The 40,727-nt window shown below is 72.3% G+C and carries 29 protein-coding genes; 17 read left to right on the forward strand and 12 right to left on the reverse strand.

From position 1 onward, the window contains the following. Positions 1-1,359 precede the first annotated feature (1,359 nt). The 3 genes from J5X75_RS31805 to J5X75_RS31815 all read right to left on the reverse strand — a co-directional run bounded on the left by J5X75_RS31805 (position 1,360) and on the right by J5X75_RS31815 (position 6,696). Positions 1,360-3,879 (reverse strand): DNA gyrase/topoisomerase IV subunit A, encoded by a 2,520-nt coding sequence (locus tag J5X75_RS31805; protein WP_208471289.1) that lies wholly within the window; start codon positions 3,877-3,879, stop codon positions 1,360-1,362. A 14-nt stretch (positions 3,880-3,893) separates the two neighbouring features. After that, positions 3,894-5,975 (reverse strand): DNA gyrase/topoisomerase IV subunit B, encoded by a 2,082-nt coding sequence (locus J5X75_RS31810; RefSeq protein WP_208471291.1) that lies wholly within the window; start codon positions 5,973-5,975, stop codon positions 3,894-3,896. Positions 5,976-6,087: 112 nt separating this feature from the next. Further along, on the reverse strand, positions 6,088-6,696 hold the full coding sequence (locus tag J5X75_RS31815; RefSeq protein ID WP_208471293.1) for an adenylate/guanylate cyclase domain-containing protein: 609 nt from the start codon (positions 6,694-6,696) through the stop codon (positions 6,088-6,090). Positions 6,697-6,870: 174 nt separating this feature from the next. On the opposite strand from J5X75_RS31815, the gene J5X75_RS31820 reads away from it, so the two are divergent. Together J5X75_RS31820 and J5X75_RS31825 are read left to right on the forward strand one after the other, a co-directional pair. Next, positions 6,871-9,681, forward strand: a complete 2,811-nt coding sequence (locus tag J5X75_RS31820) for an ATP-binding protein (RefSeq protein ID WP_208471294.1) — start codon at positions 6,871-6,873, stop codon at positions 9,679-9,681. Positions 9,682-9,856: 175 nt separating this feature from the next. After that, the gene (locus tag J5X75_RS31825) at positions 9,857-10,627 is read left to right on the forward strand and encodes a DUF5995 family protein (protein WP_208471296.1); all 771 of its coding nucleotides are present in this window, start codon (positions 9,857-9,859) and stop codon (positions 10,625-10,627) included. Positions 10,628-11,238: 611 nt separating this feature from the next. Here J5X75_RS31825 and J5X75_RS31830 read toward each other — a convergent pair. Both J5X75_RS31830 and J5X75_RS31835 read right to left on the reverse strand, forming a co-directional pair. Further along, complete coding sequence (locus tag J5X75_RS31830) at positions 11,239-12,624, reverse strand: HAMP domain-containing sensor histidine kinase (RefSeq protein ID WP_208471298.1); 1,386 nt, start codon at positions 12,622-12,624, stop codon at positions 11,239-11,241. Positions 12,625-12,651: 27 nt separating this feature from the next. Next, positions 12,652-13,350 (reverse strand): response regulator transcription factor, encoded by a 699-nt coding sequence (locus J5X75_RS31835; RefSeq protein ID WP_238490283.1) that lies wholly within the window; start codon positions 13,348-13,350, stop codon positions 12,652-12,654. Between the two features lie 534 nt (positions 13,351-13,884). Here J5X75_RS31835 and J5X75_RS31840 point away from each other — a divergent pair. Then, on the forward strand, positions 13,885-14,865 hold the full coding sequence (locus J5X75_RS31840) for a glutathione S-transferase family protein (RefSeq protein WP_208471300.1): 981 nt from the start codon (positions 13,885-13,887) through the stop codon (positions 14,863-14,865). Here the strand turns inward: J5X75_RS31840 and J5X75_RS31845 are convergent. Beyond that, entirely contained in the window at positions 14,839-15,330 is a 492-nt protein-coding gene (locus J5X75_RS31845) for a MarR family winged helix-turn-helix transcriptional regulator (RefSeq protein WP_208471302.1), read from the reverse strand. The genes J5X75_RS31840 and J5X75_RS31845 overlap by 27 nt on opposite strands. Before the next feature lie 73 nt (positions 15,331-15,403). Between J5X75_RS31845 and J5X75_RS31850 the strand changes: the two genes are divergently transcribed. The 5 genes from J5X75_RS31850 (at position 15,404) to J5X75_RS31870 (ending at position 23,944) form a co-directional block, all read left to right on the forward strand. Next, positions 15,404-16,318: an EamA family transporter gene (locus J5X75_RS31850; RefSeq protein WP_238490249.1), complete on the forward strand. Its 915-nt coding sequence runs from the start codon at positions 15,404-15,406 to the stop codon at positions 16,316-16,318. A gap of 9 nt (positions 16,319-16,327) precedes the next feature. Next, positions 16,328-19,270, forward strand: a complete 2,943-nt coding sequence (locus tag J5X75_RS31855) for an SWIM zinc finger family protein (RefSeq protein WP_208471304.1) — start codon at positions 16,328-16,330, stop codon at positions 19,268-19,270. Continuing rightward, positions 19,267-20,328, forward strand: coding sequence for an ATP-binding protein (locus J5X75_RS31860; protein WP_208471305.1), 1,062 nt, complete (start codon positions 19,267-19,269; stop codon positions 20,326-20,328). The genes J5X75_RS31855 and J5X75_RS31860 overlap by 4 nt, the downstream gene beginning before the upstream one ends. After that, positions 20,321-22,660 (forward strand): DUF5682 family protein, encoded by a 2,340-nt coding sequence (locus J5X75_RS31865; protein ID WP_208471306.1) that lies wholly within the window; start codon positions 20,321-20,323, stop codon positions 22,658-22,660. The genes J5X75_RS31860 and J5X75_RS31865 overlap by 8 nt, the downstream gene beginning before the upstream one ends. 102 nt (positions 22,661-22,762) lie before the next feature. Then, positions 22,763-23,944 (forward strand): VWA domain-containing protein, encoded by a 1,182-nt coding sequence (locus tag J5X75_RS31870; protein ID WP_307798380.1) that lies wholly within the window; start codon positions 22,763-22,765, stop codon positions 23,942-23,944. Here the strand turns inward: J5X75_RS31870 and J5X75_RS31875 are convergent, their stop codons facing one another. Further along, on the reverse strand, positions 23,945-24,175 hold the full coding sequence (locus tag J5X75_RS31875) for a hypothetical protein (RefSeq protein ID WP_208471307.1): 231 nt from the start codon (positions 24,173-24,175) through the stop codon (positions 23,945-23,947). Between the two features lie 300 nt (positions 24,176-24,475). On the opposite strand from J5X75_RS31875, the gene J5X75_RS31880 reads away from it, so the two are divergent. Beyond that, positions 24,476-25,165: a hypothetical protein gene (locus tag J5X75_RS31880; protein ID WP_208471308.1), complete on the forward strand. Its 690-nt coding sequence runs from the start codon at positions 24,476-24,478 to the stop codon at positions 25,163-25,165. Between the two features lie 53 nt (positions 25,166-25,218). Here J5X75_RS31880 and J5X75_RS31885 read toward each other — a convergent pair whose 3' ends face one another. Then, complete coding sequence (locus J5X75_RS31885; RefSeq protein ID WP_238490250.1) at positions 25,219-27,171, reverse strand: S8 family serine peptidase; 1,953 nt, start codon at positions 27,169-27,171, stop codon at positions 25,219-25,221. Positions 27,172-27,376: 205 nt separating this feature from the next. Here J5X75_RS31885 and J5X75_RS31890 point away from each other — a divergent pair, with 205 nt between their 5' ends. Continuing rightward, positions 27,377-28,138, forward strand: a complete 762-nt coding sequence (locus J5X75_RS31890; protein ID WP_208471309.1) for a hypothetical protein — start codon at positions 27,377-27,379, stop codon at positions 28,136-28,138. A gap of 109 nt (positions 28,139-28,247) precedes the next feature. Here J5X75_RS31890 and J5X75_RS31895 read toward each other — a convergent pair whose 3' ends face one another. Then, complete coding sequence (locus J5X75_RS31895; protein ID WP_208471310.1) at positions 28,248-29,492, reverse strand: IPT/TIG domain-containing protein; 1,245 nt, start codon at positions 29,490-29,492, stop codon at positions 28,248-28,250. Positions 29,493-29,764: 272 nt separating this feature from the next. On the opposite strand from J5X75_RS31895, the gene J5X75_RS31900 reads away from it, so the two are divergent. The 4 genes from J5X75_RS31900 to J5X75_RS31915 are packed head-to-tail and all read left to right on the forward strand — an operon-like array spanning position 29,765 to position 33,701. Beyond that, complete coding sequence (locus tag J5X75_RS31900; RefSeq protein WP_208471311.1) at positions 29,765-30,514, forward strand: NUDIX hydrolase; 750 nt, start codon at positions 29,765-29,767, stop codon at positions 30,512-30,514. Further along, positions 30,511-31,554 carry a molecular chaperone DnaJ gene (locus J5X75_RS31905; protein ID WP_238490251.1) on the forward strand — a complete coding sequence of 348 codons (1,044 nt, stop codon included), beginning with the start codon at positions 30,511-30,513 and terminating at the stop codon, positions 31,552-31,554. Before J5X75_RS31900 ends, J5X75_RS31905 begins: the two co-directional genes overlap by 4 nt. A gap of 12 nt (positions 31,555-31,566) precedes the next feature. Further along, positions 31,567-32,526 (forward strand): hypothetical protein, encoded by a 960-nt coding sequence (locus J5X75_RS31910; protein ID WP_208471313.1) that lies wholly within the window; start codon positions 31,567-31,569, stop codon positions 32,524-32,526. Further along, the gene (locus tag J5X75_RS31915; protein ID WP_208471314.1) at positions 32,523-33,701 is read left to right on the forward strand and encodes an adenylosuccinate synthetase; all 1,179 of its coding nucleotides are present in this window, start codon (positions 32,523-32,525) and stop codon (positions 33,699-33,701) included. Before J5X75_RS31910 ends, J5X75_RS31915 begins: the two co-directional genes overlap by 4 nt. On the opposite strand, the gene J5X75_RS31920 is transcribed toward J5X75_RS31915, so the two are convergent. Further along, entirely contained in the window at positions 33,698-34,132 is a 435-nt protein-coding gene (locus J5X75_RS31920) for a nitroreductase family deazaflavin-dependent oxidoreductase (RefSeq protein ID WP_208471315.1), read from the reverse strand. The two genes, J5X75_RS31915 and J5X75_RS31920, sit on opposite strands and share 4 nt — an antisense overlap. A 189-nt stretch (positions 34,133-34,321) precedes the next feature. Here J5X75_RS31920 and J5X75_RS31925 point away from each other — a divergent pair, with 189 nt between their 5' ends. The 3 genes from J5X75_RS31925 to J5X75_RS31935 all read left to right on the forward strand — a co-directional run bounded on the left by J5X75_RS31925 (position 34,322) and on the right by J5X75_RS31935 (position 36,448). Continuing rightward, positions 34,322-34,921 (forward strand): sulfite oxidase-like oxidoreductase, encoded by a 600-nt coding sequence (locus J5X75_RS31925; protein WP_183215660.1) that lies wholly within the window; start codon positions 34,322-34,324, stop codon positions 34,919-34,921. Next, positions 34,891-35,640 (forward strand): ferredoxin reductase, encoded by a 750-nt coding sequence (locus J5X75_RS31930; RefSeq protein ID WP_208471316.1) that lies wholly within the window; start codon positions 34,891-34,893, stop codon positions 35,638-35,640. The genes J5X75_RS31925 and J5X75_RS31930 overlap by 31 nt, the downstream gene beginning before the upstream one ends. A 61-nt stretch (positions 35,641-35,701) precedes the next feature. Further along, a complete protein-coding gene (locus J5X75_RS31935) occupies positions 35,702-36,448 on the forward strand; it encodes an energy-coupling factor ABC transporter permease (RefSeq protein ID WP_208471317.1) in 747 nt (248 codons plus the stop codon). Between the two features lie 7 nt (positions 36,449-36,455). Here the strand turns inward: J5X75_RS31935 and J5X75_RS31940 are convergent, their stop codons facing one another. After that, on the reverse strand, positions 36,456-38,576 hold the full coding sequence (locus J5X75_RS31940) for a sensor histidine kinase (protein WP_208471318.1): 2,121 nt from the start codon (positions 38,574-38,576) through the stop codon (positions 36,456-36,458). A 99-nt stretch (positions 38,577-38,675) separates the two neighbouring features. Next, positions 38,676-40,646: an alpha-galactosidase gene (locus J5X75_RS31945; RefSeq protein ID WP_208471416.1), complete on the reverse strand. Its 1,971-nt coding sequence runs from the start codon at positions 40,644-40,646 to the stop codon at positions 38,676-38,678. Between the last annotated feature and the right edge of the window lie 81 nt (positions 40,647-40,727).

Genomic DNA, 40,727 nt, shown 5'->3' on the forward strand with positions numbered 1-40,727 from the left:
CCCCCGCTTCACCGCTTTCCCGTGCTCCCGCACTCTCCCGCTTTCCCGTGCTCCCGCACCCCCGCACCCCCGCTTTACCGCTCTCCCGCACCCCCGCTTCACCGCTCTCCCGCGCCCCCCGCTTTCCGCGCTTCCCCCGCGCTATCCCGTTGTCTCCTCACCCTCCAAACGCGATCTTGAACGTCCCGCCACCCCCACAGGCGGCAAATCCCCCAAGATCGCACCCAGCAAATATCGACTCCCCCAAAGCCACCCTCCCTCCCTTCCCTTGCCCGCACTCACCTCCCACCCCGCCCTCAAGCGGACCTTGAACGTCCCACCCCCTCCACCGGTGGCAAATTCCCCAAGATCGCACCGCGCGAGATGACGACGTCGCGAGGCCACCCCACCACCCCACCCTCGCCTTCCCACACCCCCCCACCCGCCCACAAGCGCGATCTTGAACGTCCAGCCACCCCCACAGGTGGCAGATCCCCCAAGATCGCGCCACGCGAAATGGCGACTCCGCGGGGCCAGCTCACCACCCCGCGACCTTGTACGTCTCGCCACCGCGGGAGGTAGTCAATCGCTCAAGATCGCGGAGGGTTGTCCAGATAGCGGGTGATCTTGTCCGGCTGACCCGCCGGGCAAGATCGACCACAGTGCAGAAACACCCGAAGACGGACGAACCAAATCCCAGCTGACGAATCCAGGAACCGACAGGCGAAGCTCCGAACCCCACCGACGAAGCCATGAATTCGGCCGACGAAGCCGCGAACCGGCCGGTAACGCACGGACGCTGAGGGGTATGCAAACACGACGCGGACCGACTGGCGGTGGCGGAACACGACGCGGACCGGCTGAGGGCGAGGGAACACGACGCGGACCGACTGGCGGTGGCGAAACACGACGCGGACCGGCTGAGGGCGAGGGAACACGACGCGGATCGGCTGAGGGTGAGGGGACACGATGCGGGTCGGATCGGCTCGGCGGGGTGGGGCGCGGCTCGGCGGAGCGGCGTCGCCCTACGGAACGCTCCCGTCCGTACCGGTGAAGGGTTTGCGGAAAAGCTCAGCCAGGCAAGGTTCGGGGGCGGGGGTGGCCAACGAAGGTATCAAGCCTGACGGCCTTCGTTGGCCACCCCCGCCCCCGAACCGTCCCAGCCGGAAGCAGACGTCGGCGCCCGCCAAAGGCTGACCCCCGAACCGCCCCGGTCGGAAGTAAAGGTCGGCGCCCGCCAAAGGCTGACCCCGAACCGTCCCAGCCGGAAGCAGAGGTCGGCCGCCCGCCGAAGGCTGACGCCGAACCGCCCCGGCCGGAGAGGGAGACGGCGTCCTTCGAAGGCTGACGCCGAACCGCCCCGGCCGGAGAGGGAGACGATCAGTCGCGCTCGATCTGGTGGCCGATGATCTGGGGGCCCATCAGGACGGCGACCCCGGAACCGTCGCGGCGTGCGTCTGGCTCGGGGAGTTCCACCGGGTCGCCGGTGTTGCTGGCGCCGACCGGTCGTGGCCCCACCCAGGCGACCGCGAGTCGCGACTCGCCCTTGAGGAAGCGCTGCACCCGGACGCCGCCGGTGGCCCGGCCCTTGGCCGGGTAGGAGGCGAACGGCGACACCTTCACCTGGGTGCCCGTGGACGTGACGACCATCGGCGCGCCGTGGGTGTCGTCCGACGTGGACACCGCGTTGAAGGAGATCACTTCGGCGTCGGCGCTGAGGTTGACGCCTGCCATGCCGCCGCCCTTGAGGCCCTGTGGCCGGACCAGTTTGGCCGGGAAGCGCAGCAGGTTCGCGTCGGAGGTGATGAAGACGAGCGACTCGCCGCCGTCGGTGAGCCAGGTGGCCTGCAGGACCTCGTCGCCCTCCTTGAGGGTGATCACCTCGAACTCGTCGGACCGCACCGGCCACTCCGGGCTGCACACCTTGACGATGCCCATTTTCGTGCCCATGGCGATGCCCGGTGAGCCCTCGGCCGCGAGCGGCGCGAGACCGACCACGCGTTCGCCCTGGTGCAGGGGGACGAGCTCGGAGGCGGACATGCCGCCGCGCAGCGAGACCGTGCCGGATTGTTCGGGCAGGACCGGCAGTGGCAGCACGTCGGTCTTGAAGGCCCGCCCCCGGTTGGTGATCAGCAGGACACGTCCGCGGGCCGTCGAATGGATGACGGCGCGGACCGCGTCGTGTTTGACCCGGCCGCTGCGGCTGTGGGCCTCGGTGGACTCCTCGCTCTCCGCCGCGGTCCGGGCGATGAGCCCGGAGGCGGAGAGGATGACCTGGCAGGGGTCGTCGGCGACCTCGAGCGGGCCGGCCGGCACCGAGGCGGCGAGGACCTCCTTGAGGTCGCCGTCGATGAGGGTGGTGCGCCGGGCCGCGCCGAACTCCTTGGCGACGGCGGCCAGTTCGTCGGAGACGACCTTCTTCAGGACGGCCTCGTCGTCGAGGATGCGGCTGAGCTCGGCGATCTCGTTGCGCAGGCGGTCCTGTTCGGCTTCCAGCTCGATCCGGTCGAACCGGGTGAGCCGCCGCAGCGGGGTGTCGAGGATGTAGGTGGCCTGGATGTCGGAGAGCCCGAACTCGCTCATCAGCCCGGCCTTGGCGGCGGCCGCGTCGTCGCTGGCCCGGATGAGGGCGACGACCCGGTCGATGTCGATGAGCGCGATGAGCAGACCGTCGACGAGGTGCAGGCGGTCCTCGCGCTTGGTGCGCCGGAACAGGGTCCGGCGGGTCACCACGTCGTAGCGGTGCTGGACGAAGACCTCGAGAAGAGCCTTCAACCCGAGCGTACGAGGTTGCCCGTCGACGAGGACCAGGTTGTTGATGCCGAACGAGCTCTCCAGCGGGGTGAGCCGGTAGAGGTCGGCGAGCAGTGCCTGCGGGTTGACGCCGACCTTGCACTCGATGACCAGCCGGGTGCCGTGCTCGCGGTCGGTGAGGTCCTTGACGTCGGCGATGCCGGTGAGCCGGGCGGCCTGACGCTGGCCGCGCCGCGGGCCGGAGGTGATGACCTTGCCCTTCACCTCGTCGGTGATCGCCTCGATGATCTTCTCGGCGCCGACGCCGTAGGGCAGTTCGGTGACGGTGATGGCCTGCCGGCCCCGGCCGCCCTCGAGCGGGCCGGTCTCGGCGCGGGCCCGGAGCCGGACGACGCCGCGGCCGGTCTCGTACGCCCGGCGCACCTCGTCGAGGCCGAGCAGCTGGCCACCGGTCGGCAGGTCGGGGCCGGGGACGTAGCGCATCAGCTCGTCGAGGCCGGCCCCGGGTTTGCGGATCAGGAGCCGGGCGGCGGCCACCACCTCGCCGAGGTTGTGCGGGATCATGTTGGTCGCCATCCCGACGGCGATCCCGGACGTGCCGTTGACCAGCAGGTTCGGGAAGGCGGCGGGCAGCACCTTGGGTTCGGATTCGGAGCCGTCGTAGGTGGGCTTGAAGTCGACGGTGCCCTCGCCGAGTTCGCCGACGAGCAGCATGGCCTCGCGGGACATGCGTGCTTCGGTGTACCGCGCGGCGGCGGGGCCGTCGTCGGGTGAGCCGAAGTTGCCGTGGCCGTCGATGAGCGGCGTGTTGAGCGAGAAGTCCTGGGCGAGCCGGACCAGGGCGTCGTAGATCGCGACGTCACCGTGCGGGTGGTACTTGCCCATGACGTCGCCGACGACGCGGGCCGACTTCACGTACGGCCGGTCGGGGCGCTGGCCCTGCTCGGACATGGACCAGAGGATCCGCCGGTGGACGGGCTTGAGACCGTCCCGTGCGTCGGGCAGCGCCCGGGAGTGGATGACCGAGTACGCGTACTCCAGGTAGGAGTCCTCCACCTCGGTGACCAGCGGGTTGTCGATGATCCGGGCGCCGGCCTGGTCGAACGCTGACAGGTCGACGCGCTTGTCGGTTTTGCGGCGTGCCATTGGTAGCGGACCTCTCAGGCGTCGATCGTCTCTTGGTCGATCCGGCCGGCGGCCTCGATCAACCAGTTCTTCCGGGGTTCGACCCGTTCACCCATGAGCAGCTCGAGGGTGGCTTCGGCTCGTTCGGCGTCCTCGATGGTGATCCGCCGGACGGTCCGCTCGGCCGGGTTCATCGTGGTGTCCCACAGCTCGTCGGCGTCCATCTCGCCGAGGCCCTTGAACCGGGGCACCGGCTTCTGCACCTGCCGGCCGGAGCGCTCCAGCCGACCGACGGTGCCCTCCATCTCCTGCTGGGTGTAGGTGTAGATGGTCTCGCTGTTGCGGCCCTTGGTGACGACCTTGTGCAGCGGCGGCATGGCGGCGAAGAGCCGGCCGTGCTCGATGACGGGCCGCATGTACTTGGCGAACAGGGTGATCAGCAGGGTCCGGATGTGCGAGCCGTCGACATCCGCGTCGGCCATGATCATGACCCGGCCGTAGCGCATCGAGCCGATGTCGAAGGTGCGGCCGGATCCGGCGCCGAGCACCTGCACGATGGCCGAGCACTCGGCGTTGTCGAGGACCTGCTGGAGGCTGGCCTTCTGGACATTCAGGATCTTGCCCCGGATGGGGAGCAGGGCCTGGTACTCCGAGCTGCGGGCCATCCGGGCGGTGCCGAGAGCCGAGTCACCCTCCACGATGAACAGCTCGGAGCGGTCGATGCCGATGGCCCGGCAGTCGACCAGCTTGGCCGGCATCGACGCGCCCTCCAGGGCGGTCTTGCGGCGGGCCGCGTCCTTCTGCTGCTTCTGGGTGAGGCGGACGCGTGCCGCGTCCACCACCTTCTGCAGGACGGTCCGGGCCTCGGTCTTGGTGCGCCGGCCGTCGATCCACTCTTTGAGGTACGCCTCGACGAGCCCCTGCATGACCCGGGTGACCCCGGCCGTGGACAGCTCGTCCTTGGTTTGCGAGGTGAACTGCGGCTCCGGCACCCGCACGTGGATGACCGCGGTCATGCCCTCCAGGAAGTCGTCCAGGACGGGCGGCTCCTCCTTGGGCTTGAGCAGCGCGCGGGCGTTGCGGACGGCCTCGGTGAGGGCCCGCACCAGGGCCCGCTCGAAGCCCTTGCGGTGGGTGCCGCCGTGCATGTTGCGGATGGTGTTGGTGAAGCATTCGACGGTGCGGTCGTAGCCGGTGCCCCAGCGGAAGGCGACCTCGATCTGGGCGGTCCGGACGACATTGGACTGCATCACGCCGTTGGCGTCGGCGGCGTTCTCCTTGTACGTCCCCTCGCCGGTGACCATGAGGACACCGGAGACCGGCTTGTCCGCGGCCGGGGTGAGGAACTCCACCATGTCGGCCAGGCCGTTCGGGTAGTGGAACGTCTCGGTGGCCGGCTCCTCGGCGGTCGCGTCGAAGAGCGTGTACTGGACGCCGGGGACCAGGAACGCGGTGTTGCGCAGCTTGGTCCGCACGGCGTCGACGTCGAGGCGGGCGCCGGTCTCGAAGTAGCGGGCGTCGTACCAGTACCGGATCGAGGTGCCGCCGGGCTCGCCCCGCTTCATCCGGCGGACCACGCGCAGGCCGGGCTCGCGGGTGAACGACGCGTTCGGGCCCGGGCCGTCGAAGACGCCGGGAACGCCGCGCTGGAACGAGATCTCGTGGACCTTGCCGTCCCGCTTCACGGTGACGTCGAAGCGCAGCGACAGGGCGTTGACCGCCGAGGCGCCGACGCCGTGCAGGCCGCCGGAGGTCTTGTAGCCGGAGCCGCCGAACTTGCCGCCGGCGTGCAGCCGGGTGAGCACCAGCTCGACACCGCTCAGGCCGGACTTGGCGTGCACGTCGGTCGGGATGCCACGGCCGTCGTCGTCGACCTGCACCGAGCCGTCGGCGTGCAGGATCACCGCGATCGTGGTCGCGTGCCCGGCGACGCCCTCGTCGGTGCAGTTGTCGATGATCTCGTTGGCCAGGTGGTTGATGCCCCGGCTGTCGGTGGAGCCGATGTACATGCCTGGGCGTTTCCGGACAGCGTCCAGCCCTTCCAGGTGCGTGAGGTCGTCAGCCCCATACAAGGTCTCTGGCTGTGCGGTCACGAGGCGGCACTCCCGATCGGCCATGGGTGGTCAAGACGGCGCGAGCCTACCCGGCGCCTCCGACACTTCTGCCCCAGGCGAGCCAGGTCTAGACCATGCCGTGGCCAAAATCGGGGTAAACAGCCACAAAAGTGGCCTACGACACGACGGCCAGCGGCGCGGCCTGCGGCTGCAACGCTCGCCAGAGGTCCAGCGGGTAGGACTTGCCCGGAACCGACACCGGCGGCAGCTCCTGGTAGGCGATGAGCTCGTCGGTCACCTCCCGGGTGGCCGAGCAGACCACCACGGTGCCGTGCGGCGCGTACGCCTGCAGCCGGGCCGCCGTGCTCACCACGCTGCCGCTGATCATCCCGTAGCCGCCGTCGAAGGCCGCCATCGGGTCGACGATCACTTCTCCGGTGGCCAGCCCCACCCGGGTACGGACCGGGAACCTGCCGGCCAGGAGTCGCCCCCTCAACGTCTCCTGGACCGACAGGCCCGCTCGTACCGCGGAGGCCGCCGCCTCGGGCCCGAAGCCGTCCTCCGCGGCGCCGAACACCGCCATCACCGCGTCTCCCACGTACTTCTCGACGATGCCGCCACACTCGTGGACCACCTCGGACACGACCGAGAAGTAGTCCCGTTGCAGCGCCCGCACCTCCGCGCAGTCCAGCCGGTCCACCAGAGCGGTGAAGCCGACGATGTCGATGAACAGCACGGTCACGTTCTGGCGCCGCTCCTGTACGGCGGTAGTGATGGTGGTCATGTCTCACGCTCCCCCAGATCACTGCGTTGACCGGGAGTACGGTGCCAGCCCAGGACAAGACGCGGATCCGCAGAACTACCTATCTCTGCAGCATCGATTTCCGTCGTTTTTGTGACGCAGAACAGTCCGAACCGACGACAACGTGATAGGCCGATACGGATTAGGCTGCCGGGCATGGCCAGACAGGGGGACGACGGGCCGCTTGTCGGGCGCACCGGCACGCTGGCCGACATCCAGTCCTACCTGCGCGACGTCGGTCCCGGCGGGACAGCCGCGGTGTTCGTGACCGGGGAGAGCGGCATCGGCAAGAGCCGCCTGCTGCGGGAGACCGCCGACGCCTTGCGCGGGACGGGCTTCGCGGTGCTTTTCGGCACCTGTCTCGACATCGGGGACGCGTCGCCGCTGCACCCGGTGCTCCAGGCGTTGCGCCGGCACGACGGCAGCGGCCCGAACGCGGCCGCCGACGACGCCGGCGCGCTTCTCGACCGGGTCTCGCGCGACCTGCGCCGGATCGCCGGCGACCAGCAGCTGCTGCTCGTGCTCGACGATCTCCAGTGGGCCGACCGCAGCACCCGGCAGTTGCTGCTCTACCTGCTCGCCGGCCTCGGTGACGTCCGCGTCTCGGTGCTCGCCGCGATCCGGGCCGAGGCGCTGCACGGCACCCACCCGCTGCGCCGGGTGCTGGCCGAGCTGCGCCGTCTGCGGTCGGTGCGGGTGGTCGACCTGGCCCCGCTCAACCAGGCCCAGACCCACGAGCTGGTGGCCGCGATCGTCGGCGGCACTGTCGCCGTGGAGGACGCGGAGCGGGTCTTCAAGCGCAGCGGCGGCAACCCGTTCGTCGTCGAGGAGCTGGCCCGGGACCTGCGTGACGGCCGGGTCGAGCTGTCCGACACGCTGCGCGAGATCTTCCTGTCCAGGGTGGACGAGCTGCCGGCGCACGCGCACACCGTGGTGCACGCCATCGCGGCCGGTGTGGAGCCGGTGGAGCACGCCGTGCTGGCCGGGGTCGTGCCGCTGCCCGAGGACCAGTTGATCGAGGCGATCCGGGCGGCCGTGACGCACCGGTTCGTGGCCCGGGACGGCGACGGCTACAAGCTGCGGCACCGGCTGGTCGCCGAGGTGCTGGAGCAGGAGGTGCTGCCGGCCGAGGCGGCGTCGCTGCACCGGCGGTACGCGGAGGCCCTCGAGTCGATCGACGGCGAACCGGACAACGCCCGCCTGGCGTACCACTGGCAGCGGGCCGGCGAACCGGGCCGGGCGCTGCCCGCCGTGGTGGCCGCCGCCCGCACCGCCGAGAGCATGTACGGCTTCGCCGAGGCGCACCGCTACTGGACGATCGCGCTCCAGCTCACCGACGAGGCCGACCGCCGCCGCACCGAGCTGCTGGCGAACGCCGCCGAGTCGGCCCACCAGTGCGGCGAGCATCTGCTGGCACTGGCCCGCCTGGAGGAGCTGGCCGGCCGGCCGGACGCCCCCGGTCAGGCCGGGGTGCATCTGCGGCGGGCCCGCTACCTGGCGGCCGCCGGGCGCTCGGCGACCGCCGAGACGGAGTACCACCGCGCTCTCGAGGCGCCCGACTGCACCCCGCGCCAGCGGGCCTCAGCGGCGGCCTACCTGGCCGAGCTGCTGCTGCACCTGGGCCGGTACGCGGACGCCAACCAGCATGCCCGCGAGGCCCTGGAGCTGGCCGCGGTGAACGGGGCGACCGCCGACCTGGTCCGGGCGAGCGCCGCGCTCGGCTTCAGCGCGGCCTTCCGCGAGGATCCGGACGCCGGCCTGGCCGTGATCCGCCACGGCGTGGAGATCGCCGAGCGGTCCGGCCACCCGGACGACCTGGGCGTGGCCTACCTGCACCTCGCCGAGCTGCTGGCCGGCCCGCTGAACAGCGTCGAGGAGGGGGTCCTGGTGGCCCGCCGCGGCGCGGAGAAGCTCTCCTCGCTCGGTGTCGGCCGGACCTACCAGACCAGGCTACTGGCGATCGCCGCGAATGGACTGTTCAGAATCGGACAGTGGGCCGAGGCGGACGCCGTACTGGACTCCGCGATGCGCAACCGTCCGTCCGGCGCCGACGCGGTCGAGCTGCTGCTGGCCCGATGCCGGCTCTGGGTCGGTTTCGGGGAGCTGGACAACGCCCGCCGCAACCTGGACGCGGCGGCGACCCTGCTGGCCGGCGGCGGCGCCCGGCACGTGCTGCCGATGCTGACCCTGCGGGCCGGCATGGCGATCTGGCTGGGCGAACACGGTGATGCCCGGGCCGCGGTGCAGCGTGGGCTGACCGAGTCCCGCTCCGACGACCTGGTGCTGCTCGCGGTGCTGGCCTGGCACGGGCTACGGGCCGAGGCGGAGGCGCGCGTGGCCGGCCAGCCGGTCGACGCGGGTGCGGTGCGGCGCCTGCGGACGGTGATGGATCGCCTGGTCAAGGGGGTGGTGGAGGCGCCGCCCGCGGTCCGGGCGGTGGTCGACGGCTACCTCGACCTGTGCACCGCCGAGCTGAGCCGGGTGGAGGACCGGCACGATCCGGAGCCGTGGGCACGGGCGGCGTCGGTCTGGGACCGGCGGCAGCAGCCCTACCCGGCGGCCTATTCGCGCCTGCGGCACGCCGAGGCGTCGTTGCAGCGCCGGGTCCGGCGGGCGGCGGCGATCTCCGGGCTCCGCCAGGCCTACGGGACCGCGATCGCGATGGGCGCCCGGCCTCTAGCGAGCGAGATCGCGGGGGTGGCCCAGCGCTTCCGGGTCGCGCTCGCCGACGACGCGGAGACGATGCCGATGGCGGCGCCCGAGCAGCCCGCCGACGAGCTGTCCTCGCTGACCGGCCGGGAGCGCGAGGTGCTGGCCGCGGTCGCCGAGGGCTTGACTAACCGGGAGATCGGTGAGTTGCTCTTCATCAGCGAGCGCACCGTGGGCGTACACCTCGGGCACATCTTCGACAAATTGCAGGTGCGTACCCGGGTACAGGCCAGTCGCGTCTTCCTGACGGCGGCCTGACCAGGCAATCGTTATCTCGCCGTGACATACGTACGCGGAATACGTAGTTCTACCGATCCGATCGGCGGACCCCCGGTGGAAGTGTGAGCCGCACGGGGGAGCACCGCCCGGCGACCAGCTTCGCCGGGCGGTGCTGGGGGCCCTCCGCTGCACTGCATCATTCACGGAGGAACCCATGACCCAGCCCATCTGGGGCCCCGTTCAGCAGGAGATGTCCGACATCCTGCAACGGCACCCCGACGACGTGCCCGGAGTGGTAGACCAGCTCGCGAAACTGCAAGAGGTCCTGTGCCAGGTACCGCCGTTGCTCCATGGCAACCCGCTGGCCGACTTCAACAAGCTCTACCTCACGATCACCGAGAACGTGCTCGAGCGTCTCTACGCCGGCAAGTTCAAGGACCCGGCGTTCCTGGCTCGCCTCGACGTCGAGTTCGCGGCGCGCTACTTCGACGCTCTGCGCTACTGGACCGAAGGCAGCCCGGCGTGTCCGGGTGTGTGGGCCGGCCTGTTCTGCCGGGTGCCCGGGCCGGATGCCCGGCCACTGCCCTCGGCGGTCGCCGGCGTCAACGCGCACATCAATTTCGATCTGCCGTTCGCGCTGGTCACCACCTTCGACCACCTGGGCAGCGACCCGGTGGACGGCAGCGACCAGCACCACGACTACCTCCAGGTCAACGACATCTTCGCCGAGGAGATCCCGGGCCTGCGCCGCGGTTACCTCGATCGCTGGCAGCTGCTCATCGACACGATGAACGGCGATCTCGACGACTGGTGGCAGGGCGAGATGGTGGAATACACCCGCAATGTCGCCTGGCGCAACGCTCAGAAGATCTGGGCTCTGCGCCACGACATGATCGAGCTCGACAAGGAGCGGCGGCGGCTCGACAAGACCGCCACCGGTCTCGGCAAGCTCCTCCTGTCGCCCTTCGGCGAATTCCTGCAGTAATCGCCCCGAGACTCGGCCACGCGGGGGGCGCGGCCGGGTCGGGGACCGTGGGGGGGGGGCCGGCCCCCGGGGGGGGGGGGGGGCGCCGCCGCGGGGGAAACACGCCCCCCGGGGGGGGGGCGCCCGGACCCCGCCCACACCGATCGTCGCGCCCACGGTCACGGCGTCGCGCTCGGTCTTCTCCCGCTTCACCCGGTCGACCACCCGCAGCGGGTCACCGAAGGTCCACGAACCCTCGAACCCGTCGGACGACTTCACGGTGAACCGGTCACCCTCCACCGCGGTGACCTCGCCACGCTGGACCACGACCGTGCGTGTGCCGCCGTCACGTGTCTCCACCACCACCTCACCGTGCAGTGCGTTCTTCCGCAACAGCTTGCGGACGGCGTGGGGCCGCACCTTGCCGGGAGCGGTGGACGGGCCGTCGGCGAGCTCCTCGGTGAAGCCGACCTCCTGGAGAGCGACCGACTCGGCGGCCGTGTCCACCTCGGGCGTGTCCACATCGGGCGCGCCGCAACCGGCCAGGGCCACGGCCAGGGCGGCGCTCAACATCAGGACCTTCGGGGTACGAGTCATGCCCACGATCCTGGGCCGCCCGCGATCGAACCGTGTCAGCCCATTGTTCGGGGACGGTAAAGCTCCACGGTGAACATGGCGCCGCCCTCCGGGGCATGCCCCGCCGTGATCCGCCCACCGAGCCGGGTCACGAGCCGGGCCGCCAGCGCCAGCCCGAGCCCGCTGCCCACCTCGCGCACACCCCGGTAGCGCCGGTTCAGCTCGCCCCGCTCGAACGCCACCGCCAGATCGTCGTCGGTGAACCCGGGCCCACCGTCACGGACCTCGACGATCCCCCCGCCGGCGGACGGCCGGGCCGCCAGGATCAACGGGGCACCACCCGGGACCACCCGCAACGCGTTCTCGCAGAGGCCGTCCAGCACCTGCCGGATCCGCCCGGCATCGGTGTGGACGACGACCGGAGCGCCCGGCGCCTCGACGGTCAGCGACGGACCGTCGGCGCCGCACCGGGCCGCCCAGGCCCGCCCCGCGTCGCGGACCAGCTCGGCGAGATCCACCTCGGTCACGTCGAGCGGCAGGTCCGCGGCCTCCAGGCGGGAGAGCACCAGCAGATCGGAGATCAGGCGGTCCAGCCGCTGGGCCTCGCCGAGCATGGTGGCGCCCGCGCCGGCCGTGTCGTCGCCGGTGATCACCCGATCGGCGAGCGCCTCCGCATAACCCCGGATGGTGGCCAGCGGGGTACGCAGTTCGTGCGACACCGACAGCAGGAAGTCGCGCTCCCGGCCCTCGCTGGTCTGCAGGGCGGCGGCGAGCTGGTTGAACGCGTCGGCGAGCCGGGCCGCCTCGGACGGGCCGGCCCGGGAGATCCGCACCGAACGGTCCCCCGCGGACAGGCGGGTGGCGGCGGCCGCGGCCCGCGCGATCGGCCGGGTCATGAAGCGGGCCAGCACCGTGCCGGCGAGGACCCCGCCGGCCAGGCCGATGACCAGCGCCACCCAGACGCCGCCGAGCACCCGGGCGGCCAGGTTGGTGGCGACCTTACGGGTCAGCACGACGCCGCCGGCCCGGCCGGGCAGCGGCCGGGCCGCGACGAACGACAGCCGCCCGGAGACCTTGCCGCGGACGTCGACGGTCTCGCCCGCGGCCACCCGGCGCACCAGCCGTGGCGGAAGCCCGGCACGGTCGGCGCGGCCGTTGCGGATCAGGTAGATCTCGACGCCCTCGGCGCGCAGCCGGTCGACGATCCGGGCCCGGACGGCGGGGCGCTCGTCGGTGAGCAGCTCGACCGCGAGCACGGTCTGGTTCATCAACTCGGTGCGGACCTGGGTGTTCACCGACCGGATCGCGATGGGCACGGCCACCATCGTGGTCGCGATCACCGAGACGAGCGCGGTGGCGGTGGTGACGAGGACGGCGCGGCCGGTCAGCGTGCCGAAGAAGTGCCGCACGGCGGGGGCCCACGCCCGGGGCGGTCTCGGCATGATCAGCACGCCCTTCCGGAACGGGACCTACGCATCGGCCGAATACCCCACTCCGCGGACCGTCCGGATGAGGGCGGCGGCCGGGCCCAGCTTGGCGCGGACCTGCGCGACGTGCACGTCGACCGTCCGGGTGCCGGCGTGCGAGGCGTAACCCCAGACGGCGGCCAGCAGCTCCTCCCGGGTGAAGACCCGGCCGGGCCGGCCCACCAGGTGCGCCAGCAGGTCGAACTCGGTCGCCGTGAGGGTCAGCGACCGGCCCTGGAGCGCGGCGGTCCGGCGGCCGGGATCGAGGGTGAGCGGGCCCAGGCTGCGCACCCGCTCCGCCCCGGCCGGGCCGGCCGCCCGCCGCAGCAGCGCCTTGACCCGGGTGACCAGCTCGCGTGGGCTGAACGGTTTGGTGACGTAGTCGTCGCCACCCAGCTCCAGCCCGAGGATGCGGTCGACCTCGTCGTCCCGCGCGGTCAGGAAGATCACCGGGGTCCAGTCGTCGTCGGCGCGCAGGCGGCGGCAGATCTCGGTGCCGTCCATGCCGGGCAGCGCGATGTCCAGAATGCACACGACCGGCCGCAGCCGCCGGGCGGCGAGCAGGCCGGCGGCGCCGTCGTGCTCGACCTGCACCCCGAAGCCCTCCCGGCTCAGGTAGAGCCGGACCAGGTCGGCGATCGGCCGCTCGTCCTCCACCACGAGGACCAGCCCTCTGCCCACCGCGCCCGTCACGGCACACATCATGCCGCGCGGCGGGGCGCGCGAACGTACGAGGAAGGTAAGACCCGACCGGGTGACGTGTGTGTTCCGCCCCGTTCTGTGCGACATCTCCGATCCTGGTCGGCCTGACCTGCGCCCGGGCGATCGTGGAAACGCTCCCAAAATCGTCGTGGAAGCGCTTTCTTCCCGTGCTATAAAGGCGACAGCGGCGGGGCGCCCGCGAGCGTGGACGCCGCGTGCCCAGTGCCGTTGCGCTCCTCGGCAGCTCCATCCCCGAGCCGGGCGAGGCGTCGCACACGGGGGGATGCCTCGCCCACCGTCGTCACCGGGCCGCCCGCGAAAGATCGTGGACGGCCCGGTCCGGCCGGCTCTCAGCGCTGCCGTGATGCGCCTGAGACAGCCCTGAGACCCGGCCGGACCACCCACTCACGCCCGGCGGGCGCGGCATGGTCCGGACCCGGCAGGCGCTCGCGGGTCTGGTACGGCGGGTTCGCGTAGCCCGTACCGGAAAGGATGTTTGGTGTGCCGGCGGCGGATGAGGGAAGACTGAGTGGCATGGCCTATGTCGAATCGGGTGAGTTCACCCGGGACCAGCGGTACATCGCCACCCGGATCACCGCGGACGGGCGCGACGGCTTCCCGGTGGAGCCGGGGCGGTACCGGCTCGTGGTGAGCCGGGCGTGCCCATGGGCGAACCGGGCGATCATCGTGCGCCGGCTGCTCGGGCTGGAGGACGCGCTGTCGATGGGGGTGTGCGGGCCGACCCACGACGCACGTAGCTGGACGTTCGACCTGGATCCGGGCGGGCGCGACCCGGTGCTCGGGATCGAGCGACTGCAAGAGGCGTTTCTCAAGCGGTACCCGGACTACGACAAGGGCATCACCGTCCCGGCGATCGTGGACGTGCCGACCGGCCAGGTGGTCACCAACGACTTCGCGCAGATCACGATCGACCTGTCGCTGGAGTGGACGGCGCTGCATCGCGAGGGCGCACCGGATCTCTACCCGGCGTCGCTGCGGGACGAGATCGACGAGGTGAACGAGGTCGTCTACGCGGACGTGAACAACGGCGTCTACCGGGCCGGCTTCGCGGGATCGCAGGAGGCCTACGAGAAGGCCTACGACCGGCTGTTCCGACGGCTCGACCGGTTGTCCGACCGGCTCGGGTCCCGGCGTTACCTGGTCGGTGACACGATCACCGAGGCGGACGTCCGGCTGTTCACCACGCTGGTCCGGTTCGACGCGGTCTATCACGGCCATTTCAAGTGCAACCGGCACAAGCTGACCGAGATGCCGGTGCTGTGGGCCTACGCGCGTGACCTGTTCCAGACGCCCGGGTTCGGCGACACCATCGACTTCACGCAGATCAAGCGGCACTACTACGAGGTGCACCGGGACATCAACCCGGCCGGCATCGTGCCGGCCGGACCGGACCTCTCCGGTTGGCTCACCCCGCACGGGCGCGAGGCGCTGGGCGGCCGGCCCTTCGGGGACGGGACGCCGCCCGTCTCACAGCCCGTGCAGCAGTTCGCGTAGCAGGGCGCTGAGCTGCGCGCTCTTCTCCGGCGGCAGGTGGGCGAGGAGGCGCTGCTGCTCGGCCAGGCCGGCGGCGACCGCCTCGTCGGCGAGGGCGCGGCCGCGCTCGGTGAGACGGACCAGGATGGCCCGGCGGTCGTTCGGGTCCGGTGAGCGGGTGACCAGGCCGGCCTTCTCCAGGCGGTCCAGCCGGGCCGTGGTGCCGCCGGTGCTGAGCATCATCGACGCGGCCAGCGCGCCCGGCGACAGCTGGAACGGTTCGCCGGAGCGGCGCAGCGTGGCCAGCACGTCGAATTCGGGGCGGCCGATGCCGAACCGGCCGTAGGCGCGCTCGGTGACGTCACCGGCCAGCCTGCTGAGGCGGAAGATCCGGCCGAAGACGCCCATGGCGGCGGTGTCCAGGTCGGGGCGTTCGCGGGCCCACTGTCCGAGGATGCGGTCGATGTCGTCGGTCACGTCACTCATTCTCTTGATGACAAGCTTCTCGACAAAGTTTATCTTTATGTCGAGATACTTTACGTCGAGGGAGATGGTGACGATGCGGCGGGTCCTGCTGCTCACGGCGGTCACCCCCCTGGTGTGGGGGACCACCTACGCGGTCACCACCGAGTTCCTGCCACCCGACCGCCCGCTGCTCGCCGGGCTCCTGCGGGCGCTGCCGGCCGGGCTGGTGCTGCTCGCGCTCACCCGGCGACTCCCCCGCGGCGCCTGGTGGTGGAAGTCGGCGGTGCTCGGAGCGCTCAACATCGGGGTCTTCTTCGCGCTGCTGTTCGTCACGGCGTACCGGCTACCCGGCGGCATGGCGGCCGTCCTCGGCGCGGTGCAGCCGCTGCTCGTCGCCGGGCTGAGCGTCCTGCTGCTGCGGGAGCGGGTGGCCCTGCGGACCGTGCTGGCGGCCCTGCTCGGCGCGATGGGCGTGGCGCTCACCGTGCTGACCGCGGCCGCCCGGCTCGACCCGGTCGGTGTCGCCGCCGGGCTGGCCGGCGCCGGCTCGATGGCGCTCGGCCTCATCCTCACCAAACGGTGGGGCCGGCCCTCGGCGTCGCTGCTCACCGCGACCGGCTGGCAGCTCACCGCCGGCGGGCTGCTCCTGCTGCCGGTCACCCTCCTGGTGGAGGGCCCGCCGCCGGCCCTGACCGCGCCGAACCTGCTGGGGTACGCGTACCTGTCACTGATCGGGACGGCGCTGGCCTACACCGTCTGGTTCGCCGGGGTGGAACGCCTTCCCACCGCCCAGGTCTCACTGCTCAGCCTGCTCTCCCCGGTGATGGCCACCGCGGTCGGCTGGGCGGCGCTCGGCCAGACCCTCACCCCGGTGCAGCTGGCCGGCATGACCGTCGCCTTCGGAGCCGTCGTCTGGGGCCAGTCGGCGCGGGTCCGCCCGACGCGGAAGGCCCCGCCGGCCGCCGCTGCGCCGATCGGGAGGGCGGAAAACGTCGTACCCGGGGCCTAGGGTCGGTGCGTGCCCGTTGAACAACGATGGTCCACCGCTCAGGTCGAGGCGCTGGCGCCCGACCCCGCCTCGCTGCGCAACGCACGCGGTGTCACCGGCCAGTTCACCACCACCGGGCGGAGCGGCGACGTCCTCTGGGGACTGTGCCGGGGCTATCAGGTGGCGGCCGATCTGTCCGGGCCGGCGTTCAGGTGCTCCTGCCCGAGCCGCAAGATCCCCTGCAAGCACGTGCTGGGGCTGCTGCTGGGCTGGTCCTCGGGCGTCACCGGTCCCGCCGACGAGGCGGCTCCCGAGTTCGTCACCCGGTGGACGGCGGCGCGGGCCGCGCGGGCGCCCCGGTCCCCCGCCGCGCCCGATCCGGTCGCCGCCGCGAAACGGGCGCGAGACCGCGCCGACCGGGTCGCCGGCGGCATGGCCGAGCTGCGCCGATGGCTCGACGACCAGGTGGAGCAGGGTCTGGCCACGGCCGGGCGGTCCGGGCCGGCGGCGTTCGAGGCGATGGCCGCCCGCCTGGTCGACGCGCAGGCGCCCGGCGCGGCCGGGGCGGTGCGCCGGCTCGGCGCCATCGCCGGGATCGGCCCGCAGTGGGCCGACCGGCTGCTCGGCGAGCTGGCGCTGCTGCGGCTGCTGGTCTCCGGGCACGCCCGTCTCGACACCCTCGATTCGGGGCTCGCGGCCACCGTCCGATCCCGGATCGGGTTCCCGACGTCGGCCGAGGAGGTGCTGGCCGGGCCCCGGGTGACCGACCGCTGGCAGGTCCTCGGCCAGGTCGAGGTCGACGACGGCGCGCTGACCAGCCGGCGGACGTGGCTGCACGGTTCCGGCAGCGACCGGTTCGCGCTGGTGCTGTCGTTCGCGGCGCCCGGTCAGCCGTTGCCGGCCGATCTCGTCCCGGGCACCGCGTTCCGCGGCGACCTCTGCTTCTATCCGGGCTCGGCGTCGCTGCGCGCGCTCGTCGCCGAGCGCGCCTCCGCGGCCGAGCCGTTCGGCTCACCGGACGGCGCCGGTCCGGTCCGGGCGGCTCTCTCCCGCTGGTCGTCGCTCCTGGCCGCGGACCCTTGGCGGTACGACGGAGCCGTCCTCCTGTCCGGCATGCGACCGTCCGGTGACCACCTGGTCGACGCCGCGGGTGACGCGTTGCCGCTGGCCCCGGGCCATCGCGAGCCGTGGTGGCTGCTCGCCGCGGCGGGCGCCGCCCCCGCCACGGTGGCCGCGGAGTGGTCCCCGGCCGGATTGCGCCCCCTGGCCGCCTGGGTCGACGGCGCTTTCGTGCCCGCCGCCCCACCGATCCCGGACCCGTCCGCCTCGCGCCACCCGGAGCTGCCGCCGGAGCTGCTGACGGCCGCCCTGGTCGGCACCGGCCGCCGCCCCTGGTCCGGCCACGCCGTCCGGGTCGGCCCGCTGGGCGTCCGGTGCGGGCCGTCCGATCGTCCTCCCGGGTCCACCCCACCTCCGCCTTCCACGGCTTCGCCGGGGTTCGCCCTCGAGGCCGATGATCCGGGCGGCCGGGCGGACGCACCGGACTCAGCGGCGGCCGCGCTGCTGGAAGCGGCGGCCGTAGCGCTGACCTGCCGACGGGCCGGGGTCGCGCCGGAGAGCGGGCGGGTGCCGATGCCGGCCGCGCCGGCCGAGACGGTCGCGCCGCTGCCGGCGGCCGCGTCGGCGCGGCTGGCCCGGATCCTCGGTGGCGGCGCCCCCGGCGGCGGGCACCACGAGCAGGAGCTGCTCGCCCAGTGGCTGGCGGCGGCCGCCGCGCGCGGCGGGATCGTGCCGCCCGCGATCCTTCCGGCGCTGTTGGAGGCCGGGCGGCGGAACGTCTCGGTCCGGGCCGACCTGGCGACGGTCGCCGGGCGGCGGGGCGCCTGGCTGGCCGGGCAGCGCGCCGACTGGCGCTGGCTGCTCAGCGAGGCGCCGGCCACTCCGGCCGGGACCGGGGCGGACGACGGGGTGGCCGCGTGGCTCGGGCGGCTGGCCCGGGAATGGGCCACCGCGAGCTCGGCCGAGCGGCTCGGTCACCTGGCCGCGCTGCGGCGCGCCGACCCGGATCAGGCCCGTGCGCTGGTGGAGAGCACCTGGGCGGAGGAGTCCTCGGAGAACCGGGCACGCTTCCTCGGCGCGTTCGGGCCGGGCCTGTCGCTGCGGGACGAGCCACTGCTGGAACGGGCCCTCGACGACCGGCGCAAGGAGGTTCGGGAGGCCGCCCTCGAACTGCTGCGCAACCTGCCCGGCGCGGCGCTGGGCCGGCGGATGGCCGAGCGGGCGCACGCCGCGGTCCGGTTCGACGCCAGTGGCCGGCTGAGCGTCGACCCGCCCGCCGAACTGGACCGGGACCTGCGCCGGGACGGGGTCGGCGCGGCCCCGGTCCGCGGCGTCGGCGCCGGGGCGTGGCTGCTCGAGGAGGTGGTGGCCGGCGCCCCGCTGGACACCTGGACCGCCCTCGACCCGCCGGGCTGGCTGGACGCGGCCCGCGGCCACGACTGGGCGGCGCCGCTGCTGCACGGCTGGGCCAAGGCGGCGGTCGTGCAGCGCGACCCGCGATGGGCCACCGCGCTGCTGGGCGCCGACGCGGGCCGGCTGCGCGAGGCCGTCCGCTGGGATCTGCACCTGGTCCTGCCACCGGATCGGCTGGCCCGGCTCGCCGCCGACGCCCTGCGCGCCGAGGACGGCACCGCCCAACGGTTGCTGGCGCTGCATCCCGGGCCGTGGCCGGACGGGCTGTCGGTCGCCGTCCTGGAGACGGTGGAACACCGCGCCCGCGTCGACCGGCACACCTGGCAGCTGGGCGAGCTGTGCCGGGCGGCCGGCCTGGCCATGCCCCCGGAGTACGCCGACCTCACCGGCCGGCTGGCCACCCTGCTGGACCAGACCGTCGAGCCGGCCCGGGTGCGCCCGGTGACCGAGCTGGCCCGCACCCTCACCTTCCGACTCGAGATGTTCCAGGAGCTTTCGTGACCGCTCTGCGACCGCACGCCGAGGACCAGTACGCCGAGGAGCTGGCCCTGCTCGCCGCCGCCGACGACCGGCCCCGCCCGCCCGGCTGGCGGCTGTCGCCACATGCCGTGGTCACCTATCTGCTCGGCGACGGCGCGAAGATCACCCCGAAGTACGTGGGGCCGCGCCGCCTCATGGAGGTGGCCGTCTCCACCCTGGCCACCGACCGGGCGCTGCTGCTGCTCGGCGTCCCCGGCACCGCCAAGACCTGGGTCTCCGAACACCTGGCGGCGGCCGTCTCCGGCGACTCCACACTGCTCGTCCAGGGCACCGCCGGCACCGCCGAGGAGGCGATCCGGTACGGGTGGAACTACGCCCGCCTGCTCGCCGAGGGCCCCACCGACGCCGCTCTCGTCCCGAGCCCGATCATGCGGGCCATGCGGGGCGGGTCCATCGCCCGGGTGGAGGAGCTGACCCGGGTCCCGTCCGACGTGCAGGACGCGCTGATCACCATCCTGTCCGAGAAGACGCTGCCGGTCCCCGAACTGAACACCGAGGTCCAGGCGCAGCGTGGGTTCAACCTGATCGCCACGGCCAACGACCGGGACCGTGGGGTCAACGAGCTGTCCAGCGCGCTGCGCCGCCGGTTCAACACCGTGGTGCTGCCGGTTCCGGCCAGCGCCGACGACGAGGTGGAGATCGTGGCGCGGCGGGTGGCCCAGCTGGGCCGGGCCCTGGAGCTGCCCGAGGTGCCGGCCGCGCTGGAGGAGATCCGCCGGGTGGTGACGGTCTTCCGGGAGCTGCGGTCCGGGATGACCGAGGACGGGCGTACCAGATTGAAGTCGCCCACCGGGACCCTCTCGACGGCCGAGGCCATCTCGGTGATCACCAACGGGATGGCGCTGGCCGCCCACTTCGGTGACGGCACGCTGCACCCCGGCGACGTGGCGGCGGGCATCGTCGGCGCCGTGGTGAAGGACCCGGTCTCGGACGGGGTCGTCTGGCGGGAGTATCTGGAGACCGTCGTCCGGGAGCGGTCCGGGTGGCTCGACTTCTACCGGGCCGCCCGCGATGCCTGAGCGGATCTACGGGATCCGGCACCACGGCCCGGGGTCGGCTCGCGCCGTGGTCCGGGAGTTGTCGGCGAACCCGCCGGAGGTGCTGCTGATCGAGGGTCCGCCGGAGGCCGACGACCTGGTCCGGTGGGTGGCGGACGACGACCTGGAACCACCGGTCGCCCTGCTGGGCTATGCCGTGGACGATCCCGGGAAGGCCGCGTTCTGGCCGTTCGCCGTCTTCTCGCCGGAGTGGCAGGCCATCCGGTGGGCGGTCGGGCACGGCGTGCGGGTGCGGTTCTTCGATCTTCCGTACGCGTTTCGCGTCGCCCCGGAGGCGGACACCCCGTCGCCGCGGTCCACACCGGCTTCCGGCCAGCCGTCAGGGCTGTCCCAGGGGCCTCGAAACAGCGCTGGGAGCCAGCCGGTGAGTCCCGGCTGGTCGTCAGGGCTGTCTCACAGCCCTCGAAACAGCGCTAGGAGCCAGCTGGAGGGGGTGGAGGATGAGCGGGTTCGGCCGGTGGACCCGATCGGGGAGCTGGCCGCGGCCGCCGGGTACGACGATCCCGAGCGCTGGTGGGAGGACGTCGTCGAGCATCGGGGGGTGCCGGTCTTCGAGGCGATCGCGGAGGCGATGACGGCGATCCGGGAGACCGTTCCGGAGAATCCGGACGATCTGCTGCGTGAGGCGTACATGCGGTCGGTGCTGCGGGAGGAACGGCGCGGGCACGAGGACGTCGCCGTCGTGTGCGGGGCGTGGCACGTGCCGGCGCTGCTGCGGAAGGTGCCGGTCAAGGAGGACACCGCGCTGCTCAAGGGGCGGCGCCGGGGGAAGGTGGCGTTCACCTGGGTGCCGTGGACGTACGGGCGGCTCGCGTCGTGGTCGGGTTACGGGGCCGGGGTGCGGTCGCCGGGGTGGTACCACCACCTGTTCACCACCGGCGACGACGTGGTGCCCCGGTGGCTGGTGGACGCTGCGGGGGTGTTGCGCGCGGAGGGCGTACCCACGTCGTCGGCGCACGTGATCGAGGCCGCCCGGCTGGCCGAGGCCCTCGCCGCGCTCCGCGGACGGCCGCTGGCCGGGCTGGCCGAGGTGACCGAGGCGGCGGAGGCGGTGATGTGCGACGGCGAGCCGCTGCGCACCGAGCTGATCTCCCGCCGGCTGGTCGTCGGCGAGCGGCTGGGCGCGGTGCCCGACGCGATGCCGGCCGTGCCGCTGGTCCGGGATCTGACCGCCCGGCAGCGCTCGCTGCGGCTGAAACCGGAACCCGGCGAACGGGCCCTCGACCTGGATCTGCGGCAGGACAACGACCTGCGGCGCAGCCGGCTGCTGCACCGGCTGCGGGTCCTCGACGTGCCGTGGGGCGAACGGACGGCCGCCCGGCGCGGCACCGGGACCTTCCGGGAGGAGTGGCGGCTGAGCTGGCAGCCCGAGTTCGCGGTCCGGCTGGTCGAGGGCGGCATGTGGGGCACGACCGTGGCGGCCGCGGCGACCGCCCGGGTGGCCGCCCGGGCCGGTGCGGCGGGCACCCTGGCCGAGGTCACCGAACTGGTGGAGACCTGTCTGGTGGCGGATCTCGCGGAGGCGTACCCGGCGGTGCTCGCGGCGCTGGACCGGCGCGCCGCGCTGGACGCCGACGTGCATCACCTGATGGCGGCGATTCCGGCGCTGGCGCGCACCCTTCGGTACGGCGACGTGCGCCGCACCGACGTGTCCGGTCTGGCCACGGTGACCGCCGGCCTGCTCGCCCGGGTGTGCGCGGCGCTGCCGTCGGCGGCCGGATCGCTCTCCGACGAGGCGGCCCGGCGGCTGCGGGACGGCATGGACGGCGTGCACCAGGCCGTCGGCCTGCTCGCCGACGAGTCGCAGCGGGAGCGGTGGCTGGCGACCGTCGGGGCGCTCGCGGTCCGGCCCGGGCTGCACGGTCTGCCGGCCGGGCGGCTGACCCGCCTGCTGCTCGACGCCGGGCGGCTGGACGGCGCCGAGGTGCGCCGCCGGCTCCGGCTGCCGCTGACCGTCGGCACGCCACCGGCGCACGCCGCGGCCTGGGTGGAGGGTTTCCTCTCCGGTGGCGGGTTGCTGCTGGTCCACGACGAGGCGCTGCTCGCCCTGGTGGACGACTGGCTGGCCGACATTCCGGCGGATGCCTTCGAGGCGGTGCTGCCGCTGTTACGGCGGACGTTCGGCGCGTTCGAGGCGGGCGAGCGGCGGGCCATCGGCGAGCGGGTGGCGGGCGGGCGGTCCGGTTCCGCCGGCACGGCCGCCGAGATCGACCCGGCCCGCGCCGCGGAGCCGCTGCCGGTGCTCAGCGCCCTGCTGGGCCGCCCGCTCACCACGGTTCAGGCGGAAGCGTGAGCGACGAAGCGACGGCTCGGGCGAAGCGTGAGCAACGAAGCGACGGCTCGGGCGAAGCGTGAGCAACGAAGCGACGAAGCGACGGCTCGGGGAGGGGGAAGCGTGAGCGGCGATGACGACGTGACGCGGGAGCGGCTGCGGCGGTGGCGGATGGTGCTCGGCGGGCCGGCCGACGAGGCGCTCGGCCGGGCCGAGGGCCGGGACGGGGCGATGGACGCCGCGCTGGCCGCGCTCTACGACGCCGGGGAGGGCGGGGCGGACGGCAAACCGGCACGACGGTCGGCCGGGCTGGGCGGGTCCGCGCCGAAGGTGGCCCGCTGGCTCGGCGACATCCGGGAGTATTTTCCGGGCACCGTGGTGCAGGTGATGCAGGCCGACGCCATCGAGCGGCTCGACCTCACCCGGCTGCTGCTCGAACCGGAGATGCTGGCCGCCGTCGAGCCCGACGTCCACCTGGTCGGCACGCTGCTCTCGCTGAACCGGGTGATGCCGGACGCCACCCGCGAGGCGGCCCGTCAGGTGGTCCGGACCGTGGTCGACGAGCTGGAGCGGCGGATCGCGCAGCAGACCCGGGCCGCGGTGACCGGCGCGCTGAACCGGGCGGCCCGGATCAGCCGGCCCCGGCACGCCGACATCGACTGGGACCGGACCATCCGGGCGAACCTCAAGCACTACCTGGCCGACCACCGGACGGTGATTCCGGAGCGTCTGGTCGGCTACGGGCGGCGGAGCACGGCGGTGCAGCGGGACGTGGTGCTCTGCGTGGACCAGTCCGGCTCGATGGCGGCCTCGGTGGTGTTCTCCGGGGTGTTCGCCGCTGTGCTCGCGTCGCTGCGCTCCCTGCGTACGTCGCTGGTGGTCTTCGACACCGCCGTGGTCGATCTGACCGATCAGCTGGCCGATCCGGTGGAGGTGCTGTTCGGCACGCAGCTCGGCGGCGGCACCGACATCAACCGGGCGATCGCCTACTCGCAGCAGCTGATCACCCGGCCACGGGACAGTATCTTCGTGCTGATCAGCGACCTGTACGAGGGTGGCGTCCGGGAGGAGATGCTGCGCCGGGTGGCCGAGATGACCGCGGCCGGGGTGCAGGTGGTGGTGCTGCTGGCGCTGTCCGACGAGGGGGCGCCGGCCTACGACCACGAGAACGCGGCGGCCCTGGCGGCTCTGGGGGTGCCGGCGTTCGCGTGTACGCCGGACGTCTTCCCGGATCTGATGGCCGCCGCGATCGAGCGCCGTGACCTGCGCGCCTTCGCCGAACGTGCCACCGCGGCGGGCGGGTGATCAGTCGGTCCAGCGGAGGAAGCGGTCGAACAGTTCCGAGGCGGGCGCCTGGGGCATGTCCCGGGCGGCCTCCTCGAGGTGGTCCCACATCACGATGGCCAGGTCGACGCGACCGTGTTCGCGGGCCAGCTGTTCGCGGGCCGGATCGCACGGCCAGGCTCGCCCGCAGGAGGCGCAGTCCCATGAGGGCCGGGCGGGGCCGTGCTCCACCCGATCCGCGATCCCGGTCATCGCCGGGACCTCGCGCCGCACCGCACGGGGCCGCTCCCTCCTGATACGGGCGCCCCGCCACGGCGCCCGTCGTGTCCCACACATTGCGCGTGCATCGTGCACGGGGTCAACCGCCGGACCTCTTGGCTCGCTGGTCCGGGTGACCCCCGGTCGGGCCATCGGCACCGGTCGCTTCGGCCCGGTCACTGTCGGTCCAACCCGGAAGATCAAGATCCGGGGGTACGAGGTGAGGGAATCCCGCCCGATATGTACCTTTTTCTGGAACCATGAGGGTCGAGTCTCCGCGCTCGAGGAGGTGACATGACCTACGACGAGGATGCCCGGCTCTCGTCGGACACTTCCGAGCGGACCGCCCGGCGACGTAGACAGATCGCGATCGGGGTCGCCGGGGCGGCGGCCGTGCTGGGCGGAGCCGGGCTCCTGGCCACCCAGCTGATGAACGAGTCGCAGCCCGACCGTCCGGAGCCGGCCGCCCTGGCGCCGCAGACCACGTCGGCATCCCCCGAGGCGAGCGCGGACGACCGTACCCCGGGAAAGGCGACGAAGCAGGCGGCGCCCATGCGGCGCAGCCCCGCGCCCACACCCGCGGCGAGCCGTCCGGCGAGCCCCGGCCCGGACGCCGCGCAAGCCTCCTCCGCCATCGCCGACCTGCGGAAACGTTTCGGTTTCGGCGGGCCGGGCATCGCCGAGCGGACCGAACGGCTGGGCTCGGGCACGGTGCACATCATGACCGCGCGGAGCGACCTCACCGACGACCGGAAGATGATCGTGTCCGGCGACGACGGCACCGCGGTCGGCGGCGGCGTGCGCTGCACCACGGACGTCCCGCCCGGCATGGCCATGTCGCCGTCGCCGTCGCCGGAGGCCCTGCTGTGCTGGCGCACGTCGACGGACCGCAGCGTGATCACGATGGCGACCACGGCCGAGGGCGAACCGTCCACAGCCGACAGCGTCGCCGTCATCCAGCGCGAATGGGACCGCCTCGGCTGAAGCGACAGCGGCGGGACCCCCGAGGGGTCCCGCCGCTGGTATCCGACAGATCGTCAGGCGACGACCGGGGCGCTGGTGACGCCCAGCACCGTGGCACTGGCCGGAACCATCACCCGGTAGGTCTGGCCGGAGACCAGGCCGGTGACCGTGACCTTGACCGGGGAGACGCTCGCCGTGTACTTGCCGACGGTGGTCCAGGTGCCACGGACGTTCTGCTGGATCTCGGCCGGCTTGCCGACGGCGCCGGTCAGGGTGACCGCCAGCTGACCCTTCGCCGTCCGGACCACGGTGACCGCCGAGCGCACCTTGTAGGTGACCGGCGCCGAGGTCGCGGCCTCGCTCGTGGTGGTGGCGACCGCCTTGAGGACGAGCTGGTAGCTCCCCTTGGCGGTGCGGGTCACCGGGACGGTGCCGGCGGCGCTGGTGGTGGCGTTGGTGCACTGCTGCGCGGCGGCGCCCCCGGTGACGCAGATCTGGACCGGCTTGCCCGCCCACGCCTTGCCGCCGGCCTTGACGGTGAACGTGGTGGTCACGTTGGTGCCGTAGACGACCTCGCCGGCGGTGACGTTGGCGGTGATCACCGGCTTGACCTTCACCACGGTCGGGCTCGGCGACGGAGCCTTGGTCGGCGCGGTCGTCGGAGCCTTCGTCGGCGCAGTGGTCGGCGCGGTGGTCGGGGCCTTCGTCGGCGCGGTGGTCGGAGCGCTCGTCGGCGCCGTCGTGGGTGCGCTCGTCGGAGCCTTGGTCGGCGCCGTCGTGGGTGCGGTCGTCGGAGCCGTGGTGGGAGCGGTGGTCGGCGCGCTGATGGTGGCGAGCGCCGCGGCCGCGTCGATCCGGCCGTTGCCGAAGTCGTTGTCGAAACCGGCCGTGCCCAGGTCGGCCGCCGACTTCTCCAGAGCGGTCTCGATCTGGTCCGGGGTGAGGCTCGACCGGTAGCCCTTGAGCAGCGCGGCCACCGCGGCGACGTGCGGGGCGGCCATCGAGGTGCCGTTCAGGGTGGAGTATCCGGAGCCCAGCGCGGTCGGGTAGGTGCTCAGGATGCCGCTGCCCGGGGCGGCCACGTCGACGTAGGCGCCGGCGTTCGAGTAGCCGGCCACCTTGTCGGCGGAGTCGGTCGCGGCCACCGCGACGACCCCCTCGTCGGCGCCCGGGTACGAGATGGGGCTGCCCTGCTGACGGCTGTTGCCGGCGGCGGCGATCACCGTGACGCCCTTGCTGCGGGCGTACGTGATCGCGTTGCTCACCGCGGACACCTTCGACGTGGAGCCCAGCGACATGTTGATCACCTGGGCGCCGTTGTCGGCGGCCCAGACGATGCCCTCGGCGGTGTCCGACATGTTGCCGCTGCCGTTGGCGCCCAGCACCTTGACCGGCAGGATCCTCACGTCCGGCGCGATGCCCGAGACACCCACGCCGTTGCCCGTCACCGCGGCGATGGTGCCGGCCACGTGTGTGCCGTGCCCGTTGCCGTCGGTGCTGGTCCCGGCGGCGTTGGCGATGGCGTCGTAGCCGCGCAGCACGTTGGCGGCCAGGTCCGGGTGGGCGGCGTCCACACCGGTGTCGATGACCGCCACGGTGACGCCGGAGCCGGTCGAGCGCTGCCACGCCTCGGCCGTACGGATCTTGGTGAAGTCCCACTGCTGCGCCCGGTAGGGGTCGGAGCCGGTGGGGACGCCGAGCGCGTACACCGGGGCGTCGATCTCGACACCGACGGCGTTCTCCGTCTTCTGTGCCTCCTTGACCAGCTTCACCGCGGACGCCTTGTCGGTGGCCTCCCTGACGGTGACGACCGGCCGCCCGTCCGCGTCGATCGTGGTCGACACGACCCGTGCGGGCTGCGCCTCGGTCACCACGTCCGGGACGATCCGCTCCGGTTCCGCGGTCAGGCCGTAGGTGACCGGGGCCCAGTCCGCGCTGCCGGTCGGCAGGGCGAACACGCCGACCGCGGCGAACGCGCCCAGGGCGACGGCGCCGACGGCGTACCTGCTGATCGTGGCCTTGTTCAAAACGGGTTCCTCCCCCTCGGACGACGTGGCCCAGACTTGGGGGTGAGGAGTGCGATGGCCGTTCTCGGACAGGTGCCAAACAGGAGCAGGGGTATCGAATTCCGCGGCAGCCGCCTGGTTTTGGACCCATATGTCGGAATCACTGCGACGATGAGGTGAGGGCCCGGGAAGGGTTCCGTACCCGAGACGCAGAAGGACGGCGGAAATGACCACTCGTGATGACGATCGGCCCGGTGACGACAGCGGCCCCACGCCACCGGCCCGGCGTCGCCCGGGTCAGCGCCGCGCCCTGGCCGTGGCGGGAGTCGCCGGCCTGGCCGCCGTGCTCGGCGGGGCCGCCTACGTGACGACCTCCGCGATCGTGTCGAGAGACTCGGCCACCACCACGGACGAGGCCGCACCGGCACCGCCGGTCATCCCGGCGACCGGCCTGCCCAGCGCGCCGAAGGAGGTCGAGCCCGCCGCCCCGGCGACCACGACCCGGGAGGCACGTGAGTCCAAGCCGTCGCCGACGATTCCCACCACCGACGTCACCGGAAAACCCCTCTCCGAGGAGGTCCGGAAACGGATCAGGGAAGCCCGCCGGAAGATGGCCGAGGACGGCGTCGCGGTCCAGCATCCCGTCACGGCCAAAGCCGTCGCACCGCTCCGGGATGTGCAGTCGACCACCGAGGGTTCCTTCGCCGAAGGCGGCATGATCCGGCTCCTGTCGGCCCGCGGAGACCTCACCGGTCAGCGCGAGCTCTCCGGCGTCGCCGGGGGGATCGAGAAGTACGGGAACGTGTCCTGCTCGCAGACGTTCAAATTCGCCACCAGCCCCCGGCCGGAGAAGAAGCCGAACCTGCTGATGTGCTGGCGGGCCACTCCGGACAAGAGCGTGGCGGCGATCATGGTCGATCCGAAGGGGAATCCGTCCCGGGCGAAGGCGGTCGCCGCGATCCAGAAGAAGTGGAAGACCATGGACTGATCCGCAAGCACTGAAGCGGCCTGGAGCAGATGAGCTCCAGGCCGCTTCGCTGTCTTCGCCGGACGGTCCGGGGCGACCGCCCCGGACCGCCTGGACGCTTTAGCCGGGATCAGTACGGCGCGACGGTGAACGTGGCACCGCTGGTGAGGGCGGTCTTGGTGTAGTCCGCCGGAGCCAGACCGAAATCGGCGTTGCTGACCACAGTGAGCGTGTAAGTGCCGTCGGGAACGGGACCGGACGCGCTGGCGCCGGTGGTGGGGTTGAGCCCGTAGCCAAGGTCCATACCGCAGATCAGTTCACGGTCACTGATCACTGCCACGGAACCGCACTGGGCGACCGGCCCGACGGTGTAATCCGTGGCTCCCGGCGTGTAGTCGCCATTGACCAGGAACACTTGCGAATCAGTTCGGTCGGCAGCAAGTGCGGCAGCGGCTGTCGACCCGATACCACCGGCCGGGTCGAAGCTCAGATCGGTGAAGCCGGAGCCCATCACATCGACGTAGACGATGGCACTGGTGGCGGGGGCAACCGGGCCGGCAGCGGTGTTCGGCGAGATTTCGATGCCATTGGAGTAGGCGTAATAGAAGGGCGAAGCGGCTGCCGCACTAGTCACCGTGCCGGCCGAAGTGGTCACCGCCAGGGTCGCGTCACCCGGCTTCCCGGCCGGCACCGTCGCCTTGAACGAGGTGGTGGTGGGGCTGGTGATGCCGGTCAGCGGAACCCCTCCGAGGGTGGCGCTGATCGCGGTGGCCGTGGTCGGGAAGTTCGTTCCCGTCACCGTGATCTGGTTGCCACCGACCGTCATGCCGCTCTCCGGGCTGATGCCGGTCAACGTCGCCGGCGCGCCGACGGTGTAGCTGGCGGTGCCGAGGGTCAGATCGGCGGTCGTGGCACCACCGTAAATGCAGACGTTGTACTTCTGGGCCACCCCATTGGCGCCGAGCAGCACATTGGTAGGAAGACCGACCATGGCCTTGTTGTTCGTCACCTTGGTGGCAGTGACGCCGGTGGAGATGATGGTGGTGGCACCGGCGGCGGTGGCGGCACCGACATTGTCCGTGAGCAAGCTCCCGTTCAGCGGGCATGTGGCAACCGACAGGGCAGCCTTCAGCGTCGTGGGAGCGCCGGAAAGCCATGCCGTCGTGGCATGGGAAGCGGTGATGGTGACCGCTTGTACGGGCTTGGTCGCCGGGTCGCTGGTGCCCGGGCCGAAGGCGGAGCTCAGAGTCAGGGTCACCGCGGCCGCCGAGGCCGGGGTCACCACCGCCGCGACAACGGTCGCGGTGGCCGCCGCCGTAGCGATTCCGCCGCGGAGAATCCGCCGGCGGGTGCTGCTGTAAGTGGTCTCGCTCATGCGATGTCCTCCTGCGGTCTGAACCGCGCGAGTCGGAAATTGTGCCCGATTCAGGAGCGAACGCTGGTCGGGCGGTCTCGCCGGAATCGTAACTATTCGTGCGGCTCTAGTAGGACAAAGCGCGAAAGATCCTCATAGACCAGACAATGTCCTGGACGGACCGCTACGATCCGGGAACCCGAACAGCACCGCACGACCGTGTTGACACTCGGCGATCGACTGCGCTAGGTTCGTCTCACATCGAGTCTTACTCAATCTGAGAAGGATGGATCATGGACGAGGCGAGCTTCCTGGCCGGCTACGATCCCCGGGACTACCCGGCTGTCGCCGTGACCGTCGATGTCGTGGCCCTGACCATCCGGGACGGCAAGCTCAGCGTCCTCCTCGTCGAGCGCGGCGAGCAGCCCTTCGCCGGCCACCGGGCGCTGCCAGGCGGCTTCGTCCGCGAGGAGACGCTCGACCGGGCGGCGCTGCGGGAGCTGGCCGAGGAGACCGGGCTGACCCCGGGCGAGGACGATCTCGACCGTGTCCATCTGGAGCAGCTGAAGACGTATGGGAATCCGGGCCGTGACCCCCGGATGCGCGTGGTCTCGGCGGCCTACCTGGCGTTCGCGCCGAGCCTGCCCGAGCCGACGGCCGGCAGTGACGCGGCGCGCGCCTACTGGGTGCCGGTGGAGGAGGCGAAGGATCTGGCCTTCGACCACGACGAGATCCTCGCCGACGGGCTGGAGCGGGCGCGGGCGAAGCTGGAGTACACGCCGCTCGCCACGGCGTTCGCCGGGCCCGAGTTCACGATCGGCGAGCTGCGGCAGGTCTATGCGGCGGTGTGGGGCGAGGAGCTGCACGCCGGCAATTTCCACCGGAAGGTGCTGTCGGTTCCGGGCTTCGTGGAGAGCACCGGCGAGACGACGGCGAGGGGCGGGGAGCGGGGCGGGCCGCGGGCGAAGCTGTACCGGGCCGGTGACGCCCGGCTGTTGCACCCGGCGCTGCTCCGGCCGACCAGGGAGGACCGGGTGCGATGAGCGGATTCCGGGGCGCGGCCACAGCCTGGCCGTCCATCGAGGAGACCGGCACGGCGAGCGCTGCCACCAGAGGTGCCAGCACGAAGAGCCTGGAGATCGGGTTCGACGAGGCGGTCGCGCGGATCATGGCGGCGGCCAGTTTCGGGGACCTGCTCTACGGTGCCACCGACAGCGGATCCGGTCGGAATCGCGCGGGGTACGCGTACAAGAGATGGGCGAAGCTGGTCCACCCGGACGCGGTGAGCGCGGGTCGGCGGGCGACCGCGACGGACGCCTTCGCCAAGCTCTCCGCCCTCTACAAGCAGAAGCCGGCGGTGCCGGTGCTGCACGGGCGCCGGCGGGCCTACCGGATGGACGCGGTGCTCGCCCACGGTGACCTCGCGGAGCTGTACGCCGACGGCCAGGCCGTCATCAAGATCCCCCGGCATCCGGGTGACAGCGACCTGATGGAGGTCGAGGCCGCCACGCTCCAGAGATTGTGGCGGGACGGCGATCCCCGGTTCCGGCCCTACGCGGCCCGGCTGATCGAGAGCTTCGTCTACGAGGACGAGCGGCGCTGCCGGCGCCGGGTGAACGTGCTGGAGCGGCAGGACGGCATGGTCAGCCTGGCTCACGTGAAGGAAGCGACGCCGCAGGAAGTGCTCTGGATCTGGCGCCGGCTGCTGACCGGTTTGGGCTGGGCGCACCGGGCCGGAGTCACGCACGGGGCGCTCCTGGAGGAGCACGTGCTGATCCATCGGGAGATGCGCGGCCTGGTGATCATCGACTGGTGCTATGCGGGACATCGACCTAGGGCGATAGTGAAAGCACGGCAGTCGGCCTACCCGCCGGAGGTGCTGAACGACAGGCTCGCTGGTCCCGCCACCGACATCTACATGGCGACCGGGCTGATCACGCGGCTGATGGGGTCGCGGATGCCCGAGCCGCTGCGGCGGTTCGCCGCCGGATGCACCTATGACGCGCCGCGGATGCGGCCGCAGGACGCCTGGGCGCTGCTGGGCGAACTCGACGACATCATCCCCCAGCGGTACCGGAACTGAGGAGAGAGCGACATGGGAAGCGGACACTGGTCCACCGACGTCTACACGGCGGCCGCCGACTTCCGGGCGGCGAGCGGGAGGAGCGCGTTCGCGTACAGCGACTCCGGCGCCCGGACCGCGCACCCCGACCTGGACCCGGACGGGGTCTTCATGCGGGAGTCCCGGGACAGTGACGAGCACCCGTTCAGCACGCCGATCGCCGTCCTGTTCGACGTGACCGGGTCGATGGGCAACGTGCCGCGGGTTCTGCAGACCAAGCTGCCGCAGCTGCTGGGGCTGCTCACCCGGAAGGGCTACGCGGTCGACCCGCAGATCATGTTCGGGGCGATCGGCGACGCCACCTGTGACCGGGCGCCGCTGCAGATCGGACAGTTCGAGTCGGACAACCGGATGGACGAGGACCTCGCGAAGATCGTCCTGGAGGGCGGCGGCGGGGGCCAGAAACACGAGTCCTACGAGCTGGCGCTTTACTTCATGGCCCGGCACACGATCCTGGACTCGCTGGTCAACCGGGGGCGCAAGGGCTATCTGTTCATCATCGGGGACGAGATGCCGTACCCCCGGGTGAAGCCGCGCGAGGTGCGGGCGGTGATCGGTGACGAGCTGCGCGAGCCGATCCCGACCGAGGACATCCTGGCCGAGCTGAAGCGCAAGTACGACGTCTACTACATCCTGCCGACCGCGGCCCACCACAGCGGCGACCGGGAGGTGCTGTCGCGCTGGCGCAAGCTGCTCGGGCAGAACGTCCTGGAACTCGACGACCTGGACGCGGTCTGCGAGACGATCGCGCTGACCGTGGGCCTCGGCGAGGACGCCATCGACCTGGACGAGGGCATCGCCGACCTGACCGACGTGGGCTCGCACGCGGGCGGCTCGGTCGGCCGTGCGCTGTCGCCGTTGCAGCGGACGCCGGTGGTGCGGTCGTCGTTCGAGATCGCGGGTGGGAGCGCGGGCGGGAACCAGCGGCTGTGAGCCGGCACGTCGCGGTCGTCGACCTCGGGTACGGCGACGCCGGCAAGGGCACGGTCGTCGACTTCCTCTGCGCCACCGAGGCGAAACGGGCCGTCCTGCGCTTCAACGGGGGAGCGCAGGCCGCGCACAACGTGATCACCGAGGACGGGCGGCATCACACGTTCAGCCAGTTCGGCTCGGGCACGCTGCGCGGCGTGCCCACCCACCTGACCCGGTTCATGGTGGTCGATCCGCTGTCGCTGGCCGGTGAGGCGGCCGCGCTCGGCAACCCGTTTCACCTGCTCACGGTGGATGGGGAGGCACTGCTCGCCACTCCGTGGCATCGCGCCGCGAACCAGCGGCGGGAGCGTTCGCTGCGGCACGGTTCGTGCGGCATGGGCGTCGGAGAGACGATGGCGTACGCGTCTGAGCACCCGGACGCGCCGAAAGTCGCCGACGTGCTGTCCCCCACGAGACTGCGGCGCCGCCTGGCGGCCGTCCGGGAGGCGCTCGACGTACCCGGGCCTCCGCTGGACGACGTGGTGGAGGCGTTCGTCGCGTTCGGTGAGGCGGTCCGGATCGTGGGGCCGTCCTGGACGTCCCGCCTGCTCGCCTCGGGGCCGTGCGTCTTCGAGGGCGCCCAGGGGGTGCTGCTCGACGAGTGGCGGGGCTGGCATCCGCACACCACGTGGTCGACGACCACGTTCGCGAACGCCCTGTCACTCTGCCCTGATCTGTTGCGACTCGGCGTGGTCCGGACCTACACCACCCGGCACGGGGCCGGGCCGTTCGTGACCGAGGCGCCGCTGGATCTGCCGGAGACGCACAACGGCCGCGACCCGTGGCAGGGCGACTTCCGGGTCGGCCACTTCGACGCGGTCGCCCACCGGTACGCGGTCGAGGTCTCCGGCGGCGTCGACGCCCTGGCGATCACCCACCTGGACGTCCCGGACCGCTCCCCCGGTCTGCGGATCTGCACCGCCTACGAGGTGGACGGCGAGCCCTGGAACCGGATCGAGCCGGGCCCGCCCCGCGACCTGGGCCACCAGGAACGCCTCGGCGAGCGGCTACGGCGTGCCCGCCCGGCCGGCATGTACCGGCCGGACGACTGGTGCGAGGCGATCGCCACACACCTGGGCGCGCCGGTCCTCGTGGAGTCGCACGGCCCCGGGGCCGCGGACAAGAAGTCGCGCTAGGCCGGGCTCAGCAGGAAGACCGGGATCTGGCGGTCGGTCTTCGTCTGGTACTCGGCGTAGTTCGGGAAGGCCTCCACCGAGCGCTTCCACCAGGTCTCGCGCTCCTCGCCGGACAGCTCACGGACCGTGTAGTCCTGCTTGAGCGGCCCGTCCTGGAGCTCGACGAGCGGGTTCTTCCGGATGTTGTGGACCCAGACCGGGTTCTTGGGGGCGCCGCCGAGCGAGCCGACGACCGCGTACTCCCCCTGGTGTTCGACCCGCATCAGCGCGGTCTTGCGCAGCAGCCCGGTCTTCGCACCGACGCTTGTCAATACGATGATCGGCTTGCCCAGGATGTCGTTGGCCTCGGCACCACCGGTGGCCTCGTACTTCTCTGCCTGATCGCGCGCCCAGTCAGATGTGCTGGGGGCGTACTCACCCGTCAATGGCATGATCCCGACCCTACCCCCCGCACCCGGATCGCACCCGGATCGAGCCGGGTCAAGTGGACCCTTCAGCGGCTGGTCCGCGGTAAGTGGTGGTGCCCGGCACGACGGCGGTTCCCGGGGTGACCAGCGGCACGGTCCGGCTCTGAGCGCGGGACACACGATGGTGACGCTCGTGGGGTTTACTCGTATCCCATGAGCATCATCTCGCGGGGCTTCGGTGGGCGGCGCCGGGAGTCGCCGCCCGACCTGCCGCCCGGCCAGTACCTCGCGCACGACTTCCCGGTGCTCTCGGCGGGGCCGACCCCGCGGATCCCGCTGGACCGCTGGCACTTCACGATCGTCACCGAGACCGGCGAGAAGCACACGTGGGACTGGAAACAGTTCACCGCGCTGCCGGCCGAGGAGATCACGGTCGACATCCACTGCGTCACCAAGTGGTCGAAACTCGGCACCACCTGGAAGGGCGTCGCCATCGACACCCTGTTCGAGGAGGTCGAGTCCGCCGCCGACTACGTGATGGCGCACAGCTACGGCGGCTACACCACGAACGTGCCGCTGGAGGACCTGCTCGACGGCCGGGCCTGGATCGCGTACGAGTACGACGGCGAGCCACTGCACCCGGAGCACGGCGGCCCGGCCCGGCTGCTGATCCCGCACCTGTACTTCTGGAAGTCGGCGAAGTGGGTGGACGGCTTCCGGATGATGCACGAGGACGAGCCCGGCTTCTGGGAGGACGCCGGCTACCACATGTACGGGGACCCATGGCGCGAACAGCGGTATCACGGCGACTGACCTGGCGGGTGGCCACCGTCGTGGCGGCCCGCTGGGAGACACCGACAGCCCGGACCCTCGTGCTCGACATCCCGGGCTGGCCCGGTCATCTCGCCGGGCAGCACCTCGACATCCGGCTCACCGCCGAGGACGGCTACCAGGCCCAGCGCAGCTATTCGATCGCCTCGGCGTGGCCCGGTGACGGCCCGGTCGAGATCTCGGTGCAGCGGCTGGAGGACGGCGAGGTGTCGCCGTACCTGACCGACGTGGTCGAGCCGGGCGACCGGATCGAGGTGCGTGGCCCGGTCGGCGGCTGGTTCGTCTGGCGGGACACCGCCACCGCGCCGGTGCTGCTGCTGGCCGGCGGCTCGGGGGTGGTGCCGCTGATGGCGATGATCCGGGCACGCTCGCTGGCCGGCGGCCGGCAGCCGTTCCGGCTGATCTACTCGGTGCGGACGCCGGAGGACGCGCTCTACGCCGGGGAGCTGCGCCGCCGGGGCCGCGAGGACGCCGGCCTGGACGTGCGGTTCGTCTGGACCCGCAAGGCGCCGGACGACTGGCCGCATCCACCGAAGCGGATCGACGTGGCGACGGTCAACACGTACGGGTGGCCGCCCGATCTCCAGCCGGACTGCTTCGTCTGCGGCCCCACCACGTTCGTGGAGACGGCCGCCGACATCCTGGTCGCTCTCGGACACGACCCGAAACGCATCCGCACCGAACGTTTCGGCGGCGCATAGACATCCATGCCCGGCCCGGCCACGAACCAGCTTCGACGGCACGAGGCTGGGGGGTACGCCCATGGAAGCGTCAGCGTTGCACGTGGCCGGCGGCACCGTCGGCACACCGGTCACGATCGCCTTCTCGGTGGCCGCCGTGGCCGCCCTCGGATACTGCGCCGCCCGGGCCCGCCCCCACCTGGACCGGCCGTCGGCCCTGACGGCCGCGCTGCTGGCGGTGTTCCTGCTGGCCGCGCAACTGATCAACCATCTGCTGCCCGAGGTCCCCGGGCACCTGATCGGCGGGGCGCTGGCCGCCATGCTGGCCGGACCGTGGATCGGCGCGCTCACCGTCACCACCGTGCTGATCCTGGACGGCCTGCTGTTCGGTGACGACCTGAGCACCCTCGGCCTGAACGTCCTCAACCTCGCGATCCTCGGCACGGCCGCCGCGTATCTGCTGGTCGCGGCCCTGCTGCGGGGACTGCCGCGTAACCCGGACGGGCTGGCCACCATCGCGCTGACCACCGCCATGGTCAGCGCCGGAGCGGCCGCGGCGGGCGCCGGCCTCCAGTACGCGCTCGGCGGCGACCCGCCGCTGACCGGGCTGACCGGTCAGCTGGTCGGCACCCAGGTGCTGATCGGCATCGGCGAGGGCCTGATCACCGCGGCCGCGGTGGTCGCGCTCGCCCGGTTCCGGCCGGCCCTGGTCTACGCCGTGACCGGCCCCCGGCCGAAGCGCACACCGCCCGCGGTCCGGGCCGCCGTCGCCGACGAGCCGGAGAGCCTCTACCGCGTCGTCCGCCGCCGCGGCCACACCGCCTACTGAGGCCGGGTCATGCGGGCAGGAGCACCGTGGGCGTCGCGGTGTCCAGCGCCGCGGGCAGGGAGAGGACGAAGCAGGATCCGCCTTCCGGGTTGTCGGTCGCGGTGATCGTGCCGTGGTGGCGTTCGACGATGCGCTTGCAGATCGCCAGGCCCAGGCCGGTGCCGTGGTACCCGCTGTCGCCGTGGGCGCGGTGGAAGTTGCCGAAGATGGCGTCGTGCTGCCCCTTCGGGATGCCGATGCCGTTGTCCGCGATGCGGATCTCGACCATGTCCCCGTCTCGCTGGGCGGTGATGGTCAGCGCCGGCCGGGTTCCGGCGGCGGTGTACTTGATCGCGTTTCCGATCAGGTTGTCCAGCAGCTGACGGAGCAGTACCGGATCGACCTGCACCGGCGGCAACTCGCCGATGGTGAACCGGGGCTCGAGCGCGCCGACGGCACCGGCCGCGTCCGTGCGGGCGTCGACGATGTCGGCGACGACCGCGGCCAGGTCCACGGGTGCCGGGGCGAGGGCCGCCTCACGAGCCGTGGCGTACGCGAGCAGGCCGTCGATGAGTCCCCGCATCCGTGCCGCGGCCCGGCCCGACCGGGTCAGGTCGGCGAGCGCCTGGTCCAGGCTGGGATGCGCGGGCAGGTCCGACAGCGCGTCGGCCGCGGCGGTGGTCCAGCCGTCGACGCTGGCCAGGGGGTTGAGCAGGTCGTGAGCGATGACGCCGGCGAAATTGGTCAGTTCGTCGCGGTGCCGTCGTTCGGCGGTCACGTCGTGCAGGAGCAGGACCGTGCTGCGGGTGCCGTCGTGGCGGAGCAGCGGTGTGGCGGTGGTCCGCACGATGCGGCCGTCGGGTGTGCCGGGCCGGCGGATCAGAGCGTCCCGCTCCGGTACGTCCTGGCCGGCGAGGGCGCGCAGACAGCCGAGATCGTCGTCGCCGTACCGGGTGCCGTCGAGGCGGAACAGGCCGAGGCCGGAGTCGGCCTCCGGGTGGCCGGATCCGCCGAGCAGCTGGGCGAAGGCGGGGTTGCGCAGGGATACCCGGCCGTCGGGTTCGATCACGGCGAGGCCGTCGGCCATCGAGTCGATGATCGCGGCCAGCAGATCGGCGTGCGCGGCTGCGAGCATCCGCTGCGCGGCCAGCTCGGTCTTCTCCCGGGCCAGTTCCGCCTTCTCGGCGGCCAGCTCGGCCAGCAGCACGTTCCGCTCGTCGCGTGCCAGCGCCAGAGCCAGCCCGACCACCGTGACCAGGACGAGGAAGAGCTGGACGAGGATGCCCTGGATCAGCGGGTCGGCGATGCGCGCGAACGGGCCCGTCCCGGCGATCGTGTAATGCACGGCGATGCCGGCGATGACCATGTTGTGCAGCAGCAGGAACGGGGTACTGAGCCGGATGGCCACCAGCACGGTCCAGCTGAGCAGCGGAAACGCCAGCGGCAGATGGGCGGTGTTACCGAAACCGATCATGTAGGCGCAGGTGGTGCCGGCGACGATCACCAGGTACTCGGCGATCCGCCAGGGCGGGGTCCCGGTCAGCCTTCGTGTCTGGTGCCGCCACCATCCGCCCACCGAGCCGTGGCGGTCGCGGAACACGGCGAGGGCCGACCCGGCGAGCACCCCGGCCGAACCGATGATCAGGATGCCGGCGGTGTGCCGGGTCAGGTACAGCGTGAGATGTGTCCCGTCGAGGCTGCCATGGAAGATCCGCTCGTTGACGACCCCGATGCCGGCGCCACAGAAACTTCCGCCGACCGCCGCGCCGAGGAAACCCCACAGGTCGCGCGGGCGGCGCAACGGCTCGGTACCACCGGCGCCCCACAGGTTCGGCCTCCACCAGGACAGCAACCGGCTGAACACCATGGCCTGGGCGACGCCCGCGATGCCGAAACCCAGAGCGACGTTCGCCGCCGGGGTCGTGGTCACCGCCGTCGTGGCGACCAGCGCCACCGGGAGCGCCACGACATCCACCCAGCGGGTGGGGGCGCGGCGCTGGGCGCAGAACCACACCGCCGACACCCCGGCGGCGGGCCACGCCAAACCGACACCGTCCGGGCCGATCGCGGTCTGCCGCCCGAGAAGCACCGCGGCGCTGTAGGCGAGAGCGAACAATGCGGTTCGCGTAAGAGAGCGCCGGTAACTCATCGCAACCGAACCTCCAGGCCTCAACGACCTACCTTCAGCCTTGATCGGCCGGTTACGGCGTCTGCTGAGGTCGACCGGCGCCGGGCGGCACCCGCACTGTCAGTGCCGGGAGACCTCGAGGAGCAGGGCCTGCTCCGGGGTGAGCAGCGGGGCGGGGAGACCCACCTCGGCCAGCACCCGGCCGGTGAGCGTGGCTGAGCCCGCGGCCAGCCACCGGGGTGGGGCGTCCTGGAGGGTCCGCGGTGGGACGCCGATCGGGCGGATCCTGTAGCGGCGGTCCGGGTCGAGGCCGGGCAGGCGGATCGGCGGGGGCAGGGCGGCCCGCGGGGTGCCCAACGTGACCAGGGCGAAGACGGCGTGTCCGCGGTCCTGTGCGACGACACCGTGCAGCAGGTGCGCCGGGTCGGGCGAGTCGGCGCGGACCACCCGGCCGGAGTGCAGCAGGGGGCGCAGGCGCTTGTGCTCGGCGATCCACGCGGCGATCTGCTCGCGTTCGGAAGCGCCGGCGGCGGTCAGGTCCCATTCGATGCCGGCGCTGCCGAACAGGGCGGTGGCCAGGCGCAGGCCGAGGGCCGAGGTACGGCCGGTGACGTGGGCGGTGGCCGCGCCCAGGTGCCCGCCCAGGTATTCCGGCGGGATCAGTACGCCGGTCCAGCGCTGGATCGACTGCCGGTCCAGCGGGTCGTTGGTGTCGGATGTCCAGAATCGGTCGACGAGTTCGAGGATGCCGAGGTCGACGCGGGCCCCGCCGGAGGCGCAGCTCTCGATCTCCACGTGCGGGAACCGGGCGCGCAGAGCGGTGAGCAGCCGGTAGAGGGCGCGGGTCTGCCGACCGGAGTGCGGGGTCAGCAGGTCCCGGTTGTGGTCCCACTTGAGGTACGCGATCGGGTATTCGGTGAGCAGGGCGGACAGCCGGTCGAGCAGGTGGTCGTGGGCCTTGGTGAGGTCGAGGACACGCTGCCGGCGCCAGGTGGGGCCGGCGCCGCCGTCCAGGATCCAGTCGGGGTGGGCGGCGGCCAGTTCCGAGTCGGGGCTGATCATCTCCGGTTCGACCCAGAGGCCGAAGTCCATGCCGGCCTTCTCCACCCGGGCGATCAGCGGGTGCAGGCCCTCGGGCCAGACGGAGGAGTCGACGTACCAGTCGCCGAGGGCGCGCCTGTCGTCGCGGCGGCCGGCGAACCAGCCGTCGTCCAGCACGAACCGTTCGACACCGACGGATGCGGCCGCGTCGGCGAGGTCGCTCAGCACGCCGAGGTCGTGGTCGAAGTAGACGGCCTCCCAGGTGTTGAGGACGACCGGGCGGGGCAGCCGGGCCGGGGAGTGGGCGCGGATCCACGGGTGCAGACGATCGGAGAGGCCGTCGAGGCCCGCGTCCGAGAAGACCGCGACCAGCCAGGGCGTCTCGTAGGACTCGCCGGGGGCCAGCCGGATCTCCCCGGGGCTGAGCAGCTCGCCCGCTCCCAGGACGCCGTAGCCGAGGGCCGAGCGTTCCGCCCAGATCCGCTTGTCGCCGCTCCAGGCCAGGTGCACGGCCCAGACCCGGCCGTCGCGGAAGCCGAAGCCGGGCTCGCCGGCCGCCATCAGGAACGCGTCGTCGTGGCCGGGGCGGCCGTGCCGGCTCTCCCGGCTCCACACGCCGTGTCGCAGCGGGGCACGCTGCGGTCGCCGCTCATGGGACCAGAGGCCGGTGAAGTCGAGCAGTTCGGACGCCTCGTCCGGGATCGGCAGCAGGATGTCCAGGCCGGGCAGCGGGAGTTCCCCGGCGCCGCGGTTCGTCACGCGGTGCCGCACCCGCAGGACGCCTTCCGGCGACAGCTCCAGCTCCGTGGTCACCTCTTGCGTGGCATCGGCGCTCGCGTGGCGTACCAGAACGGTGTTGTCGTCCGGGGAGTGAGCACCGATCAGCCGGACCTCTCCGGCGGAGAGCGAGGGACGACCGGTCCATCCCTCGGCGAGGGACGGCAGGAGAGAAAGACGCAAGGGTACGTCGATCGAGCTCGGAGGCACCGCGGGCACGAAGACGTCCTCGGTGGGGAGCTCGTCGCCCAGGCCGGGACCCCAGTGGAGGATGCGCGCGGCGGTGGGGGGGGGGGGGGGGCCGCGGGGCCCAACCCCCCCCCCCCCCCGGGGAACCGGCGCCCCCCGCCCCCC

Origin of the sequence: Actinoplanes flavus, assembly GCF_017592555.1 — a bacterium.
Taxonomy (GTDB): domain Bacteria; phylum Actinomycetota; class Actinomycetes; order Mycobacteriales; family Micromonosporaceae; genus Actinoplanes; species Actinoplanes flavus.

Excerpts from the sequence above, each read along its gene's own strand:
- J5X75_RS31805 (WP_208471289.1), bottom strand. The coding sequence starts at position 3,879 with ATGGCACGCCGCAAAACCGACAAGCGCGTCGACCTGTCAGCGTTCGAC.
- J5X75_RS31810 (WP_208471291.1), bottom strand. The coding sequence starts at position 5,975 with ATGGCCGATCGGGAGTGCCGCCTCGTGACCGCACAGCCAGAGACCTTG.
- J5X75_RS31815 (WP_208471293.1), bottom strand. The coding sequence starts at position 6,696 with ATGACCACCATCACTACCGCCGTACAGGAGCGGCGCCAGAACGTGACC.
- J5X75_RS31820 (WP_208471294.1), top strand. The coding sequence starts at position 6,871 with ATGGCCAGACAGGGGGACGACGGGCCGCTTGTCGGGCGCACCGGCACG.
- J5X75_RS31825 (WP_208471296.1), top strand. The coding sequence starts at position 9,857 with ATGACCCAGCCCATCTGGGGCCCCGTTCAGCAGGAGATGTCCGACATC.
- J5X75_RS31830 (WP_208471298.1), bottom strand. The coding sequence starts at position 12,624 with ATGCCGAGACCGCCCCGGGCGTGGGCCCCCGCCGTGCGGCACTTCTTC.
- J5X75_RS31835 (WP_238490283.1), bottom strand. The coding sequence starts at position 13,350 with ATGTGTGCCGTGACGGGCGCGGTGGGCAGAGGGCTGGTCCTCGTGGTG.
- J5X75_RS31840 (WP_208471300.1), top strand. The coding sequence starts at position 13,885 with ATGGCCTATGTCGAATCGGGTGAGTTCACCCGGGACCAGCGGTACATC.
- J5X75_RS31845 (WP_208471302.1), bottom strand. The coding sequence starts at position 15,330 with ATGAGTGACGTGACCGACGACATCGACCGCATCCTCGGACAGTGGGCC.
- J5X75_RS31850 (WP_238490249.1), top strand. The coding sequence starts at position 15,404 with ATGCGGCGGGTCCTGCTGCTCACGGCGGTCACCCCCCTGGTGTGGGGG.
- J5X75_RS31865 (WP_208471306.1), top strand. The coding sequence starts at position 20,321 with ATGCCTGAGCGGATCTACGGGATCCGGCACCACGGCCCGGGGTCGGCT.
- J5X75_RS31875 (WP_208471307.1), bottom strand. The coding sequence starts at position 24,175 with ATGACCGGGATCGCGGATCGGGTGGAGCACGGCCCCGCCCGGCCCTCA.
- J5X75_RS31880 (WP_208471308.1), top strand. The coding sequence starts at position 24,476 with ATGACCTACGACGAGGATGCCCGGCTCTCGTCGGACACTTCCGAGCGG.
- J5X75_RS31890 (WP_208471309.1), top strand. The coding sequence starts at position 27,377 with ATGACCACTCGTGATGACGATCGGCCCGGTGACGACAGCGGCCCCACG.
- J5X75_RS31895 (WP_208471310.1), bottom strand. The coding sequence starts at position 29,492 with ATGAGCGAGACCACTTACAGCAGCACCCGCCGGCGGATTCTCCGCGGC.
- J5X75_RS31900 (WP_208471311.1), top strand. The coding sequence starts at position 29,765 with ATGGACGAGGCGAGCTTCCTGGCCGGCTACGATCCCCGGGACTACCCG.
- J5X75_RS31905 (WP_238490251.1), top strand. The coding sequence starts at position 30,511 with ATGAGCGGATTCCGGGGCGCGGCCACAGCCTGGCCGTCCATCGAGGAG.
- J5X75_RS31910 (WP_208471313.1), top strand. The coding sequence starts at position 31,567 with ATGGGAAGCGGACACTGGTCCACCGACGTCTACACGGCGGCCGCCGAC.
- J5X75_RS31920 (WP_208471315.1), bottom strand. The coding sequence starts at position 34,132 with ATGCCATTGACGGGTGAGTACGCCCCCAGCACATCTGACTGGGCGCGC.
- J5X75_RS31925 (WP_183215660.1), top strand. The coding sequence starts at position 34,322 with ATGAGCATCATCTCGCGGGGCTTCGGTGGGCGGCGCCGGGAGTCGCCG.
- J5X75_RS31930 (WP_208471316.1), top strand. The coding sequence starts at position 34,891 with ATGGCGCGAACAGCGGTATCACGGCGACTGACCTGGCGGGTGGCCACC.
- J5X75_RS31935 (WP_208471317.1), top strand. The coding sequence starts at position 35,702 with ATGGAAGCGTCAGCGTTGCACGTGGCCGGCGGCACCGTCGGCACACCG.
- J5X75_RS31940 (WP_208471318.1), bottom strand. The coding sequence starts at position 38,576 with ATGAGTTACCGGCGCTCTCTTACGCGAACCGCATTGTTCGCTCTCGCC.